This window comes from Belnapia sp. AC561, assembly GCF_979252845.1.
Genome location: NZ_CEEDBP010000041.1, coordinates 1 through 55,831, shown reverse-complemented (window position 1 = coordinate 55,831; position 55,831 = coordinate 1). Strand labels below are relative to the sequence as shown.

General features: G+C 67.0%; 53 protein-coding genes and 3 pseudogenes (1 of these 56 cut by a window edge). 25 read left to right on the top strand and 31 right to left on the bottom strand.

What is annotated here, in order from left to right:
- On the top strand, positions 1-909 hold the 3' portion of the coding sequence (locus tag AC0IW9_RS25350) for a Bug family tripartite tricarboxylate transporter substrate binding protein (RefSeq protein ID WP_471651073.1). The gene continues 84 nt to the left of window position 1, outside the view; 909 of the gene's 993 nt are visible here — the last part of the coding sequence; its start codon lies beyond the left edge, outside the window; the stop codon is at positions 907-909.
- Between the two features lie 261 nt (positions 910-1,170).
- Here AC0IW9_RS25350 and AC0IW9_RS25345 read toward each other — a convergent pair whose 3' ends face one another.
- Positions 1,171-2,028: a KilA-N domain-containing protein gene (locus AC0IW9_RS25345; protein WP_471651072.1), complete on the bottom strand. Its 858-nt coding sequence runs from the start codon at positions 2,026-2,028 to the stop codon at positions 1,171-1,173.
- Between the two features lie 1,117 nt (positions 2,029-3,145).
- Here AC0IW9_RS25345 and AC0IW9_RS25340 point away from each other — a divergent pair.
- From AC0IW9_RS25340 to AC0IW9_RS25330, 3 genes are all read left to right on the top strand, one after another.
- The gene (locus AC0IW9_RS25340; protein WP_471651071.1) at positions 3,146-3,379 is read left to right on the top strand and encodes a helix-turn-helix domain-containing protein; all 234 of its coding nucleotides are present in this window, start codon (positions 3,146-3,148) and stop codon (positions 3,377-3,379) included.
- A gap of 78 nt (positions 3,380-3,457) precedes the next feature.
- Entirely contained in the window at positions 3,458-5,278 is a 1,821-nt protein-coding gene (locus AC0IW9_RS25335; protein ID WP_471651070.1) for a site-specific integrase, read from the top strand.
- 14 nt (positions 5,279-5,292) lie between these two features.
- On the top strand, positions 5,293-6,447 hold the full coding sequence (locus AC0IW9_RS25330; RefSeq protein ID WP_471651069.1) for a tyrosine-type recombinase/integrase: 1,155 nt from the start codon (positions 5,293-5,295) through the stop codon (positions 6,445-6,447).
- 133 nt (positions 6,448-6,580) lie between these two features.
- Here AC0IW9_RS25330 and AC0IW9_RS25325 read toward each other — a convergent pair whose 3' ends face one another.
- Together AC0IW9_RS25325 and AC0IW9_RS25320 are read right to left on the bottom strand one after the other, a co-directional pair.
- On the bottom strand, positions 6,581-6,970 hold the full coding sequence (locus tag AC0IW9_RS25325; protein WP_471651068.1) for a type II toxin-antitoxin system VapC family toxin: 390 nt from the start codon (positions 6,968-6,970) through the stop codon (positions 6,581-6,583).
- Entirely contained in the window at positions 6,970-7,215 is a 246-nt protein-coding gene (locus AC0IW9_RS25320) for a type II toxin-antitoxin system Phd/YefM family antitoxin (protein ID WP_471651067.1), read from the bottom strand. Before AC0IW9_RS25320 ends, AC0IW9_RS25325 begins: the two co-directional genes overlap by 1 nt.
- Positions 7,216-7,452: 237 nt before the next feature.
- On the opposite strand from AC0IW9_RS25320, the gene AC0IW9_RS25315 reads away from it, so the two are divergent.
- Positions 7,453-9,744: a glycosyltransferase family 4 protein gene (locus AC0IW9_RS25315; RefSeq protein WP_471651066.1), complete on the top strand. Its 2,292-nt coding sequence runs from the start codon at positions 7,453-7,455 to the stop codon at positions 9,742-9,744.
- A gap of 14 nt (positions 9,745-9,758) precedes the next feature.
- On the top strand, positions 9,759-10,826 hold the full coding sequence (locus AC0IW9_RS25310; protein ID WP_471651065.1) for a hypothetical protein: 1,068 nt from the start codon (positions 9,759-9,761) through the stop codon (positions 10,824-10,826).
- A 194-nt stretch (positions 10,827-11,020) separates the two neighbouring features.
- Here the strand turns inward: AC0IW9_RS25310 and AC0IW9_RS25305 are convergent, their stop codons facing one another.
- From AC0IW9_RS25305 to AC0IW9_RS25280, 6 genes are all read right to left on the bottom strand, one after another.
- Positions 11,021-11,386 carry a hypothetical protein gene (locus tag AC0IW9_RS25305; RefSeq protein WP_471651064.1) on the bottom strand — a complete coding sequence of 122 codons (366 nt, stop codon included), beginning with the start codon at positions 11,384-11,386 and terminating at the stop codon, positions 11,021-11,023.
- A 50-nt stretch (positions 11,387-11,436) separates the two neighbouring features.
- Positions 11,437-12,111: a hypothetical protein gene (locus tag AC0IW9_RS25300; RefSeq protein WP_471651063.1), complete on the bottom strand. Its 675-nt coding sequence runs from the start codon at positions 12,109-12,111 to the stop codon at positions 11,437-11,439.
- A gap of 1 nt (position 12,112) precedes the next feature.
- A complete protein-coding gene (locus AC0IW9_RS25295) occupies positions 12,113-12,883 on the bottom strand; it encodes a hypothetical protein (protein WP_471651062.1) in 771 nt (256 codons plus the stop codon).
- A 452-nt stretch (positions 12,884-13,335) separates the two neighbouring features.
- Complete coding sequence (locus AC0IW9_RS25290) at positions 13,336-13,713, bottom strand: hypothetical protein (RefSeq protein WP_471651061.1); 378 nt, start codon at positions 13,711-13,713, stop codon at positions 13,336-13,338.
- A gap of 25 nt (positions 13,714-13,738) precedes the next feature.
- The gene (locus tag AC0IW9_RS25285) at positions 13,739-13,927 is read right to left on the bottom strand and encodes a hypothetical protein (protein WP_471651060.1); all 189 of its coding nucleotides are present in this window, start codon (positions 13,925-13,927) and stop codon (positions 13,739-13,741) included.
- A gap of 86 nt (positions 13,928-14,013) precedes the next feature.
- Complete coding sequence (locus AC0IW9_RS25280) at positions 14,014-14,796, bottom strand: recombinase family protein (RefSeq protein WP_471651059.1); 783 nt, start codon at positions 14,794-14,796, stop codon at positions 14,014-14,016.
- 163 nt (positions 14,797-14,959) lie between these two features.
- Here AC0IW9_RS25280 and AC0IW9_RS25275 point away from each other — a divergent pair, with 163 nt between their 5' ends.
- The 3 genes from AC0IW9_RS25275 to AC0IW9_RS25265 are packed head-to-tail and all read left to right on the top strand — an operon-like array spanning position 14,960 to position 18,088.
- Entirely contained in the window at positions 14,960-16,528 is a 1,569-nt protein-coding gene (locus AC0IW9_RS25275; RefSeq protein ID WP_471651058.1) for an N-6 DNA methylase, read from the top strand.
- Positions 16,518-17,444: a hypothetical protein gene (locus AC0IW9_RS25270; RefSeq protein ID WP_471651057.1), complete on the top strand. Its 927-nt coding sequence runs from the start codon at positions 16,518-16,520 to the stop codon at positions 17,442-17,444. The genes AC0IW9_RS25275 and AC0IW9_RS25270 overlap by 11 nt, the downstream gene beginning before the upstream one ends.
- A gap of 17 nt (positions 17,445-17,461) precedes the next feature.
- On the top strand, positions 17,462-18,088 hold the full coding sequence (locus AC0IW9_RS25265) for a hypothetical protein (protein WP_471651056.1): 627 nt from the start codon (positions 17,462-17,464) through the stop codon (positions 18,086-18,088).
- Positions 18,089-18,380: 292 nt separating this feature from the next.
- On the opposite strand, the pseudogene tnpC reads toward AC0IW9_RS25265, so the two are convergent.
- The 7 genes and pseudogenes from tnpC to AC0IW9_RS25230 form a co-directional block, all read right to left on the bottom strand.
- Positions 18,381-19,970 (bottom strand): annotated as a pseudogene (tnpC, locus tag AC0IW9_RS25260) (IS66 family transposase).
- Positions 19,971-20,008: 38 nt separating this feature from the next.
- Positions 20,009-20,356: an IS66 family insertion sequence element accessory protein TnpB gene (tnpB, locus tag AC0IW9_RS25255; protein WP_296312646.1), complete on the bottom strand. Its 348-nt coding sequence runs from the start codon at positions 20,354-20,356 to the stop codon at positions 20,009-20,011.
- Positions 20,353-20,742: a transposase gene (locus tag AC0IW9_RS25250; protein WP_471651055.1), complete on the bottom strand. Its 390-nt coding sequence runs from the start codon at positions 20,740-20,742 to the stop codon at positions 20,353-20,355. Before AC0IW9_RS25250 ends, tnpB begins: the two co-directional genes overlap by 4 nt.
- A gap of 323 nt (positions 20,743-21,065) precedes the next feature.
- The gene (locus AC0IW9_RS25245; RefSeq protein ID WP_471651054.1) at positions 21,066-22,370 is read right to left on the bottom strand and encodes a DEAD/DEAH box helicase family protein; all 1,305 of its coding nucleotides are present in this window, start codon (positions 22,368-22,370) and stop codon (positions 21,066-21,068) included.
- Complete coding sequence (locus tag AC0IW9_RS25240; protein WP_471651053.1) at positions 22,367-23,791, bottom strand: hypothetical protein; 1,425 nt, start codon at positions 23,789-23,791, stop codon at positions 22,367-22,369. The genes AC0IW9_RS25245 and AC0IW9_RS25240 overlap by 4 nt, the downstream gene beginning before the upstream one ends.
- Positions 23,788-24,741, bottom strand: coding sequence for a hypothetical protein (locus tag AC0IW9_RS25235; protein ID WP_471651052.1), 954 nt, complete (start codon positions 24,739-24,741; stop codon positions 23,788-23,790). The genes AC0IW9_RS25240 and AC0IW9_RS25235 overlap by 4 nt, the downstream gene beginning before the upstream one ends.
- Positions 24,742-24,890: 149 nt before the next feature.
- Positions 24,891-25,679, bottom strand: a complete 789-nt coding sequence (locus tag AC0IW9_RS25230; protein ID WP_471651051.1) for a hypothetical protein — start codon at positions 25,677-25,679, stop codon at positions 24,891-24,893.
- Between the two features lie 270 nt (positions 25,680-25,949).
- Between AC0IW9_RS25230 and AC0IW9_RS25225 the strand changes: the two are divergent.
- Positions 25,950-26,180 (top strand): annotated as a pseudogene (locus AC0IW9_RS25225) (transposase); the annotation flags it as partial.
- On the opposite strand, the gene AC0IW9_RS25220 reads toward AC0IW9_RS25225, so the two are convergent.
- The gene (locus tag AC0IW9_RS25220) at positions 26,180-26,305 is read right to left on the bottom strand and encodes a DUF2933 domain-containing protein (RefSeq protein WP_471651077.1); all 126 of its coding nucleotides are present in this window, start codon (positions 26,303-26,305) and stop codon (positions 26,180-26,182) included. The pseudogene AC0IW9_RS25225 and the gene AC0IW9_RS25220 overlap by 1 nt on opposite strands.
- Between AC0IW9_RS25220 and AC0IW9_RS25215 the strand changes: the two genes are divergently transcribed.
- Together AC0IW9_RS25215 and AC0IW9_RS25210 are read left to right on the top strand one after the other, a co-directional pair.
- Positions 26,246-26,662: a hypothetical protein gene (locus tag AC0IW9_RS25215; RefSeq protein WP_471651078.1), complete on the top strand. Its 417-nt coding sequence runs from the start codon at positions 26,246-26,248 to the stop codon at positions 26,660-26,662. The genes AC0IW9_RS25220 and AC0IW9_RS25215 overlap by 60 nt on opposite strands.
- A 289-nt stretch (positions 26,663-26,951) precedes the next feature.
- Positions 26,952-27,905, top strand: coding sequence for a replication protein RepA (locus AC0IW9_RS25210; RefSeq protein ID WP_471651050.1), 954 nt, complete (start codon positions 26,952-26,954; stop codon positions 27,903-27,905).
- Between the two features lie 10 nt (positions 27,906-27,915).
- Here the strand turns inward: AC0IW9_RS25210 and AC0IW9_RS25205 are convergent, their stop codons facing one another.
- From AC0IW9_RS25205 to AC0IW9_RS25175, 7 genes are all read right to left on the bottom strand, one after another.
- A complete protein-coding gene (locus AC0IW9_RS25205) occupies positions 27,916-28,527 on the bottom strand; it encodes a hypothetical protein (protein WP_471651049.1) in 612 nt (203 codons plus the stop codon).
- Positions 28,514-29,188 (bottom strand): ParA family protein, encoded by a 675-nt coding sequence (locus AC0IW9_RS25200; RefSeq protein WP_471651048.1) that lies wholly within the window; start codon positions 29,186-29,188, stop codon positions 28,514-28,516. The genes AC0IW9_RS25205 and AC0IW9_RS25200 overlap by 14 nt, the downstream gene beginning before the upstream one ends.
- Before the next feature lie 1,624 nt (positions 29,189-30,812).
- Positions 30,813-31,049, bottom strand: a complete 237-nt coding sequence (locus tag AC0IW9_RS25195) for a tyrosine-type recombinase/integrase (RefSeq protein ID WP_471651047.1) — start codon at positions 31,047-31,049, stop codon at positions 30,813-30,815.
- 189 nt (positions 31,050-31,238) lie between these two features.
- A complete protein-coding gene (locus tag AC0IW9_RS25190; protein ID WP_471651046.1) occupies positions 31,239-31,409 on the bottom strand; it encodes a hypothetical protein in 171 nt (56 codons plus the stop codon).
- Positions 31,410-31,872: 463 nt separating this feature from the next.
- The gene (locus AC0IW9_RS25185; protein ID WP_471651045.1) at positions 31,873-32,121 is read right to left on the bottom strand and encodes a hypothetical protein; all 249 of its coding nucleotides are present in this window, start codon (positions 32,119-32,121) and stop codon (positions 31,873-31,875) included.
- A gap of 364 nt (positions 32,122-32,485) precedes the next feature.
- Positions 32,486-32,839, bottom strand: coding sequence for an HNH endonuclease (locus tag AC0IW9_RS25180; RefSeq protein ID WP_471651044.1), 354 nt, complete (start codon positions 32,837-32,839; stop codon positions 32,486-32,488).
- 32 nt (positions 32,840-32,871) lie between these two features.
- Positions 32,872-33,156 (bottom strand): hypothetical protein, encoded by a 285-nt coding sequence (locus tag AC0IW9_RS25175; protein WP_471651043.1) that lies wholly within the window; start codon positions 33,154-33,156, stop codon positions 32,872-32,874.
- 454 nt (positions 33,157-33,610) lie between these two features.
- Between AC0IW9_RS25175 and AC0IW9_RS25170 the strand changes: the two genes are divergently transcribed.
- Positions 33,611-34,237, top strand: coding sequence for a hypothetical protein (locus AC0IW9_RS25170; RefSeq protein ID WP_471651042.1), 627 nt, complete (start codon positions 33,611-33,613; stop codon positions 34,235-34,237).
- 103 nt (positions 34,238-34,340) lie between these two features.
- Positions 34,341-35,482 (top strand): IS3 family transposase gene (locus AC0IW9_RS25165; protein WP_471651041.1). Its coding sequence is split into 2 segments (ribosomal slippage): positions 34,341-34,617 and positions 34,617-35,482, totalling 1,143 coding nucleotides; the frame shifts between segments, so codons are not numbered across the junction.
- Positions 35,483-35,668: 186 nt separating this feature from the next.
- Here AC0IW9_RS25165 and AC0IW9_RS25160 read toward each other — a convergent pair.
- Positions 35,669-36,529 carry a prepilin peptidase gene (locus AC0IW9_RS25160; protein ID WP_471651040.1) on the bottom strand — a complete coding sequence of 287 codons (861 nt, stop codon included), beginning with the start codon at positions 36,527-36,529 and terminating at the stop codon, positions 35,669-35,671.
- On the opposite strand from AC0IW9_RS25160, the gene AC0IW9_RS25155 reads away from it, so the two are divergent.
- The 10 genes from AC0IW9_RS25155 to AC0IW9_RS25110 all read left to right on the top strand — a co-directional run bounded on the left by AC0IW9_RS25155 (position 36,509) and on the right by AC0IW9_RS25110 (position 46,538).
- Positions 36,509-38,242 (top strand): GspE/PulE family protein, encoded by a 1,734-nt coding sequence (locus AC0IW9_RS25155; RefSeq protein ID WP_471651039.1) that lies wholly within the window; start codon positions 36,509-36,511, stop codon positions 38,240-38,242. The two genes, AC0IW9_RS25160 and AC0IW9_RS25155, sit on opposite strands and share 21 nt — an antisense overlap.
- A gap of 3 nt (positions 38,243-38,245) precedes the next feature.
- Positions 38,246-39,463 (top strand): type II secretion system F family protein, encoded by a 1,218-nt coding sequence (locus AC0IW9_RS25150; RefSeq protein ID WP_471651038.1) that lies wholly within the window; start codon positions 38,246-38,248, stop codon positions 39,461-39,463.
- On the top strand, positions 39,453-39,920 hold the full coding sequence (locus tag AC0IW9_RS25145) for a GspH/FimT family protein (RefSeq protein ID WP_471651037.1): 468 nt from the start codon (positions 39,453-39,455) through the stop codon (positions 39,918-39,920). Before AC0IW9_RS25150 ends, AC0IW9_RS25145 begins: the two co-directional genes overlap by 11 nt.
- Positions 39,910-40,326 (top strand): type IV pilus modification PilV family protein, encoded by a 417-nt coding sequence (locus tag AC0IW9_RS25140; RefSeq protein WP_471651036.1) that lies wholly within the window; start codon positions 39,910-39,912, stop codon positions 40,324-40,326. The genes AC0IW9_RS25145 and AC0IW9_RS25140 overlap by 11 nt, the downstream gene beginning before the upstream one ends.
- Positions 40,323-40,940, top strand: a complete 618-nt coding sequence (locus AC0IW9_RS25135) for a type II secretion system protein GspJ (protein WP_471651035.1) — start codon at positions 40,323-40,325, stop codon at positions 40,938-40,940. The genes AC0IW9_RS25140 and AC0IW9_RS25135 overlap by 4 nt, the downstream gene beginning before the upstream one ends.
- 95 nt (positions 40,941-41,035) lie before the next feature.
- The gene (locus AC0IW9_RS25130) at positions 41,036-42,085 is read left to right on the top strand and encodes a PilN domain-containing protein (RefSeq protein WP_471651034.1); all 1,050 of its coding nucleotides are present in this window, start codon (positions 41,036-41,038) and stop codon (positions 42,083-42,085) included.
- A gap of 1 nt (position 42,086) precedes the next feature.
- A complete protein-coding gene (gspM, locus tag AC0IW9_RS25125) occupies positions 42,087-42,662 on the top strand; it encodes a type II secretion system protein GspM (protein ID WP_471651033.1) in 576 nt (191 codons plus the stop codon).
- Entirely contained in the window at positions 42,659-43,357 is a 699-nt protein-coding gene (locus AC0IW9_RS25120; protein WP_471651032.1) for a hypothetical protein, read from the top strand. The genes gspM and AC0IW9_RS25120 overlap by 4 nt, the downstream gene beginning before the upstream one ends.
- Positions 43,358-43,428: 71 nt before the next feature.
- Positions 43,429-45,684, top strand: a complete 2,256-nt coding sequence (gspD, locus tag AC0IW9_RS25115; RefSeq protein ID WP_471651031.1) for a type II secretion system secretin GspD — start codon at positions 43,429-43,431, stop codon at positions 45,682-45,684.
- Positions 45,681-46,538, top strand: a complete 858-nt coding sequence (locus AC0IW9_RS25110) for a type II secretion system minor pseudopilin (protein ID WP_471651030.1) — start codon at positions 45,681-45,683, stop codon at positions 46,536-46,538. The genes gspD and AC0IW9_RS25110 overlap by 4 nt, the downstream gene beginning before the upstream one ends.
- A gap of 16 nt (positions 46,539-46,554) precedes the next feature.
- On the opposite strand, the gene gspG is transcribed toward AC0IW9_RS25110, so the two are convergent.
- A complete protein-coding gene (gene gspG, locus AC0IW9_RS25105; protein ID WP_471651029.1) occupies positions 46,555-46,995 on the bottom strand; it encodes a type II secretion system major pseudopilin GspG in 441 nt (146 codons plus the stop codon).
- Positions 46,996-47,092: 97 nt separating this feature from the next.
- On the opposite strand from gspG, the gene AC0IW9_RS25100 reads away from it, so the two are divergent.
- Complete coding sequence (locus AC0IW9_RS25100; protein WP_471651028.1) at positions 47,093-47,512, top strand: lytic transglycosylase domain-containing protein; 420 nt, start codon at positions 47,093-47,095, stop codon at positions 47,510-47,512.
- Positions 47,513-47,575: 63 nt separating this feature from the next.
- Here the strand turns inward: AC0IW9_RS25100 and AC0IW9_RS25095 are convergent, their stop codons facing one another.
- The 5 genes and pseudogenes from AC0IW9_RS25095 to AC0IW9_RS25075 form a co-directional block, all read right to left on the bottom strand.
- Entirely contained in the window at positions 47,576-48,505 is a 930-nt protein-coding gene (locus AC0IW9_RS25095; RefSeq protein WP_471651027.1) for a ferritin-like domain-containing protein, read from the bottom strand.
- Positions 48,506-48,646: 141 nt separating this feature from the next.
- Entirely contained in the window at positions 48,647-53,209 is a 4,563-nt protein-coding gene (locus AC0IW9_RS25090; RefSeq protein ID WP_471651026.1) for an FkbM family methyltransferase, read from the bottom strand.
- A 56-nt stretch (positions 53,210-53,265) separates the two neighbouring features.
- Positions 53,266-54,024, bottom strand: coding sequence for an FkbM family methyltransferase (locus tag AC0IW9_RS25085; RefSeq protein ID WP_471651076.1), 759 nt, complete (start codon positions 54,022-54,024; stop codon positions 53,266-53,268).
- A gap of 345 nt (positions 54,025-54,369) precedes the next feature.
- A pseudogene (locus AC0IW9_RS25080) lies at positions 54,370-54,552 on the bottom strand (IS481 family transposase); the annotation flags it as partial.
- Positions 54,553-54,739: 187 nt separating this feature from the next.
- Positions 54,740-55,480 carry a glycosyltransferase family 2 protein gene (locus AC0IW9_RS25075; protein WP_471651025.1) on the bottom strand — a complete coding sequence of 247 codons (741 nt, stop codon included), beginning with the start codon at positions 55,478-55,480 and terminating at the stop codon, positions 54,740-54,742.
- Between the last annotated feature and the right edge of the window lie 351 nt (positions 55,481-55,831).

The window sequence follows — 55,831 nt, the reverse complement described above, 5'->3', positions numbered from 1 at the left end:
GCTGCGTGGCCGAACCGCCCGGTGCGGCTGATCGTCGGCTACCCCGCCGGCGGGTCCACCGACATCTGCGCCCGCATCCTGGCCGAGGACTTCCGCACCCGCCTGCCCCAACCCATGGTGGTCGAGAACCGCACCGGCGCCAACGGCTCCCTCGGCGCCGCACACGTGGCCGCAGCGACGGACGGGCACACCCTGCTGATCAGCAACACCAGCACCATGACCGTCAACCATCTGCTCTACCGCGATACGCGCTACCATCCGCTGCGCGACCTGCTGCCCATCGCCACGATCACCATCAGCCCCTTCATCCTGGTGATCAATCCGCGCAACCCGCGCACCCAAGGCGTACGTACGCTCGAGGATCTGATCGCACTGGCGCGGCGTCAGCCAGGACAGGTCACCTACGCCTCGGCCGGCGTCGGGAACCTGCAACACCTGCATATGGAGCAACTGCTGACCGTGGCCGGTATCCGAATGCTGCACGTGCCCTACCGCGGTTCGTCGGTTGCCACCAACGCCATGGTAGCCGGTGAGGTGGACGTGCTGTTGGACACCCCCACCACGGGCGGGCCACTGATCCAGGCAGGGACCTTTGCGGCATTGGCCACCACTGGCGAAGCTCGATGGCGTGAATTACCGGAGGTGCCGACCGTCAAGGAGGCCGGCTACGCCGACTTCAGCGCCGTCTTCTGGAACGGGTTGGTCGCGCCCGCCAACACGCCACCCGAACTGGTGCAGAAGCTATATGCCATGATGCAGGTGGCTGCGACATCGCCCTCGGCGCGCGCTCCCCTGTTGGCCCAAGGCGATATTTTCGTGCTGGATCCCGGGCGCTTCCGCGAACGCATCTCCGCCGACATCGAGCGGAACGCCGCGGCCATCAAGGCCGCCGGTATCGAGATGCAGTAAGCTGCCGCTGACGGAATGGCCGCGGGTTCAAGTGCGACAGATCAAGCGCGGTGCTTTTCGCTCTGCCATGAAATTCGAAGCAGCGACCGCTGCCAGCATCGACGGCCGCAATGCCGATGCCAAGCTCTTCAATCGGACCTGAAGCGCGATTGCTTTCGGGAAAGGCGCATGCAAGTCCAGAACACAAAAAGCCCCATGACCTCGGTTTGAGGGCATGGGGCTTTGTGGGTCCTCCCCTGAGGGAGGACCTTTGAGTGACGGCTACGGCACCAGCGACGCGCGCTGGAGACGGCTACGTCGGCGGTATTCGAGGACCTTGGCCTGGAAGGCCCGGAACTTGGGGATCCGCTCAAAGCGCACGAGGTAGCCGCCGTAGGTCAGCTCACGGTGGCACGCCGCGCAGACCAGCCAGCCATGCTCCGGCCGGTTCAGGCCGCGATGGAAGACATGGTCGAACTCGGCGCCGGGGACCGGCTGGCGCTCGAGGGTGAGGACCGGTGTAATGCCGCAGCAGGGACACCGGCCGAGGAAGGGCGCGGCCGCGGTGACCTTGACGATGATGGCCTTGGTCTCGCCCGAGAACTTGTTCCTCTGGCCCAGCAGCAGGTCCTGCGCCGAAAGCTGCAGGAGCATCAGGTCGGCGGCATGCCGGTCGAGGACATCGAGCCGGTCGTGCAGCTGCCGAATCTGCTGGGCGATCTGGTGGGCCAGCCGCTCGAGGCTGCTGGCCGAAGGTTCGTCCGGTCGCTCCATGGCGGCGCGGACGACGGTGTTGCACCAGAGGTGGAAGGCGGGGGCGAGATAGCGGGCATAGGCCAGCGCGAGCTGCCAGTGCCCCCAGGTCCCGCCCTGGTGGCCGCGGACGGTGGCGATGAAGCCATCGGTGTCGAGGTGCCAAATGCCGGTGTGGCCGGCATTTGCGGCGACCGGCTCGTCGAGCTCGGTCCAGTGGGTGCCTGCATGGGCACGGAAGCGCCGGGTCTCCTCCAGGAGCAGCCAGTCGGAAGGGCGCCGGTTCGCCGGGCGGTCGGCTGCCTGCCACATGTCGGTCAGGTTGAGCATGGTGCCGCGGCGGCGAATGGGCGTGCCCTGGTAGTTGAGGCTGTCGATGGGGGTCATTGGGATCTCCAACATCGGGTTTCGGCCCATGCTCAATCGGGCCGCAACGGTCGGCTCGGAGCTGCCGAGACCACGGGAGACGGGTTGGAGATCCAAAGGGGCGGCAGGTGGGTCCGGCCGCGCGATGGCGACCGGGCCCGGCACGGCAGCCGGCCATGGCCGGACACCGCACTGCCTAGCGCGGGACTGGCCCGCGCCGCTGCCGCACGTATGCGGCAGGCCGGCGCAGCATCCCGGAGGGGTCCGGGGCGGCGCCGGGTGAGCCTCATCCATGCCGCCGTCCTGCCACCGCTGGCAGGGCAAGGGTTCGCAGGTGCGGCCGGCTCAGTGCCGGATGCGCGGTGCCGGGCGCGGGCGGCGTCCAGGAGGGCGCCACGCGGGCTCCGCCGCGGCGGGGGACGAGGAGAGACGAGAGGCCCACGACCCGGCCCTGGGCCCGGTCAGGGGCGGCGCGGGAGGGCTGCCGGGACGTGCAGGCAATGGCAGCGCGATCCTGCGCCGGCCGGCTTGGTGCTCGACCCTTCCGGGAAAGACCCGGACTGCGTTGCTGTCAGGGGAGCGAGGGTGCCGGCGAGGTCGTGCCTCTCGTGCAGTACAGATGGGTACGCCACCCCATCATTTCAATACTATTTCGTACTGTATTGGCGTCCGCAGTCATTCGCAAACAAATCCGATTGCCAGGCACATCAACCAGGGATAGGATTTTCTTGCCCCGATAGAGCGTGATCAAGATCACGCCTTTATCCTGGTGCCGGCAGCTATTGGCACCCTTGCTCGTCAGCGGCGCTCCGGCGCCGCACGCTGGGAGAGCACCCAGCCTCCCGGACCTCGAAAGCCGGGCTGCCCCGTTTGTCGCCGCTGGGGCGCGGCGAGGTCCGATTGCATCGGGCCAGACTGAGGCACGTCTCCATGTTTCCCTCCCCATCACCGCAGCCATTGGCTGCGCGTCTCCCCTCGCCTGCCTGCCCTGTCGGTCACTGCCCACCAATCCTCCATGGTCCTGGTCGGGTTACGCGGCAATCCACCACGACCACCACGCCGGCCAGCCATGCCGCGTGGATCGGTCGTCGCCGCACGCGTCTGAATGCCGCGCCGACGACTGCGAAGGAGCCGCATCATGCGCATGGATGATGACCGGCTGCTCACCGTCGCCGAGGCCTGCACCTGGCTCAACATCAGCGATCGCACCCTCCGGCGATGGCGTCAGCAACGCGTGCTGCGCGCCGTGACGGTCGGTGGCGCGGTGCGGATCCGCGAGTCCGATCTGCTGCGGCTTGTCTCGGTGGAGGATGACGAAAACGTAGATGGGCCAACGGATTTAGCGGTCCGCATGAAAGCGCCGCACCGCTAATTGCCGTGGTGAATGGTGCTACGTCCCCATGATGGCCGCTCCTGTCCGCGCCTGTCCGCTCCGCTCTCGAGGTCCCCAATGAACGCCATTTCACAGACGATCACCGCCCAACGCCAGCCCCGGATCATCACCCGGCTCGACCTTAATTTCGAGGACCTGATCACCACAATCGAGACCTCTGACACGTTGACCAGAGATCAAAAACGCATCTGGTCATCGGATCTCCGGACGACCGCGGCGATGTTGGGATTGTCGCCTACAGCCGTGCCCTGCGACGTCATCTGGCTGAACCACAACCTGTTCCGTAAGGACTGCACCGACTTCGGCAAAAGCTACGAACGATTCCGCAACATCAAGCTGTCGGACCGCAAAGCTCTAGAGTTTATCGGGCTACGGCAGCCGCGGATCTGCGGCGAGGCGGGCCTCTCCCCGGCCTGGATCGCGGTGCTCGATGCCGCCCTCGTCGTACCGCAGCGGGCCGGCCTGCGGCGGATGGCCCGGTTCTGCGCTATCCGGTTCATCGAGCCCGACCAACTCACCGACCCGGTCTTCGCGGACTTCCTGGCGGAGGAGGTGATCACCCGGCTGGATGGCAAGGCCTCGAAGCGGGGCCCGACCATCGTCCGCGCCTGGAACCGGATCATTGCCAGCAGCCCTGCTTTGCAGCGGTGCCAGCCTCTGCAGGCGCCACGGCAGCGCGAGCCCTATACCTTTCCCATCACGTACTTTCCGGAGAGTCTGCAAGCGGAGTACGCCGAGCACCGAGAGTGGATGAGCCCCAGCCAGGGCAGGAGCCATTTCAAAGGACGCCGCGGCAGGCGCCGGGGCAGGCCTGCCACCCTCAAGACACGCAGCTTTTCCGTCCTGCAGATGCTGGGTGCCCTTGTGCAGATGGGGCACGATCCGGCCGCCATCACCGGCTTTGACTATATAATTCGCTATGCCAGCGACATCCTCGACTTCTTCGAGGCACGCGCCATCGCCCGGCTGCCCCCGAAGCAGCGGGATGATGATGAGGAGGAGCCGGAGATCGTCGGTGGCCAGCTCGCGGTGATCGCCGACACGCTGTTCATCATCGGGGTGCATTTCCTCGGATTGACCGGCGAGGTGGCGGACGAGCTCCGCGAGATGCGCAAGCTGACGCAGCCCCGCCGCAAGGTCGGCCTGACCGGCAAGGTGCGCGAGCGCCTGATGCAGCTGATCCAGCCCTACAACCGCAGCCGCCTGCTGTTGCTGCCGGAGGGGATCGAGCAGGAAGCGCGCGCCGTCGATCCGACAGATGCGAAGATGGCGCAGCGGTTCATGATCGCGGTTGCCATCGAGGTACTGCTGGCTTGCCCGCTGCGGATGAAGAACCTGACCGGGCTGCGGCTGGACCGTCACCTGAAGCGGCTTGGCCCGGGCGGCCGCTCGGTCACCCACATCGTCATCGAGGGCACCGAGACCAAGAACCATGATGTGGTGGAATGGCCGGTGCCGCCGGCGACGGCGAAGCTGCTGGAGGTCTGGTGCCGGGTCTGGCGTCCGGTGATGGCCGGCCACGGCATGGCCAACGCCCACCTCTTTCCGGCGCTCGACGCGGCGAATTCCAAGAGCCAGGCCGCCCTCGCCGAGGGCATCAAGGGTCTCATCCGGCGTGAGCTGGACCTCGCGGTGCATCCGCATCTGCTGCGGCACTTCGCGGCGTGGCGGCACCTGAACCGCTACCCCGGGCAGTACGAGATCGTCCGGCGCGCTCTGGGCCACAGTTCGATCGAGACCACCATCGGGACCTACTGCGGCCTGGAAGGCGAGGCGGCCGCGCGGCTGTTCCACGGTGGCCTGGAGCAGGACAAGACCGAGGCGCGGCGGCTGGTCCGCGCCAGGGCAGTCAGCAAGACGCCCAAGGGCCGGCGCTGAGGGAGGACGGCATCATGGCACGCATCATCGACCCACGCCGCCGCTGCTTCGTCCCGCCAGACTGGCCCAAAACCGACCACCGCCTCTGGGAGGCGGCGATCGCCGCCCGCCGGGGTCGGTTCTCGAAGCGCGGCCTGGCCGCGCGGCTGGCCCCCGCCAGCCTCGAGAAGACGATGGAAGGCTATGGTCGCTGGCTTGGGTTTCTGCAGTATTACGGCTGGCTTGACCCCGAGGTCGGGCCGCTGGCGCGCCTGGATGAGGACCGGGCAGCGGCCTACCTCGACGAGCTGGTCGCCCTCGGCAACCGCGACTACACCATCGTCGGCCGCTTCCAGGAACTGCAGACGGCAATCCGTATCATGGAGCCGCGCGCCCAGGTCGCCTGGCTGAGCCGGCCGGGCGGGGTGCCCCTGCGGCAGCAGCTGGCGATGGAGAAGCGCAGCTTCGAGGTACATCACAGCGCCACCCTCTACGCCTGGGGCTTCGAGTTGATGGAGGAGGCCCTGACTCTGTCAGCGCCCTGCAGACGGCGGGTCATGCTGCGGGACGGGCTGTTGATCGCCTTGCTGGCCGCGGCCGGACCACGCCTGGGCTCGGTGCAGGTCATGCGGCTCGGCCAGCAGATCCGGTTCGACGGCGTGGAGTGGTGGATGACGCTCGACGTCCCCGACATCAAGACCGACAAGCCCCATCGCGTCCCCCTGCCCGCCAGCCTGACGCCATGGTTCGAGCGCTACGTCGCGGTCGAACGGCGCGAATTGCTGGACGGCGAGGTCAGCGACGCGATGTGGATCAACTGGGGTGGCAAGATTCTGGAGGAGGCCGGGATCGAAAAGCGCATCCGCTGGTGTTCGGCCAAGCGCTTTGGGCCGGAGAATGCCTTCGGGGTGCATCGCTTCCGGCACAGCATCGGCACCACAGCACCCCTCATGGCGCCGGATACGCCCGGCATTGGCGCTGTATTGCTCGGCATCGGTGGTCGGGTCCACGAGCAGCACTACGACCGCGGGCTGCGGGCCGCGGCTGGCGCTGCCTACCTCACCGGGCTGGACGAGGACCGCGAGGAAGCCCGGGCCTATCTGCGGCGCCTGGCAGAGGAGGGTCCTGCACCGGATGATGCCCCCAAGGATGGTCGCGGCATAAACCGGAAGCCTCCATCAAAACCTTAAGGCGTCGGAAGCCGCACAACCTCATATCGGGATTGTGCGGCTTTCATGTCGCGCGGTGGCATCACTACATCGGCGCAGCGAAGCGGAGGTAGCGCGCCCTACCAGCAGGCCCGAGGCGTGGGGCGGTCCGCTCTCAGCCGACCAGCGACACCAGTTCAGAATAAGGCGGCAGCAGCGGATCGGCCGTGTAAAGCCGCATCGGCTCGACCATCGCCTGTGCCACCAGCAGGCGGTCGAAGGGATCACGGTGATGCAGCGGCAGGTCGGCGACCCGCGCCGCGGCATCGGCCCGGACAGGCAGCTCGGTGAAGCCGGTGTCACGGGCTGCCTGGGCGATCTGCTCCGGGCGCATGGGAAAGTCGGCGCGGCCGAGCCTGGCCTTGATGGCGATCTCCCAGATGCTGGCGGCGCTGAACAGCACCTCATTCGCCGGATCCTCGAGCAGGGCCCGGGTTCTGTCATCCAGCCGGGCTGGCGTGTCGAGCGCCCAGAGCAGGATGTGGGTGTCGAGCAGCAGGCGCATCAGCGCCCCTCGAAGCCGGCGAGGTCGTCGTCGGACAAGGGCGCGTCGAAATCAGCGGGCACCTGGAGTTGGCCTGCCAGGATGCCGAGGACGCGTCGTGGCACGGGCGGCGACGGCGACGCCAAGGGCATCAGCCGGGCCACCGGCTTGCCGGCACGGGCGATGACGATCTCCTGCCCTGCCGCGGCTTCGTCGACCAGGCGGGAGAGCTGGGTCTTTGCGGCGTGAATGTTGACCGTTTGCATGCTGCCTCCGGACTGGACTAAGTCGGGTCCATATAGGCAATGGGCGTGTAACCTGAAAGCAGGTTGTCTTGGTGGTGCTAGACCGGTCCGTTTTGTGAACGGTTCGATAGCAAAGCCATGCGCCGCATCCTGCCGCCGTATGGGCATGTCGATTGCCAGTCGAAGATCTGCTCGGCATCCTACCAAAAGACGCAGGTGACAAGGGCAGCAATGGACAGCAGCGCGGGCAGTCTCCTGGTGTCCGCGCCTGCATGGAAACCAGTCACGGACGCGGGGCTGTCCCGCCATACCGCCTCCCGCCCGCCCCTCCACGTCCATGTCGTTTCGTCGCTGAGCCTGGGCGGGGCCGAGCGCATGGTCGCCGATCTCGCTCGGGCCTTCGCGGAATGCGGCACCGAAGCAGTCATCGTGGCCCTGCATGATGCGCCCCAGGAGCATCCGCTTGCTGAACAGCCGGGCATCACCCTGCACCGCCTCGGCAGCCTGCCACACCCGGCGCGCATGGAAATGGCCGCGGATCTTGCCCAGGCATCGGGCCTGGCCGCCTATTGTCACGTGCTCTCCGCCGCGGATCTCCGCACGCTCTGGGCCTTGGGGTGTCCGACCGTCCCGGTAGCGCACAACGCGGCCCTGGGATGGACGGATGACCCAATGGCCTGGGATGCCTCCCCCCTCGTTCCCTTCGTCGTCGCCTGTGGCGAGGCGGTCGCCCGCGACCTTGCGGTACGCGGCCTGCGCAAGCCCATCCGGGTCTTCCGCCATGCCGTGCCGGCGCCGCCACCGCTGGAGGCTGGTCAGCGCATGGTGATTCGTCTGGCCCTCGGCTGCCAGCCGGAGACACTGCTGATCGGCATGGTCGGACGGATCGTGCCGCAGAAGCGGCATGACCGTGCCGTCCGCATTCTTGCCGCGCTGCGTACGCGCGGCGTTCCCGCCCGCCTCGCCATCCTCGGGGCCACTCGTGGCAGTCAGGGGCAGGCGGCGCGGGCGGCGCTGGAGGCCGAGGCGGCGCGGCTCGACGTCCGTGCCGCCATCGCTATCCCCGGTCCCGTGGCGAATGCGGCAGCCCTGCTGCAGGCCTTCGACGTCGTCCTGACCACCAGCGACTACGAAGGCGTATCCATCGCCAGCCTCGAAGCCGTGGCGGCCGGCGTGCCGGTGGTGACCGCGGACGTCGGCGGGCAGGCCGAGGCGATCGGTCTCGGCGACGAACTGCTGCCGCCCGGCACGCCGGCCGGGGGTTGGGCCGATGCCATCCTGCGCGCCGTCGTGCGTCCTCCTGGTCCCGGCATGTCCCGACCCGACTGGCTGCGGCAGGCGGTAGCGCATGCCTGGCCCTGGACACTTGCCCTTGGCCCGGGCGCCCCCCTCCGGCCGGTGTCCGGCCGCCTTCTCTTCGTCACGTCGAATCTCGATGTGGGCGGCGCCCAGCGCAGCCTGTGCAACCTCGTCGCAGAACTGCCGGCGTGGGGGATCAGGCCGACCGTCGCGGTTTGTGGTCCGGTCGGCGTGCCCGGCTTCATGGAGCGGGCGCAGGCGATGGGGGTGGCGTTCCTCGATCTCGCCGGCGATGGCGGCCTGGACAGGCGGGCGGGGCGGATCATGGCGCTGGCCCGTACCCTGGCGCCCGAGGCGCTGGTCTTCTGGAACCTCGATCCGGAAACCAGGACTGCCGTAGCCAAGGCCATGGCGGGTGGCCCGATCCGCTTGGCCGACGTGAGTCCGGGCCCGATGTCCCACGCCAGCCTCGAGCGGGTCAGGCTGCTGTCGGGCCAGGCCCTGGCGCTGGAGCCGGACCAATATCTCGCCGCCCTAGACCTGCTGGTCGCCAAATACCAGGGCGGTGGTCCACTACCGGGTTGCGGCCGGCCCCGGAGCCTGGCGATCATCCCGAACGGCGTCCCCGACCCTGGCCCTCCCCTGCTACCAGGCGAGGGCCCCGGTCCGCCCGATGGTGCCGATCCGGCACGCGCCGTGGTGACCCTGAGCCGGCTGGTGCCGGAGAAGCGACCTGACTTGCTGCCCCTTGTCGCCCGGGCACTTGGCCGCCTACTGCCGGGCGCGACCCTGACTGTGGTCGGCGGCATGCACGACGAAGGCGGCGACGCCGGCTGGCGGATGCTGCTCGATGCCTGCGGCCCCGAGGGCCTGCCGCCAAACCTCCATCTTGCCGGCCCGGACCACCGGGCGACGGGGTTTCTGCCCCGGTTCGCCTGCCTGCTCATGGTCTCCTCCGAGCAGGGTTGCCCGAATACCTCGCTCGAAGCGATGGCTTGCAGCCTCCCGGTGGTGGCCAACCCGGATGGCGGCACGGCGGAACAGGTCATCAATGGCGAGACGGGCCGGCTTGTGCCCGACGCTGCCGATCCGGACACTTATGCCTGGGCGCTGGCAACCGCCATCGCCGGCATCCTGCGCGATCCGGCACTGGCCCGTGTCATGGGCGAGGCGGGCCGCAGGCGGGCACGGGAGCGGTTTTCCATGGCAGGCATGGCCGAGGCCTACAAGTACGCCCTGACGGGACGCTGAGGGGGACAGGAAGCATGTTCGGATGGCTAGGCCGTCTCCTGGGCGGCACGCTGCGGCCGAAGCGTGGCGCGGGTCCCGCCAGCCGACCGCCGGAGGCCCGGCCCGCGGCGATCCCTGATCAGCCTGCACCGGAGCGGCCCACCTTCGGTGGCGTGGTCCGCATCGAGGTCCTGCTGCCTGCCGGGCGGGATATGGCGGGCGTGCTCACCGCCCTGGATGCCCGTGGCGCCATCCTAAGCGGTCCCTGGCCCGCCCTGGGACGCGCGGATGCGGGCTTGGCAGCGGCAAACGGTAATGCCGGGCGAGATCCACTGTGGCACTATGGCGATACCCCGACAGGCGAATACGAGATCATCCGCCTAGTGCCCGGGCATGACCGGCTGGAACGCCAGCGGGTGTTCGGCATGCTGGGTGCCCTCGTCTTGCGTCCGATGTCCGGGCAGGCGCTGGAGGCGCAGGCCAACGGGCGGTCGGAGATCCTGCTCCATGGTGGCCCGCTGACCGATGCCGCAACCGATGGCTCCCTCCGCATCCCGGAGGAGGCCATGGCGGAACTGCTCTCCCTGCTGCCGGAGGATGTGGCAAGCCGCGTCCCCCGTATCCGGGTCGTGGTCATGCAGACCGGCGACAGCTTAGCAGTTTGGACACCAGGCAGACCCGAGTTCCAGACCAGACAGGCCTCACCCGCTGCCGCCAAGCATGCCGCCTCGAGCACCGGGTCGCATCGTGTTTGCAGCAGGACCGAGGACCAGTTTCCCGGCTACGACCTCTGGCCCGGCTATCGGTGGTGGTATCTCTATGGCCAGGGCCTTGACGATGGAATGGCGGAGCCGCGCGGGCAGGGCCGGGAGCATCGCAGGCACGAGGACCAGGACGGTGGCCTGAAACCAGCCGACTGGCAGACCAAGGATGACCGCGCCGCAGCCGAAGGGCTGGCTGCGATGGGCTACGCCGTCCTGCCGGATGGCGAGGCTGCGCCGAAGCCGGAGCCGGCACGCCGTCCGGATCTCACGCCGGGGGCACCGAAGCAGCAGCCCGGCGTGGCGGATTGGGCGCCGGCTGGAAATGCCTATGACCGGTGATAGGGCCTGCCCGCAGCCGCTCGCCCCGGGGTGCCCGGCCGTGAGTGCGTGCCATGTTGGTCGAAGCCCAGGTTTCATCGATGAATACCAGGCGGTCTGGATCGAAGTCGGGCTGAGCCTCGAACCAAGTCCAACGCCGCCTCAGGATGTCCGGCCGGTCCTGCTCCTCGGCATGAGCAGACTTTTTTTCCATGTCATTCGGTGCCGGTCGAAGAAGCGCCACAGCGTGCCGATGCCAGCGGACACACCAGCCTTCGCCAGCTCGGCCCGGATCTCTTCAGCGTCATGTCGGACTTCTGGTCGATAGGGCGCAGGATCAGCGCCGCATGTGCCTCAGTCTGCGCCGAGCGCCGGTACCTACCGAGCGGCCCTGGCGCGACCGAACCCACCTTTCGTGTCAGCGCCGCCCATCGGACCGCACTAGCCGCGCTCAACCCAAAACGGACCACCGCAGCCCGGCACGACGATCCCGTCACAACCGCCACCACGCGTTCTCGCAAATCGACCGACAGCGCCTTCGACATACCCACCACCCCTTTGCCGAGGAGCAACTGAATCATCTCCACATCGCTTTGTGGATCACAAGCGATTCAGTCAGGCAGGAACCGCTCTAACCGGCAGGTTTGGCATACTCGCACGCATCGGCGATTGCCTGTGTCAGTGTATCCGTGTTCTCCGTCCAAATCTTCGCACGTGCCGCGAAATGCGGCAGCAAGAGCACACCGCAAGAGTAGTCAATGCCAGCGCCTTTGAAGGATATGTCGGCGTTGAACCGCCAATGGCTTGGCGCATCGCGGCCAACCATAAATTTCCAGGTTCGATTTCCAAAGCAGACCACAACACGCGGCTTCACGATGCCAAGTAGGAGTTCGTGGACCGAAGCGCAGTGTGAAGCGAAGACTGCATCTGCGTCCGCAGGAAAGAAGCCCTCACCCAGACTGCGCAGGAATAGGGCGTTGCTAACAGGCGGCGCGGAGAGGGGATCGCTCTCCAAGCCATCCATCACCCTTTTGAAGTAGGCCCTGTCATTGGACTGGGCTTCATCCAACCAGTAACTCCACTTGGTGTCCCTTTTTTCGCACAGCGAGTCGCCGATGCGTCGACCCACTGGTGCAGGATTAGCTTCGGCACCACCGGGATTGATCGCTAGGACATAGTAGGGCGACTTCTTTACCGTGCCCCAGTCGCTCATCATCACGCGGCCATCGCGTTGCAGGATCCCTGGCTTACCTCCTCGCGGGCCAAGCAGATGTTCAATTCGCTGGATCAACTGCGTTTCTTCCATCTTACTGCCTCGCTGGCTGGACTGACACTTCGGCTAGGCTTACGATGTTAGGTTGCGGTGGTCCTGCTTCTGCCCCATGGCGGCCCTCCCACCGCAGCGGCGCGAGGCGAAGATGGCGCCATTCCGAATTGTCGAGCGGCTCGCCAGCGCGGACCAGCCGAGCAGCGGGAATCCAAAATTCGACGATCTCAATTGTGCCCCTGACTTCGGGGAAGGTCTCGCCGACCTCGCTTTTGTCGTCGACGACCTTCTCCACGCTGTCGACAGCAAATTCATCGCAGTTCACATCCTCGCGGATACGGGTGAAGTAAGAATCCAACATCAGGCCCGCGCCCACCGAAACCGCGTCTGCTTGCGCCAATTCTTTGTTGATCCAGAGTAGCAGCGGCTCGAACAGGCCGTCACGCCACAGGACTTCCCGGCTGGCGTAGATCTTATCGGCGTCTGGCCATGGTGTTTGCGCATAGCCGCCCGTGACCGGGTAGACCCCGACGTCGCCTTTATACAGGCGGTAGCCACGTAGCATGAGGCCACCGTCTAAGGACCACCTCTGACCGCCCATCGAGTCATGGAGATGGACGGTGGCGTGAAAAGACGTTGAGTCGTCCCGCCAGCGGTAAAGCCAGCATTCGATTGCGGGACCAACGCCTTCGAAAGCCAGACGAAGTGAGGTATCAGTCCGCTGCCGTACAACAGGCTGCAGCGCGAAGCGCAGTCGCGCCTCCTCCAACCAGGTGAGGAAGGCACGCTGAAATCGAGGTCGGACGGTCACGGTAAGCGCAGCATTCTTGTACTCACGTAATGTGCATCGCTCCGCACGGCGTGGCCCTCCGGGAGGCCGAACCGACTGGCGATCAGGCCAAGCGTTTTCGGATGCTGAAGCTGGCGGTCGGCGTAGAGAATGAAGCGTCCGGTCGGAATGTGATGAACGACACGGCCACGCGGCCATTCCTCATATTCGGACCAAGCAGGTACCACCGGTAAGTGGCGTCGGCGAAGCTCGCCGGCCCCGAGTGCGGCGAGAACGCTCCAGTATTCGTAGTGGCCCCCGTACGTATGAAAGTCCCCATAAATCTCGCTCGCGTTCAGCGTGCACAGATCGGCAAGGAGAAAGGGAGATTGAGCATGGTCTACGAACCAAAAAATTCCTACAGCTGGCTCAGATGTTGCAAAAACATCTTGCGGGCAGCTAATCATACAGACCCCCGAGCCGAGGATGCCGACCTAAGATCCTGCCTTTTTGTGCCGGCAGCAATAACGTCGTTGTCGGTAGCGGAAGGGTAGCAGCGCTTTGACGAACTCAAGGCTATCAAGGTTGCCTTGCCAATGAGCTAACAACGCCGGCCGATTGCGCCGCACGAAGCGGGCGACGTAAGCAAACTCGAAGGCGGTCAGATTGCCCCGTACGATGCCTGCGTGCCCATGCACTTTGACTAGCGCATAATCAGCCTTGAGATATTTTCCTCGCTTCCGATGCATGGCCAAAGTCGCTTTGCGTAGCGTCGCAAAACCACCACCGTACGCCTGAGCTGAAAGCAGCAGATGACCGATTAGCCCATACTGCCGCATCGAGGTCAGCAAATATCCGTCGAGTGGATGCAAGGTTATGCGACCAGTCTGCGCGGTTTCACTGCGTCCGCATCAGGGTAGCGGTGATCTTTCCGATGTTGCTGGCTCGCCTTGTGCGGTCGCCGTGCCAGATTTGATTCGTGCTATGCAGCGATGTCCCACATTGGGTAGCGATCGCGGCGAGGGTCTTGCCGTGGACGTAGGCGTGTTGGACGAAGGTGGTTAGCCAAGGGGCCGGGAGGATCATGCGATGTCTCCTTCGAGGGCAGATATGATCGGCTTTGCTTACGCGGAGCGTCTACCAAGCGCTGGGCGCTGGGCGCCGCCTTGGCCCTACGGCCACGGGTCGGAACTTTGGCTGCTCAGTATTAGCTCCCGTTTGGCATCGACGACGCGCTTTACCTGCATCGGGTGCCAGACACGCCCACCAGTCGGTGCCGGTACGCCGCGCGCGGTGAGCGCCGCGGCGAGCTCGCGCAATGTCGTCGCGCCGGCACGACGCGCCGCCTCGACGTAGGGCAGCACATCGGCGGCGCGGGCGCGCGACATCTGCTGCTTCACCGCCGCCGCCGCGCGCGCCTGGTCGGGCGTGCCGGCGCGCAGGCGCGGGTTGCCGAGCGCCACGCCCCGCGCCTTGGCCATGGCCAGCGCCGCACGGGTGCGTTGGCTGATCAGCCCGGCCTCGAGCTCGGCGACGGCGGCCATCTGCGTCACCAGGAACTTGCCGACCGGGCCGGGTGGGACGGTGGGCAGGTCGCAGAACACCACACCCCCCTCCCCGCTGCCCTCGACGACGCCGAGCAGGAAGCGCGCATTCCGGGTCAGCCGGTCGAGCTTGGCGATCAGCAGCGTGGCGCGCTGCGCCCGGCAGGCGGCGAGTGCCGCGGCGAGCTGCGGCCGGTCGGCCCGCTTGCCGCTCTCGATCTCCTGGAACTCGGCGGCGACCTCCCCGCCGGTGGCGGCGACGTGGCGGGCCACCGCCTCGCGCTGGGCGTCGAGCCCGAGGCCGGAGCGCCCCTGGCGTTCGGTGCTGACCCGGAAGTAGGCGACGTAGCGCACCGGCCCGATCGGGCTGGCGGCGAGCGCCTGGACAGGATTCCTAGGGTCGGCTGGCATGTGGGGTGGGTTCTACCCCTGCCCTGTGGGTTTGTCACGGATCCAAAGGACCAATTGACGGTTCGTGACAACTGATGGCGCGACATGATGCCCCTGCTGCTAAGAGGTCCTCCAGCTGGCTACTACGTTTGATTAGAAAGCCCGCAGCCGAGCAAGGACTATTTTGGTTGATCGCGGCACGCTGGCCTGCGTGTTAACTTGCCTGCGAATCGGCACCTCACAGGATCTGACACTCGCCGTGGATTCTATTGCCAATATAGAGGCAGAACACTTCGTTCCGGATGCTCCCAAAGAGAGCGGGGCCTACTTCACCCCTGATCCGGTCGTGCGCTCGTTGGTCAGTTGGGCCGTCCACCACGAGGCCGACATGCTGCTCGATCCAGCTTGCGGCAGCGGCCATTTTCTTGCCGTCCACTGCAAGAGCTTTGGCGTTGAGCAGAACGAACGGTCGGCCGCAGAGTCGAAACGACGGGCGCCTACTGCCGACGTTCGTATTGGGGACTTTTTCACCTGGGCGGTTGAAACCGCCCTTCGCTTCGAATGCGCGGCAGGAAATCCGCCGTTTATTCGGTATCAGACCTTTAAGGGTGAGGTCCGCCAGCAGGCGCAGGCACTGTGCGCGGCGCTCGGCGCAGATTTCAGCGGCCTAAGCTCGTCATGGGCACCGTTCCTGGTCGTCACCGCCAGCCTTCTCAAGGAAGGTGGCCGCATGGCGTTTGTCGTGCCGGCTGAAATTGGCCACGCTCCTTACAGCGCGCCGCTGCTGGAGTATCTTGTCGGCCATTTCTCCACTGTCCACATCATTGCGGTAAAGGAGAAGCTTTTTCCCGATCTCTCTGAGGACTGCTGGCTGCTCTACGCTGAAGGCTATGGTGGAACGACGGCGAAGATCGGCTTCACCGCGCTCCAGCAGTTCACCTACCTCGGCGCGCCACCTTTGCCGGCCATGCAGATCCCGGTGGCGGAGTGGAGGAATATCTGGAATCGGCGGCTTCGCCCGTTTCTCATGCCTGCAGCAGTGCGTGAGCTCTACCGTAATCTGGCAGCACGGCCGGATAGCCGCCGTCTCGCCAACATTGCGACAATCGGAATCGGTTACGTAACTGGCGATAATGATTTCTTTCATTTAAGGCCGTCGGAGGCTGCACAATTGCGCCTTCCGAAGGCGCTCCTCCATATCACGGTTCGCAATGGCCGCGCCTTGCCGGAGGGACAGCTGACTGCTGCGCACATTGAAAAATGGCAGCGGCAAGACGAGCCAATCCTACTATTGCGCTTACCGAAAGATGTAAAACTGACGGCTAGCTTGAAGCGTTATCTAGATACGGAGCAGGGCAGGAAGGCAAGAAAGGCGTTTAAATGCCGTACGCGCGACCCTTGGTACTCGGTCCCAGACGTGCGCATTCCGGATTTCTTCCTGACCTACATGTCCGGGCGGCGGGTAGGACTAGTTAGGAACGAAGCCGGTGCCAGCTGCACGAACTCGGTGCATGCCGTAAAACTTAAGGATCCCGCGCTCCTCTGTGATCTATTAAAAATGCGGGACTCGCCTATCTTCCAGCTCAGCTGCGAGCTGGAGGGCCACCCCCTTGGTGGGGGAATGCTGAAGCTCGAACCGCGTGAAGCAGGCCGAATTATGCTTCCCGACGCGAGCGCATTGGACGACATTGAACTGCATTTGGTCGAGGCCGGGATCGCTGCGATGCAGGCTTGGAGACACTATGCCGATTGAGATCGGAGAGGGCGCCCGCGTTTGTCAATGGATTGGCGCCCACGATGCACTTGAGCACTTTGCGTCTTACACCGGTCCGACCCAGAGCCAGCAGCACATCAAGCCCCTGCACTGGTACGTGGCGTGCCGCCTCGTCGTGGAAGGTGGGTTCCACCCCGATGAGATCAATCCGCATCCGCCGTTCCGGGTGCAAGAGCGTGGCACTGAGAGACTATTGATATTTGATCCGTCGCGAGCTACCGGCTCGGAGAGCACTATTCTCGGCGGCTTGAAGACGAAGAACGTTGATGTCGTGGTTACGAAGCGAGCCTTAGGCCCGGTCATGGCTGTGTCATGCAAAGGTACGATTGGCGCATTCCGCAACCTGACCAATCGCATGGAAGAAGCGGTTGGAGACTGCACAAATCTTCACATCACCTACCCAGCCATGGTGAGCGGCTTTATGTCGGTGATCCGCGCCAATCGCTCGGAGGAGCAAGCAATTGCTGCCGTTGCGGGACAGAGCGCTTCACCCGCCCGGCAGCTACAGGCCAATGACATTGCTCTCTCCCGGGGCGGCGATGTCGTGGAATCAGTGATCCGCTATCACAATGCACTGCGCGAGCTGACCGGGCGGCGTGGCATTCGCGACGACGTCAGCCGTTATGAGGCGGTCTGTCTGGCACTGGTCGAGTCCAACAGTTCGACACCGGGCGTAATTCTCCCTGACTTTCCGAAAGAGGATAGCCCGTTACGAATCGAGCAATTCTTTCAAGCGCTCTACCTCCGGTACGATGAACGCTATGTCTATGCCGCGCCGGATCTAAAGCGCATCACACAGCGGATCGAGTGGTCGGAGGCTTCGCCAGCACTTGTCAGCGACTTAGCCACTGCAACGCGTCCGACATTCGACTTCGTCCCGCGTCTGCGGTCGTAGACGCTCAAGCTACACCGATGGCAGTCAACTTTACCAAGGTTCCGCTGCGGGAGAGCACGTATGCCGTGGCGAAAGATTACGGGCAACTTGTCCATCAACATTCACAGCGCCCCGGCGCGCACTGTACGCCAGCCGCTGAGCGTAAGAACGACGAACTCTCCCACATTAAGGGGAAGTACGGTGAGCTATGCTTTCTGCGTTGGCTAATGATGAAAGGTTTTTACCCGTCGCACACGCCGTTCAGGAATGATTACACAAAGAAGGTTAAGAACGACGACTTCGTCGTCAACGGCGTACGGATCGAGGTGAAGGCCAAGCGCCGAGGCGCGGACAGTCCGTACCCTCCGCTTCAGCATTACAATGTTAATCTCGGCTTAGGGGGGCTGGAGGATTGCCTATATGCGTTTGTAGAAATTTCAGGGCAAGAGCCATTCGAGACAGCACCCCCTGCGCTCATGCTGGGCTGGGCCGATCAGAAGCGGATTAAGGAGGTTGGTGAGAAAGGCTGGCCGGGAAAGCGAAGTGACAGGGGCAACTTCGTCTTCCGCCGTCACGACTGGGACATTCCCATTGAGGGGCTGTACGAACCTGTCGGCCTTGCCGCTCTGCTCAAGGAAAGGCGCGACGCCTTCGCAGTTCTATAGAGATTCGCGCAATTAGTCCCGCTTGGGCAGGAGGTAGGTGAGGCGCTCGCCCAGCTTGTTCTGCAGCTCATCGGCTTTTCACTGCGCTGCTTCACCTTGCTGTCTCGCTTTTGGCCTGTTCTTTGTTCTTCCCCAAGCAGGTTCCAACGGTGCGCCTCACAGATGCTTCTGGATTGGCCCAATAGCCCTAGGGTCTGTGAACGGACTGTCTGGCTAACCGGCCTGGTTCCGATCCGGTCTCTGGCCGCAGCACCTTGGTACGCATCCGGCCAAGGCCGCGGTTGGTAGCTGATCAGGCGGCAGCGGCCTGCTGGGCCTGTGCGGTTTTCCAGTGCCAAGGCAGCAACTCGTGCAGCCGGGATGCGGGATGGCCGGCGATCCGGGCCAGCACATCGGCCAGCCAGGCGCGGGGATCGGCATCGTTCAGTTTGGCGGTGACGATGAGCGAGTACATTGCCGCAGCCCGCTCGCCGCCACGGTCTGATCCCGCGAACAACCAAGACTTTCGCCCGAGGGCAATGCCGCGCAGCGCGCGTTCCGCTGCGTTATTGGTCAGGCAGATCCGGCCATCCTTGAGAAACGCGGTGAATGCGGCCCAGCGCGTCAGCATGTAGTTCATCGCCTTGGCCAGGTCGTTGTGCCGGGACAGCCGGGCGTGCTGCTCGCGCATCCAGCATTCCAGCTCGACAACCAGCGGCGCGATATCCTGTTGCCGCACCGCCAGGCGCCGCTCGGCCGACAGGCCGTTGATGGCCCGCTCGGCATCAAAGATCAGGTCGATCCGGCGCACCGCCTCGGCCGCCAACGGCGCCCGCGCCACCTCCGCCAGCTTGAACAGCTTGCGCCGGCCATGCGCCCAACATGCAGCCTCGGTGATCGGCTCTGGCTTGCGTCCCGGCATGTACAGCTCGTTGAACCCGGCATAAGCATCGGCCTGCAGGATCCCGGCTTAACCGGCCAGATGCCGCTGCGGATGCTCCCCGGTGCGGTCGCGTGAATAGCGGAACATCGCCGCTGGCGGCGCCGGGCCGGCAAATGGCCGGGCGTCGCGCACATAGGTCCAGACCCGCGCCGTGACGGTCTGGCCCTTGGCCAGCAACGGCACCGTGGTGTCGTCGCCATGCAACCGCCCGGCTGCCATGGCATGCGCGTCGATCAGCGTCACCAGGGGTGCCAGCATGGCGGTGCAGGTGCCGACCCAGTCGGCGATGGTCGAGACGCTGAGCTCGATGCCCTCGCGGGCATAGCTGTCGCTCTGGCGGTTCAGCGGCAGATGCTGGCCGAACTTGGCCTCCAGGATCATCGCCAGCAGGTTCGGCCCGGCGCGGCCGCGGAGGATCGGGTGGAACGGGGCCGGTGGCTGAGTGACGACCTCGCAGCTGCGGCAGCTGAACCGCTCGCGCACGGTCTGCACCACCTTCCATTGCCGCGGGATGACCTCCAAGGTCTCCGTGATGTCCTCGCCCAGCTTGGACAGCTTGCCCCCGCAGCAGGAGCAGGCCGCCGGCGCCGGCACCACCACCCGCTCGCGCGGTAGGTACGCCGGCAGCGGTGCCCGCTCCGGCTTACGCGCCGGCGGCGCGGGGTGATCGCCTGTGGGATCCTTGGGTACCGGGTTCTCCGCCCCGGTCGCCGCCTCGCTGGCTGCGGTGACCAGCTCGTCGAGCTGCAGCTCCAACTGGTCGATCAGCTTGCGGCCACGCTCGGAGGAGGCGCCGAACTTGTCGTGCTTGAGCTTGGCGATCAGCAGCTTGAGCTGCAGGACCAGCGCCTCAGCGCCGGAGGCGCGGGCCTCGGCCTCACGCCGCGCCACCTGTTCGGCCGCCAGCGCGGCGCGTAGCGCGTCGATATCGTCGGGCGTGTCATCCGGCGCTGCCATCACGCCGGAATTGAATCACGCGCCGCGCTGTTTCGCCAGCCCTATCCGGCGATCTCCGGCCGCCAGGTGCGCTGCGGATTGCGCCAGTCGATGCCGTCCAGCATATAGGCCAGCTGCGACGCCGAGATGGCCACCGAACCGTCCGCCGGCGAAGGCCAGATGAACCGCCCGCGTTCCAGCCGCTTGGCGTAGAGCGACATGCCCAGGCCGTCATGCCAGACGATTTTCACCAGGTCGCCGCGGCGGCCACGAAAAACGTAGAGATCGCCAGCATGGGGATCCCGACCCAGCGCCTGCTGCACCTGCAAGGCAAGGCCATTCATGCCGCGCCGCATATCCGTGTGGCCCACCGCCAGCCAGACCCGGACACCGGAGGGGACCGGGATCATCCGCGCAGCACCGTCACGACACGCCGCAACGCCGCGGCGCCGATCGCCTCATCGACACGGATCACCGTGCCGTCCGGCAAGGCTATCTCGATCCGGCCAATGCTGGCCGAACCGGAAGTTGGCGGAACGGCCGATGCAGCGTCATCTCGAGCGATCGGCGCCGGTAGATCCGTTGCCACCTGCAGCGGCAGGAACATCGCGGCAGGCTTGGCCACCAGCACACCCTGCCGCGCCTGCTTGCGCCAAGCCCACAGCACGCTCCGGCTCACTTCGTGCCGCGGGGCGACCTCGACGGAGCATGCGCCGGGACGCTCGTGCAGGGCAGTGCCCTGCACCCGCCACGATCCGCAGCTTGTCCACAACCCGCCATTGCCGCCGGCGCTCAACGCCGCTGATGATCTCCATGCCCCAAACCGCCCCCCCATCCTTAGCAACGCTCCTACGAGCGTCGATAAGATCAGAAGACAGGTTCAACCCATCGCCGGAAGGCGGCCGTCACCGTAGGCGTACGCACCTTGGAAGGTTTCGAGGCTTTCAAGGAAACGCGGCCACGACCAAGACAAGCCTGGACGATGCCCAACGGTGTCGTTGCATTCTGGTGGGGTGCGGGCGATGGCCGCGCGCTAGGCGCCAATGCCGAGGCTGAAGCGGCCCTGCTTATCGATCGAGACGTGGTAGTAAGCGACGAAGCACCTGCTGACGGAAGCGATCATGCAGCTGACAACAAACGCCCTTCAACTTGCAAGCGGCGCCACAAAGCCTCATGGGCTCGCCAGCCGATGAAGGACGGATCATCCGGCTGGCCTAGAAAGCGTTCCTCATCCGGCATATGACCGGCCAAGGTTTCCCGCAACCCGGCTCGAGTCAACAGGATGCACAAGACGCTATGCCGGCTCATCGAGACGCACATGCGGCCGGGATTAAACTCGAACTCGCCTGGTCTCAGGTGGCCGCTCAACGGATGCATGGTTAACACAACCTTGCGCTCCAGTCCTTGAAACTTGTTAGCTGTTTCAACCAGGATCTGATGCGACAAGGGACCTAAAGCCTGAGCAACGGCGGTGACTTGTTCACGTCGGGACACAACCACTCCAATGTCCACCGGTTGCAGAGCAGTAGCGGTCCCATCGTCAATAACCACCGGACTACGAGCAAGAATCCGATGGATTAGGTTGACCAGTAAAGCCACCAGCTCCGGGTCGACGGGCGGCGTAATCTGTTGCGGCAATGTCAAAGCTGCAAAAGACCCACAGGCAATGGCTTCATTTAGCAAGCCGTCGACACGAGTCATTCCAGTCGAGTGCAGCTGAAGGCGCCGGTTTTCCGGCGAGGCCAGTCCGGTGAAGCTCATGCCGGGATAAAAAGCCGTGCGGACGATCTCGGCGCTGTCGGTTGGAAGGCGGCGTGACACCGGCAACTGGAAGCGCCGCGCCTCGGCACGTGCCAGAACGACGCGTGGTGCTGGCAGGTGCGGCCCGTCAGGCGACGCAGCCCAATGCCGCACCGAGATCGGCACGATAGGATCGATCTGCCCAGGATCACCAATGTGCAAAGCGCGAGGAGCAAGACCGCGGATCAGCATGAAATCGCTGTACTTAAGCTGGAAGGCCTCGTCCATCATCAGGACATCAGCTCGGGGCGGACCTGGACTCTCGATCAGCTTGGCTACCGTTGTCACAATGACCCGAAAGCCCAGCTGCATCGTGCTGTACTGACCGACGTTCGGCAGTACTGACAAGCTAGGAATGCCGTCCGCGCCAGATGCGGTGAGACGCAGAATCCTCATGCCAAAAAAACGAATGGCGATTCGTCGGGTCACGTCGTTCGCTTGCTCGTTGGTGTTGCAGGCGATAAGCGTTATCCTACCGAAATGCAGAGAATTCAGCGCAGCGCAGCTCTCCAAAAGATAGGTCTTTCCAGAACCTGGCGGTGCCTCGACAACAATGTCTTCAACATCATGGGCTAGGGAATTGAGGACGTTGTTGCTGATGACGCCGGCAAGCGCAATGGTCATGATCGGCTCTCCAGCTGCGCAATTATGGTGAGATAGTCGGCTCCGCGTGTGCCAGGACCGGAGACCTGTGGGTGTACACCAGCATTACGCAACCGGTCGCGGGCATGCTGGCCACGGCGGGCGAAGCGCTGGGGCGGACCAAACTCCACCTCGTTGCCGAACGCCGGCTGGCCGCCCTTGGTCATGCCAGCGATCATGCGCAAGGTCACCACGAAGCCAGCCGCCCGTTGCTCCGCTTCTTCCACTCGAAAAAGAAAGCCGGCGGGATTGTCCAACAGGGCGAGCTTGACGCCGGGGCGAAGGCGGGTCCGCTCCTGACCCGTCAGTATCTCATAGACGATGATCCTGGCCCTGCCGTTGCGGCCCTCCTGGCGGTCGATAACCTGCCCGTGTAGCACCTCGCCGCTAAGACGAGCTTCCGCTCTTTGCCGACCGCCCGAGCTGACTGTCTCGCTGAGGTGATCCTGGTGAGCGAGATCACGAAAGACGTACTCGACTATGCCTGCGTCCCCGGTAAACCCACGCGGCAGCCGTGGGTCCACCGCCACGAACGCAACGTGATCGTCAAATGCTCGCCTATCGGCATGCTGGATGGATCGGGCCCGCTCCGCTGGTGGGATGCGGGTTACCGCCACGAGAGCATCCAGGACGAGTATGTATCGGCGTTCGATTTCCGGTGCCAGAAGGTCATAAATCTGCTGCCGTGCATTGTCGGCGGTAGCTCGGTCTCCGTTGCGCTCGGCTTGGTAGAAGGCTGAGACCAGCGGATCAAGGTGGAGATTGTCGAGCACGGGATCGGTCGAGATTGAGGCTGGCGTCGCCTCGGCTTCACGCACGCGTGCAAGCACGTTGCCATCGGCTGGTTTCAGCCATTCGGCCAAGGCGCCCAAGTGGGTATCGGCGTGGGGATCCTGCCCGGTAGCATATAGCTCATTGACGGCACGAGTGGCGGCAATCACAGCAGCGCTGTCGGAACGCTCGAAGCGCTTGTCGAAGAAGACTAGTGGACGGCCGACAGCCGCGATGATTGTGGACGGCGCGGCGCCCGCGTCGACATAGGCCATACGGTCGAACACGGCGAGCATGAGCGTCACCGCTGCGTCGCTCTGGCAAATCAGCTGCGGCATCAGCGTCGGATCTGACTGCCAAGCGTCGAGCGTAGTCTGGATGTCAGTCGCGGCGTCTGCCAGGAGCGCATACTGGTGGTCGCGGTTGGTCGGGTTCGGGCAAGAATAAATCCGCAGGTTGCCCGCGAGGTCGCCGACCCCGAGCGCAAACAGAGCCGGGGCCTCTCCAGCCATTTGGATAGGAATCAGCACCAACGGCAGGTCTGAAATTGGGAAATTACGGATGCGGCTTAGGCGGGCCGCCTCGCCAGTGAGGAGCGCCTGCAGCCGCCCGTATGCAGAGTACATGCTCATGATGCAGCCCTCCATTCGGTATCAAGCAGTTGCAATTTTCGCTGCAGATCTGCCTCCTCGGGTGTAGCCGGTGGGTTGCCCAAAAGGAGCTCGACGGTACGAGAGAGATTGCAACCCGCAGCAGCAAGCATGGCTTCGGCTTCGTCACCCAGAATGGCTGGGTTGCCGTTTGCTGTTGCCTCGCCGCGGCAGATGTCGTGGAGCGCGCAAAAAGCCCGGCACTTGCCGCTATAGCATGGGCTAAGCCGCAGGATGACCTCGGGCTGGTCCAGCGCGTTTCCGTGGCCGATGGCAGCGGCTACCTCCGCCAGCGTGCGCGGGCGGACGTCAATGATGCGGCGTGCCGTTGATATGTCGCGCTCAATATTTTGCAGGTGCGCGACCGACTGCAAGCCGCCGGGGCGCACCAGGACAAGCACTCCAGTGGTGGGTATGGGCCTTGAAAGGCGTAGGTGTTCGAGGCGGCGCTCGAGCGCCATACCGTACACCCCCATCTGCGACGCAGCTTGTCCGACGTCCTGGCTGTCGGTCAGGTGATGCAAATAGGCGTAACTCTTCAGCTCACCGGACCCGTACATCGGCTGATCCGGGCGTGCCACCAGCATGTCAGGGCGTACGCAGGCAACCTCGCCATAGCCGAGCGGCACGCCAAGGGCTGCCTGGTAGACCAAGGCCGGAGCCGTTGGATCGCCGACCGCCTTAAGGCGCAGGATCTCATCGGTCAGCGCCATAGCCCGCTGCTTCCTGGCGACGAGGTTGCGGATATGGGCGGTCTCGATCTCAATGTTGCGGAAGGACACGTCCCGCTGTCCGAGGATTCCGGCCTCCTGCAGGCTGGCGATCAGGCGGGCACCGCCGTGCTCAACTTGAATGCTCTCGAAGCGTGTGCCCTTGGCAATGGCGAATTTTGACTGTTCCTCTTTGAAGCTAGACACGAACAGATGCTTCATAGCCTCGCCCGGTGAGGAGCCGGCCAGGGTAAGAGCGGCCAAGCGTTGGCACTGAGGATTTTTGGCTAGCCGCCCGATGGCCCGGGCATCGAGCGAGGCGCTAGGCAGTGAGCCGCGGAGAGTGGCTGCGGCAGTGCGACGGGGAGCGCTCATACCACCTCTCCCGCATTCGCAATGCTGGCTAGTGCCCCGAAAAGGCGGCGGTTCTCTGGGAGCCTCGCGGCCCGTGCCAGTGCCTGTTGACGCTCTGCCAGGTCCTTCGCTTCGATGACGGCAAGTTCTTGGTAGACGACGTCACGGATAAGGCCAGTGTCCTTCGGTGCCACTGCCTGGATGCGGAAGCTCTGCGCCAGAGGACGCAGAATCGAGAACCAATTCCGGTGAGGCTGCTCCTCATGCAGATTGAGAAGGCGTAGCATTACGTGGAGGGCGTCGACCCGCTCGCTGAACTGACCGATGATGCGGTGCTCTAATGGCCAGTCAGACAGGGTGATGGTGCCAGCGCGCGCCGTTAGATCGTTGGCGGACAGCGCCGGGACCAGGATGATCCGGAGACGCCGGCCGCGGAAGTAGGTACGTTCATCACCCTTGCGGATGGACGCGAATTGCGATGGCGCGATCTCGGCGTCGTAGAGCAGCGCTGCGGTGCGAGAAACCGTAGTCGGCGCCGCCGCCCGACCTAACAGCGCCAGGGTTTCGATCAGCATCTCGCGTTTCTGGACACCGGCAACATTAGGCTTCTCGCTGGGAACTGGCGTAGGATGATGAGTCCGTAGCTCGGTCCGTCGCCGCTCTAGCTTTTCGATGGTTTCCCGAGCTTCTCGGAGTAGCTGGTCAAGGTATATTGGCAGTTCAGAGGCGTGCTCGGTTGCCTCGGCCAGGTCACGCCGCAGCGTATGGACGGTTTCTACCAGCTTGAGGGCGAGATCCTTGGGCATGTTTGTTAGGACCGGAAGAGGCGTTACAGCGATAACGCATTACAGCTGTAATGCTTTTTGGCGTCAAGAGGAATCGACACTCGCGGCTCGCGATCGTGCCCCAAGGCGTGGTGTAGCAGCTGTGGGTAAGTGGCCTGCCGCAGTGTGCCCCGTGAGCGGAGCGTAGGCAGGCTACTTACCCACAGCATGGCCGCCCGAGTGGGGGTGGCCATCGTCGATCCCCGGCTAAGGTTCGAGTTGCAAACGAGAACCCCGAGCCAGGAGATGACGATGACCGAGGACAGAATGGCGCTGCTGGAGCTGATCGAGAAGCGTGCCGATGCCGACCTGGTGCGCAGGATGCTGGGCTTCGCCGCCGAACGGCTGATGAAGGCCGAAGTCCATGCCCGCACCGGCGCAGCGCACGGGGAGCGCGACCCCGCCCGGCTGGTGCAGCGGAACGGCTACCGCGGGCGGGGCTGGGATACCCGGGTCGGTCGGATGAGGGTACCGAACTGGCGTCACGACGCATCTCCCGGCGGTGGATTCAGGGCGGCATCTCGGTGTCGCCGTGCGTGGTACCCGCCATGGCCGTGATGCATGAAAAGGTGCATCAGCAGGCAAGCCAGCAGCAGCAGATAGGACAGCGCCCCCAGGGTGTGTGCGGCGTGCTCCCGCAGCAGATAGGAGGCCGCGATCAACCCGAAGTTGATCGCGGCGATGCCGCCCCGGGTTCGCCAGAAAGGAATACGGGCCGGGTCACCCATCGCAACATGTCCTTGTCAGGGTTCGGCCCTTGGCGGCGCATGGCGCCGAAGCGCCATGCGGGCCGTGTGATCGGCGGGAGCATGTTCCACCCGCAGCCTCAGTGCCGTGTCCACTCATACGGGGGGAAGGTCACGCAACAGCTCATCAGCATCGTAAAGAAGCTGGTTCGCAACGGCATCGGCTTCAGTTGCCTGACCCAGGAATCGACACCACGAGCGCGAGCGACCACCGGTTAACCTCGGCGGCTGCAACAGCTGGCTTATGCACCTGCCGGTGCCCATCCGAGTCGTCAAAGGTGGGGGGTTAACGGGCGGCCTGTCATCCACAGCCCCGACCGGTTATCCCAGGGGGTTAACGGGCAGAATTCGGGGGGATAACGGGCAAAACCTGGCTTATCCACGGGGGGATAACGGGCCGATTCTACTAGCTAAAATTCAACTACCTTTCTACTAGCCCCGCCCGTTAACCCCCCATTGACGCGGAGGACAACACACCCCGATGGTCACCAAAGATTGGGGGTTGGCGATGAGCGAAGTCGACGGCGGCGCACGGCGCTTGGTGTTAGCGCACGGCCGCGACGCCGCCCGCAAGATGGTCGAGCCCGAGCAGCGCCCGCTCATCGACATCGCAGCCCAGGTCATGGGCGATGATGCCCAGCTCATCGGCATCACCTACACAGGCTTCTGCCTGACCGCCCTGCCCCATAAACGCCTGGCCGACGATCAGGTTTGGGAAAAGCGCGGCCACAAAGTCGTCCTCATGGTCGAGCCGGGCCGCATGCGCCATGGGCCCGGCCCGGCCAAGCTGCACGGCGTCCCCTACGGTGCCCGGGCGCGCATGATCCTGCTCTACCTACAGACTCAGGCGATCCGCACTAAATGCCGTGAGGTCGAACTCGGCAGATCGCTGCGCGAGTGGATGGGCCGTATGGGACTGTCCTGGGGCGGCGAGACCGGCCGGGCGCTGCGCGAACAGGCCGCCCGCATCGCCGCGTGCTCACTCAAGTTCTTCTGGGAAGGCGAGGACGCCGACGGCTGGGCCGCGGGCCGCTTCGTCCGCTCCGGCCTGCGCTTCCACGCTAGCGGCGACGAGGATGCCCGCCAGTCAGGGCTTTGGGAGGATCGCGTCGTCCTCGACGAGGTGTTCTACGAGGCCCTCCGACAGCACCCGGTCCCACTGCGGGAGGCGGCGCTGCGGGAACTGGCCGCCCGCTCGGCCTCGCTCGACCTGTACATCTGGCTGGCATACCGGCTGCACACCCTGACCAAGCCGACGCCCGTCCGCTGGGCGGCGCTGCAGGAGCAGTTCGGCGCACACCGCAGCCGCGCCACCCACTTCCGCCGCGACTTTAAGGTAGCGTTGGCGCCGGCGGCCTCGGCCTACCCGGAAGCCCGCCTCGAGTTTGATGAGGAACGCGGGCTGATCCTCCACCCCTCCCGCCCGCCGGTCGCCCCCAGATTGATCGCGGTGGGGGGTTAACGGGCGCCACCTATCCCCCCTCCCCTTCCAGCCGGACAATCTCGGCCTCGACCTCGGCCTCCTGGCGTTGCAGGTTGGCCAGCCGGCGGCGCAGATCGGTCAGCCGCCGCGCTCTGAGCGCCACCGGATCTGCCTCCCCCTCGATCGTCACCAGCCGCTTCTTGAACTCCAGTACTTCAATCCGTCGCAAGTCCGGCCGCAGCAGCCCGGCCTTGCGCGCCTTCGCCAGATCCTCGTCCGGCAAGGTGCTCAGGGTGTAGATCGTCGTGTAGTTCGGCGGCATCTGCTCCCGTGGTAAGCGCCCGCTGTTCACCGCCTCGGCCGCCGCCCGGATGTGGAACGCGGTCGTCGGCCCGAACGGCAGGTCGCGGCTGATCATCGCGTTGAACTCGCCATGCGCCAGCCGTTCCTTGGCGAGGTTGAGGTAGGCGCCGATGGTCAGGAAGGTGTTCTGCGCCCGGCTCCACAGCGCGCCGATCTCGCGGACATAGTCCTCGCGCCGCTCGTAGGGCACCACCGCCCCCTCCAGCGCGGCGATCCGGCTGTCCCCCTCAACCATCACCTCGACCGGCACCGCCCGGTCGCCTAGCAGCTTGCGCGAGACGGTCTTAGACGGCGGCATGGCGCGGCCTCCGTACCCGGGCGGGCTTCGCCGGCGCCAGCCGCAGCCGCTGCTTGACGTAGGCCCACATCGCCCGCACTTCGTCGCCGCCAACATGCCCCGCCACGTCGGCCAGCCCAAGCCCCCTGGCCCCGGCCCGAGCGTAGTCGGCCCGCTCGCCCAACTCCATCGGGCATAACTCGGCCGCTTCGATCAGCATGCCCCGCTCGATCGCCACGTTCAGCCGTGGCCGTGAACGGTTGACCACCACCACCGGAGCCGCACCGCCGCGGCGCAGCGCTCGCAGGTAGGGCACCGCGCTCTCAACGTCGTCGAACGACGCTTGGCAAGGCACCAGCAGCAGGTCGGCCGCGGCGATCAGCCGCTTCATGCCGCCCGGGTGCGCCTCAATCGACGGCGGCGTGTCAACGAAGAGCAGGTCGGCCGGCTCGATCCCGCCCGCCGTGACAAGCGCCTCGACGCTGCCCCACTCCACTTCGTAGTTCGTGATGCCAGGCACGCTGTCCGGCCGGCGCCGCGCCCAACGCGTCAAGGTCCGCTGCTCGTCAAGATCGGCGGTGGCGACGATGTAACCATCATGTGCCGCTGCGGCGGCGAGATTGCGTGTTGTATTCGTTTTTCCACAACCGCCTTTTGGACTACTGATTACTATCCGATGCATGCCGTGCCCCCGCAACGTCGCCCAAGAGACACCCTCCTGGCTTCGCTTCGACGGTAGCACGTGACGTCCGCTTTCAGCCGCCTCGTAATGACCCGCAAACATTCAGCCGGCTGAATGTTTGCGGGCGTGTGTAGCATGGCAACATCCCCATTTCCGCGTGTTATGCGGAGCTTGCCGCAGTTGTGCAGCTGAGCAATATTTCCGTTCGCGGAGCAGGACTGACGAACGCCCCCTTGCGGATGTTATGGAGAGATTAGCCCAGGGCTTGCGAAGAAGAGGTGGTGGGCACCCTTTGAGTGATCCTCGGCCTTGGCTGCCCTTTAGCAGCCAAGTAGAAGCCGTGAGGACCAAGCTTCGCCTCCTGCGCCCTTCCGCAAGCAAATTCGTGCGACGCCGGTATCCTCCGCTGATGCTTGTGCTGGTACTACAACGCCGGCGCTGACGGCCAGAGTTGTGAGAAAGTGGATATCCATGATGAGGGTTCGGCTTGCCGTCCTCAGCCTGCTTGCCGGTTGCCCCGGCACCAGCCCGTCGGAATTCGACCGGCGCATGAGGACCTATGTCGGTCCGCCCGGAAGCCGATCTCATCGCGGGCCCCGGCGTTCCCCAGCGCAGCTATGACGGCGCCTGCTCCACTGTAATCTGAGCCACCCAGGCAGCACGCCGTCGATTTGGCCGAGCATCGGCTCCGGGTTTGGCAGGGTGGGTTCGGCCGTGGCGTCAGGGTCGGGCTTGGTGGATACGGCAGCAGTATTGAGCCCTGCGTCATCGTGTTCGAGAGTCGCAATGGCCAAGTCCACGCTTTAGCCGAAACAGTCCTGGATGTTCGTTGCCGGCCGCCTGAGGCGCTGGTCCCGCGAGGAGGCCTGCAAATTGCCCGCGACGCCGAGCTGCCCCCCGGTCTTGGCAACGCCAACGGGATCCCGAGTGGCCGCCCGTCCTGAAAAGCTGCGGCCCTCGACCCTCAGCGGCATCGGGTGCAGGTCGTGAGGCCACGCCTTTCCCGCGCCGGCGAAACCAGATAGCCGCAGCGGAGGCAATTGGCGCCGGCATTCTCGGCTGCGAAGGGATTGGCAAAACTCCACCTGTTTGCCCGCTGCAGCACCGGGCGCGGAACTTTCGGCGGCGCCCGGCACAGGGGAGAGGGCTGCAGGACGGCGGTCGCCGCAATCGGTGCCAGCAAGGGCTCTCAGCCGGGCCTCACATGGCCGACCGGCAGAGCCGGCGTTTCGGCCGCGGGAGGGCTGTCAGCCGGCGGCACGGTCAGGGTCGGACAGGCCGGAAAAGCATCACGCCAGGTCGCAGCATGGGCCGACGATGCCGGTGGGCTCGCCGGCGCGTAGTGATGTGGAGAATCTGCGTGTCCTCGGGCTTGGGATGGGGGCCTGGCGTGGTTATGCGGGAAAAGACGTGATCGGCTCCGGACAAAGCGGTGAGGATCAAGGGACGGCTGGGCCTGACCAAGCATCCCACGCTAGGACCGGACCAGACGACCGCCAGAGGTTTTTAGCACAAACCCTGAAATCCGCTGGCGTTCCGCACGGTGCGGGTAATGTCTCCAGAATTGGTTGTTTTGCTGGTCTTACGGCGCGTCGTCTGTCTTCTACTAAGCGTTGTCCCAAACCTACTGCGAAGCATTGTTGCGCCAAAGCTTGGCCGGGCGGAGGTAGCCCGGCGCCACCTCGGCGGAGCGGTGGCGGGTCTGGCGCATGACGGCGGCGAGATCGGCGCCGGCCTCACCGGCGGCGGTGGCGAGACCAGCGCGAAGCGAGTGGCCGGAGTAGCCCTCCCGATTTGCCAAGCCGGCGTCTCGGGCGGCCTGCTTGACCAGGCGCCAGACCGCCTTGTCCAAAAGGGCCAAGCCAGAGAGCCTGCCGGCCCTGCTCAGCCCGACGAATAGCGGCAGCGCCGAATCCGAGGCGCCCCCGGTGTGGTCGCCGCCGCCCTGGCGAAAGCCGAGCCAAGCGTCGAGCGCCCGGGCCGAGCATAGGCCGGGCTCCTTGGGGTTGGCCCAGAGGGCGATAGCGTGGCCGGCGCCGCGCTGATCAGTCTAAGAGCAGCGGATCAGCAGGCAGAAGCCGCGCTGCGGCACCACCTCGACGTCGCTGAGCGTCAGGCCGACCAGCTCCGAGCGGCGCAGCGCCCCGGCAAAGCCCAGTAGCAGGAGCGCCCGGTCGCGGGCGCGGAGCGGCATCTCCGGCCCGGGCCGGGTCGTCAGCATCCGCCGCAGCGCCTCGGGTTCGGCGGCGTTCGCCTGCTTGGCCGGGCGGGAGCTCTTGGTGCGGGCGATCCCCTCGAGCAGTATGACCAGGCGGGGGTGGCGGAGGTCGAAGGCGATGCGCGGCCTGGATGGCGGCCAGCGTCACCCGGAGGCTGGAGAGGCTGAGGCTGAGGCCGCGGTCGGCGGTGTGGACCGCGTACATTGTCACCGTCTCCGGGTCGCCGGCGAGCGGCGACCGACCGAGGCCGCTGCACCAAGCCTCATAGACCCGCCAGGCGGAACAGTAGGTGCGGCGGGTGCCAGCGCCGCAGGCGCGGGCGGCGAGGGCCTGCATTCCTGCATTGTGACGGTCTGCTCCGGGTGCCCAGCACCTGGGGTCGACAGGGTAACGCTGCAGCAAGTCCCGGGGCCGAGGCGGGGCCATTACCCGAGGCTAGCGCGGGCCAGTGCGGCCGCGAAGGGATCAGCCGATCTTGGGCGTTCCTACCCGGTCCAGCGACCAGGATTGCAAGTGATCGCCGGGGCAAAGGTGGGTGAGCAATGCGGTCTCGATCGCCGCTTCCTGGGCATCAACCCAGCGCGCCTGCCAGGGATCAAAGGTCCAAAGCGGCTCAAACCAAGCGTCTTCATCATGATAGCCAAGGAAGTAGCGCAACGGCACTGGCTGGGGCTGCGGTGACAGGGCGCTGGCGATGATGACGTGTTTCGACATGGCGCCTCCCGCATGGCGCCCGGCTGGCGCTGGGGCGGGAGCATGTCCGCGGTCTGACAACCGGGAATAGGCGACACCCGCGTGAGCGGAATCACGCTTGGCGGCGCCGGCCAGGACATTCTCGTGATGTCCGCAAATGCGGTTTGGCAGCCGCCCCCTAACACGCATTCTTGGCGCGTTCCGCGTGTTGGAAGTGACATGCCACAATCAAAGGGCGTCGACGGTGCAGATTTCAGATTTTGCTTTTTTTTCGTGGAGGACGGTCCTGAGCGAGCGGTTGCGTCCGAATGGAAAGGCGCGAGTGGTGGAATTGCTGGTCCAATGTGTCGTGCGCGATGGGCCCACTACCCGGCCTGCCGGGGCCTCAGAAGCCCAGTTCCTCCGCCTTCCGCTCCAGGTAAGGAACAAGATCCTCCAGCATCACGTCGTCGCCTTTGGACATGTTACAGGACGGATGCGTGACCTGGAGGTTGTCACGCTCATAGCCGCCACCCCGGGTGAAGGGGATGACATGGTCGACGTGGTAGGTGCCCAAGGTTGATCGCTCAATGGCGTTCTCGCAGAGTGGACAAATGCCGCCCTGAGCTTCCAGCATCTCCGCGATTAGGGCGGAGGCCACCCGCTTGCGGCGGTGGTGTGGCATACTGCGGATGATTTCCGAGCAATCCTCGGCCACCATCCAGACCTCCTCCCAGGCCAGCCGTTCGATGTCGCCCATCTGCTCGGCGAGGCGAGCGAACCGCCCCACCGTCAGGCCGCCCGCTCAGCTCGGGTGCGGATGGTCCGGAGACGAGTCCGGGTCCGCTTCGCGCGGTCGGCGAGCTCTGTGGCCTCAAGCGCGCCGATGGCGGCCTCTACGATGTCGAGCGCCTCCGTGACGTCCTCAATGAGGATCTGGCGTTCCTCCTGGGAGCGGCCGCTTAGCCCCTGGGAGTTCCGAACGATCCGCTCCAGGCGCTGCTCGAAACTTGGCGCTGTTTGCTCCACCTCGCGAACTTGCTCCAGCGCGGTTTCCGACCACAACCAATTTAACAAGCCCATAGATTAGCCCCTCGATGACCGGCGTTTGCGGACGCAGAACGATAACAGATGTTGCCGTCCTCGCCCTAGCCTGCCTGCTAAAATTTCCGAGGCCCCGGGCCGGTCGGGATGGCGGCCGGACCACGGGGTCCGCATCATCTGCTGGCGATCACATCCAGGGGTCGATCGACTTCTCGTAGGTCCTCGACCTGCGCCGGCGCCCCCCACTCAGCGAACGGATAATATCGGTTCTCGACTATCTGGAAACTTGGTTGGGTCGAACTCAATTTGAGAGATCTTCACGTCCGCAAAGCAGGATTAGCGGACGGAATGGGGCTGGGAAGCAGCATCACCAGCGTTTCTGAAGAATAACGCCTGATATCAGCGACTTGGCATGATTCTAGTGATGCTTGGTATGTTATCGTGCCTTCATGCTGACATCAGCCGGATTGCCCCGATTGATCCCGGCATGGCAGGTTCTGGACTGCCGCCAGCCGGGCCGAACCGGGGCAGGGGACCCAGCGCCATCACCACCCACCACGCCACCTCCGGGCCGCCACAGTCGGCGCATACCCGCCGCGTCTATGCCGCCGACTGGCAGGCTTTTGCCGGGTGGTGCGCCGCCGCCGGACAGCCGGCGCTGCCGGCCACCCCGGAGGCCGTCGCCGGGCATCTGGCCAGCCTGGCCGGCCGGCTCGGCCCGAGCGGCCTGCGCCGCCGGCTGGCGGTGATCGCCGACCGGCACCGCCGCGGCGGCCACCCGTGGGATCCGGCCCAGCCGGCGATCCGCGCCACCCTCCACCGGCTCGTCGCCGGCCCGGTCGCCCCAGCGCGGCCCGCCGCGGTGCTGGACGAGGCCGCGCTCCGCGCCCTGGAGGCCTGGTTGCGGCAGGCGCGGATCGACTACGGCGCGGTCTTCCGCCGGGTGACCGCGGCGGGGACGCTGGAGGACCGGCTCAGCCCACAGGGGGTCTGGCGCATCCTCCGCCGCCGTGCCGCTCTGGCCAAAGTCCGTATCCCCGCCGGCACCCGCCTCTCACCGGATGGGCTGCGGGCCAGCTCTCGCCCCCAGCCGCATCGCCTGCCATCCCACTGAGCCAGCGGTGACGACCATGCCGCCCGAGTCGGACGCTGTGAGGTGGTCCCCGGATCTTGGACAGATGGTTAAGTTCGGTTCGCTATGAGAAGAATATCCCCTGATGGCGGGCAAGCGGACGCGGTATTCGGCAGACTTCAAAGCGAAGGTAGCGCTTGAAGTGCTCCGGGGTGAGCTTACGACGGCCCAGCTGGCGACCAAGCATGGCATTCACCAGACGATGGTCGGCGAGTGGAAGCGGCAGGCCATGGAAGGGCTGACGGCGGTGTTCTCTGGCAAGACGGCAGCGCAGGAGAGCGCGCAGGCGGCCGAGGCTGACGTCGAGAAGCTGCACGCCAAGATCGGGCAGCAAGTGGTGGAGCGGGATTTTTTGGCGAAAGCCTCCGGTCGATGAGCCTGGAGCGGAGGCGGCAGATGATCGAGCCGGAGCACCCGCAGTTGTCGGTGGTGCGGCAGTGCCAACTGGTCTCGATCAGCCGATCGGGGTTCTATCACGCGCCTGCGGGCGAGACGGCACTGAACCTGGAGCTGATGCAGCTGATCGACGCGCAGTTCCTGGAGACGCCCTGGTACGGGTCTCGGCAGATGGCGCGGCATCTTCGGCGTGAAGGCTACACAGTCGGCCGCAAGCGGATCCGGCGGCTGATGACCAAGATGAGCCTGGCACCGATCTACCAACGGCCGCGGACGACGGTGCCGAACCCTGAGCACCGGATCTTTCCCTACCTGCTGCGCGATCTTACAATTGATCGCTCTAACCAGGTCTGGTGCACCGACATCACCTACCTACCCATGCGCCGTGGCTTCCTCTACCTCATCGCCATCATGGATTGGGCGACGCGCAAGGTGCTGGCCTGGCGGGTGTCCAACTCCATGAATGTGGAATTCTGCATTGAGGCTTTGGAAGAAGCCCTAGCGCAGTTCGGGCGGCCAGAGATCTTCAACAGCGATCAGGGGGGCCAACTCACCTCGCCACGCTTCACCGGGGTGCTGCAGCAGGCCGGGGTGCGCATCTCGATGGACGGCCGCGGCCGGTGGATGGATAACGTCTTCATCGAGCGGCTGTGGCGCAGCCTGAAGTACGAGTGCGTCTACCTGCATGCCTTCGAGACCGGAACCGAGCTGCGGGCTGGCCTGTCGAAGTGGATCAACTACTACAACACGGCACGCCCTCACAGCACTCTGGCGGGGCAGACCCCCGACGAGGCATATGGGGCAGGCGTGGTGGAGAGATTGGCGGCCTGACGGAAACCAGAACCGAGTTTAGTCAGGCCGTCAAACTGTCCGACGGAGGGGGCCACCTCATCCTGCTGATCCGTGCAACTCGGCAGGTTGAGCCGTAAATACCGTTGCGATAGTGGTGTCGTGACGTTTCCCTGTACTGCACAAACCCACTTTCGCACCGTACATCCAGAAGAAATGACGCTGATGTCATGGTAGCATCAGGTCGCCGTGTAATCGCATCAACCAGATGCCCAAGGCAAGAAAGGGCCCGAAGGGAATGGCGCGATGGCGATCGCCGTGCCGCAGTGTTATCCAACCTATACCCGCCAGGGCGGCGATGGAGATCACCATGGGCAGTGCTCCCAAGCCAACCCAAGCGCCGCCGGCTGCCAGCAGCTTCGCGTCGCCGATGCCCAGTCCGTCATAGCCCCGCCAACGGCGAAACGCCGCGGCCAGCAGCCGGAACAGCAGGTAGCCAGCGATTGCCCCGACGGCATGCTCGGCCAGCACCCAAGGCTCCAACAGCCAGGTAGCGACCAATCCCGCGACAATGAGCGGCAGCGTGAGCACGTCCGGCAGGCGGAAATGGTCGGCGTCTATCCCGGCCAGCGCCAAGAGGACCCAGCCCAGCAGGGCATTCGCCAGGGCATGCTGCGGCTCCGCCGCGGCGAGCACGGCCCAAGCCGCGACGGCGACGGCGGCGATCTCCACCGCGAGATGGAAGCGGCCGATCGGCGCTCCGCACCGGCCGCAGCGGCCACGCAGCCAGAGGTAGCTCGCCAGGGGAACTAGGTCGTGCCAGCGCAACGGCCGGTGGCAGGTCTCGCAGCAGGATCGCGCGTTGGCGACCGGCCGCCCCTCCGGCAGGCGGCGGATCAACACGCCGAGCAGGCTGCCGGCGATCGGCGCAAGCAGGATCGGCAGGAACGTTTCGATGCGCCGCGATCCTTGGCATCGGCTTGCCTGAACGACGGCATTGCCGCAGATTGAAGCCCATGCCCGGCACCCGGACACGAGGCCATTAGCAGCCATGTCGGCCATGCGGCAATGACGCGCATCGATGGACACCAGGCCGTCCAGGACCAGGCCGAGGACAGCGAGGACCGGCTGGCGGCAACGCTGGTCGCGCAAGGCCACTGCGAGCCGCGCGCGTTGGAGCGTGCCCGCCAAGTTTCCCGCGAAAGCGGCCAGCGGCTGGATGCGGTGCTACTCCAGCTCGGCCTGCTGACCGAACGGGTGCTGGCGTCCGCCTATGCGCAGCTGCTCGGCGCCCGGATCGCCACGCCGGATCGCTATCCCGCGGACCAGCCCATCGATGCGGGGCAATTGTCGCTGCGCTTCCTGCGGCATGCCCGCGCCCTGCCGGTCGCCATCGAGGATGGCTGCATGGTCGTTGCCGCGGCCGATCCGCTCGACGCGTTCCTGCCGGCGGCCATCGCCGCCGCGACCGGGAAGCGCGTCGTGCTGGAGGTCGCCGTGCCGATCGAATTGGAGGCCGCCTTCGCCCGGCTTTATCCCGAGGACGGCACGGCCGGGGAGCCGGCCGAGGAGAGCCGCGGCGCGGCGCTGGAAGACGACGCCGAGCGGCTGAAGGACCTGGCCAGCGAAGCGCCGGTGATCCGCCTGGTCAACCAGATCATCGCCCGCGCCGTCGAGACCCGGGCCTCCGATATCCATGTGGAACCCTTCGAGGACCGGCTGCGGGTCCGCTACCGCTACGACGGCGTCCTGCAGGAGGCGGAAGCGCCGCCGGCTAGGCTGGCGCCGGCCATCACCTCCCGCATCAAGATCATGGCGCGACTCGACATCGCCGAGCGGCGGCTGCCGCAGGATGGTCGCATCAAGCTGGCGGTCCGTGGCCAGGACATCGACTTCCGGGTCTCGACGATTCCCTCCCTGCATGGCGAGACCGTTGTGCTGCGGGTGCTCGACCGCAGCGCGGTGGACCTCGACTATGCCAAGCTGGGCCTGGCGCCGGCGGTCATCGCGCGGCTGGGCGAGACCATGGCGCTGCCGAACGGCATCCTGCTGGTCACCGGGCCGACCGGCAGCGGCAAGACCACCACGCTCTATACCGGGTTGCTGGCCCTGAACTCCACCGAGCGCAAGGTCGTCACCGTCGAGGACCCGATCGAATACCAGCTTCCTGGCATTAACCAGATCCAGGTGAAGCCGCAGATCGGCCTCGACTTCGCCGCCTTGCTGCGGTCGATCCTGCGGCAGGATCCGGATGTCATCATGGTCGGCGAGATCCGCGATCTGGAAACCGCGCAGATCGCGGTGCAGGCGGCGCTGACCGGGCATCTGGTGCTGTCGACGCTGCATACCAACTCGGCCGCCGCCAGCATCTCCCGCCTCCGCAACATGGGGCTCGAGGACTACCTGCTGACCGCGGTGCTGCGGGGCATCCTGGCGCAACGCCTAGTGCGGCGGCTTTGCGCGGCGTGCAAGCGGCCGGAGGCCGCACCGCCGGAGGTGGTGCGGCGCTTCGGCCTCGACCAGCGCTTTGCCGGCGACGCCGGCCCGATCACACTGTGGCATCCGGTCGGCTGCCCGCAATGCCGCGGCACCGGATTCCGCGGCCGCCAGGCGATTGCCGAATTCCTTGCCCCCGACGCGGCGGTGGAGCGGTTGATCTTCGCCCATGCCGAGCACACCGAGATCGAGCGCGCCGCGGTGCAGGCCGGCATGGTGACCATGTTCGATGCCGGGGTGGCGGCGGCGCTGGCCGGCACGACAACCATTGAGGAAGTGGTTCGCAGCATCCGCGCCGAGGCCTGAGGCATGCCGGCGTTCCGCTACACCGCGATCGCCCGGGGCGGAGAAACGATACGCGGCACACTGGAGGCGGCGGACGAGGCGGCGGTGATCGTGCGGCTGCAGCGCGACGGCAGCATCCCGCTGCATGCCGAACCCGATACCGGCAGCTTCTGGTACGGCCTGCTCCATCTAGAATTGGGCCGGGGCAAGGCGCTCTCGCCGCAGGATGTGGCGGAGGTCACCCGCGAGTTGTCGCTGATGCTGGCAGCCGGCCAGGACCTCGACCGCGCGCTGCGCTTCCTGCTGGAGACGACGACCCGGCCACGGGTCCGCGCGGTGCTGGCCGACATCCGCGAGGCGGTGCGCGACGGCGCGTCGCTGGCGACCGCGCTCGGCCGGCAGCCGCGCAGCTTCCCGCCGCTCTATGTCGGGCTGGTGCGGGCCGGGGAGGCGGGCGGCACGCTGGCGGCCACCCTCGACCAGATGGCCGAGCTGCTGGAGCGGGAGCGCACGCTGGCGGCGAACGTGACCTCGGCGCTGATCTATCCCGCGCTGCTGCTGGTGGTGGCCATCGGCTCGATCGCCCTGCTGCTGACCCGGGTCCTGCCGCAGTTCGTGCCGCTGTTCGAGCAGAACGGCGCGGCGCTGCCGGGCCCGACCCAGCTGCTCATCACCGCCGGCGACCTGGTCTCGGGCTACGGGGCCTATGCCGTGCTGGCCGCGGCGGGGGCCTTCCTGGTGCTGCGGCAGGCGCTGCGGCGGCCCGGCCCAAGGATCGTCGCCGACCGGCTGGTGCTCAGCCTGCCGATCCTCGGCGGCCTAGCGCGGGAGGTCCTGGCCGCGCGCTTCACCCGGACCCTCGGCACGCTGCTGAACAACGGCGTCCCGCTGGTGAGCGCCATGGCCATCCTGCGGGATACCGTCGGCAACCTCGCCGCCGTGGCCGCGGTGGACCAGGCGACGCTCGCGGTGAAGGGCGGCGCCGGGCTGGCCCGCTCCCTCGCGGCGGCCGGGATCTTCCCGGTCCGCACTATCCACCTGCTGCAACTGGGCGAGGAAGCCGAACTGGGGCCGATGGCCCTGCGCGCCGCCGTCATCCACGAGGAGAAATCGCGGACCGGGTTGCAGCGGCTGGTGTCGCTGCTGGTGCCGGTCATCACCATCGTGATGGGCGCCGCGGTGGCCGGCATCGTCTCGGCGCTGCTGCTCGCCATGCTGAGCCTCAACGACCTTGCGACCTAGGGGCTGGCCGGCGGCAGGCGGCGACGGGGGCTTCACCCTGATCGAGGTGCTGGTGGTGCTGGCGGTGCTGGGCTTGTCGCTCGGCCTGCTGCTGGAGCGCGGGCCGTGGCGCAGCCCGACGCTCGATGCCCGCGCCGCCGCCGGGCAGGTGGCGCAGGGCCTGCGGCTGGCGCGGGCCGAGGCGATCGCGCGCGGCCGGCGGGTGGTCTTCACGCTGGATGTCGCGGCTGGCAGCTACCGCGTGGGGGAGGGGCCGGTGCAGCCGTTGCCGCGCGGCCTGAGCCTCAGCCTGACGGCGGTGGCCGAGCAGACCGCCGGCAACCGCCTTGGCGGCATCGGCTTCCTGCCGGACGGCAGCTCCACGGGCGGCCGGATCGAGCTCGCCGCGGGCCAGCGCCGGCTGCGGGTCGGCGTCGACTGGCTGACCGGCCGGGTCAGCGTGACCGATGCGCCCTGACCGAGCCGCCGCCGGGGAGCGGGGCTTCACCCTGCTCGAGGTCCTGGTCGCCCTGCTGATCGCGGCGATCGGGCTGGGTGCGCTGTTCCAGGGCTCGCTCGGCGGCCTGCGCGCCGCCGATCTCGCCGGCCGCACGGAGGAGGCGGTGTCGCGCGCGCGGTCGCGCCTAGCCGTGCTCGGCCAGGGGGCGCCGCTGGCGGCGGAGGACCGGGGCGGCGACGACGGCAGTGGCTACCGTTGGCGGGTCCGTATCGCGCCGCTGGCAACCCGCCCGGGGGGGGCGGGCGAGCTGTCGCAGGTGCTGTACGACGTCGCGGTGACCATCGCCTGGGGCAGCGGCGGCACGGCGCGGGAGGTCACGCTGCAGACCCGGCGGCTCGGCGTGGCGCCGCCGCCGCCGCCATGAGGGACAAGCCGGGGCACGGTGGCGAGGCTGGGCGCGGCGGCGAGGCCGGCTTCACCTTGCTCGAGACGCTGGTGGCGCTGACCGTGCTCGGCTTCCTGATGGTTGGGCTGGTCCAGGGCTTCCGCTTCGGCCTGCTGGCCTGGGACCGCCAGGCGCAGGTGGTGGCGCGGCGGAGCGAGCTGGATGCGGTGGACCGGCTGCTGCGCCGGCTGGTGCAGCAGCTCGACCCTGGCACCCGGCGCGAGCCGTCCCGGCTGCTCGGCACCGCGCGCGGCTTCGCGGCGACGACCGATCTCGGCCCGGCCGCCGGCGCCCTCGGCACGCGGGATGCGGATATCCGTCTGTCGGTGGAAGCCGGCCGGCTGCTACTCCGCTGGCGGCCGCATCTGCATGCCACCCGCTTCGCCGCGCCGCCGCCGCCGGCCGAGGCCGAGTTGCTGCGGGGCGTCGAAGCCCTGGAGATCGCCTATTGGGGCCGGAATGCCTGGCAGCCGGACTGGCGCGAGGAGGCGCTGCCCTCGCTGGTACGGCTCCGGCTGCGGTTCCGGGCCGGCGACCCGCGGCGCTGGCCCGATATCGTCGCGGCACCCCTGCGCGAGGCGCCGCTGCGGTAAGCGCCTTTGAGGCGGACCCGACGCGAGGTATACGAAAGCCTCGATAAGACAAGCGGCTTGCCACGGGGACGAATCGTGCGGGAATTGGCCAGTCCGTGAGTCTTTTCGCCGATGCCATGCACTGGTGGGCCGGGCAGATGGCCGGGCTCATCCCCTCCCGCTTCCATCCCACGGACCGGGACGGCGGGGATGCGTTGCTGATCGAGCCGTACGGGGAGGGGGCCGAGGCGAGGCTCGGCATCGCCCTGCGCCGCCGCGGCCGGGAGGTCTCGCTGGGCCACCTGCCGCTCGACGCTGCGGCGGCGCCCGGGCTCCGCGGCCTGCTGCACGGCCAGCGCCCCGCGGCGACCCTGCTGCGCCTGCCGGCCGACCGGCTGCTGGAGCGCACCGTCACCCTGCCCCTGGTCGCCGAACGCGACCTCGGCCGCGTGCTCGGCTACGAATTCGACCGTTTCACGCCGTTCGCCGCAGCCGATGTCTACTGGTCCTGGACGGTGCTGCAGCAGGACCGGGCGCGGCGGGACATGCGGGTGCGGCTGTCCCTGGTGCCCAAGGCCCTGCTGGCGCCGGTCGTCGACACGCTGCGGGCGGCCGGGCAGACGCCGACCGGGTTGCGGGTCATGGCCCGGGACGGCGAGCCGCGCCACATCGGGCTGGCGGCGGAGGATCCGCGCGCCGGGCGCGGCCGGCGCCGGGTGCTGCTGGCGGCCGGCGGGCTCTGTGCCGTGCTCGCCCTGGTCGCGGTCGGCCTGCCGATCCTGCTGCCCTACCGCGCCCTGGCGCGGATCGAGGCGGATATCGAGCGGCTGCGACCGCAGCTCGACGAGGTGACGGCGCTGCGGCGGCGGATCTCCGAGCGCACCAGCGCCGACGACGCGCTCGGCGCGGAGGAGGCACGGCTGGGCAAGGCGCTCGAGGCGATCGCCCTGCTGACCGAGGTCTTGCCGGACGACACCTACCTCACCGCCTTCACGCTCCGGCAGCGGCAGGTGACGCTGACCGGGCAGTCGGCGGATGCGGCCCGGCTGATCCCCCGCTTGTCGGCCGACCCGATGCTGCGCGACGTCGCCTTCCTGTCGCCGGTCACCCGGGCCGAGCCGAGCCGGGCCGAGCTCTTCTCGCTGCGGCTGGAGCTGGGGCGCTAGGATGATCGCCAACCTGCCGACCGGAGTGCGCGGCCGCCTGCTGGCGCTGGGCCTGACCGTCCTGGCGCTCGCCCTGGTCTGGGCCGTGGTGGTGGACCCGCTGCTGGGCTGGAAGACGGCGCTGACGGACGCGGTGGACAACCGCGGCGCCGTCGCCCGGCGCATGGCGCTGGCGGCCGAGACCTTGCCGGCGCTGCGCCAGCAGGCCCGGGGCGAAGGCCAGGACCGCGCCCCCGCCGCCGCGCTGCTGGAGGGCACGACGGATGCGCTGGCCGGGGCGGCCCTGCAGGTGCGGGTGCGCGAACTGGCCAACCAGGCCGGCGTCAGTCTCGCCAGCGCGGAAGCCCTGCCGGCCGAGGCCATCGGCGTGTTTCGCCGGATTGGCATGCGGGTCACCGCGGCGGGCGCCTGGCCGGTGCTGGTCCGGCTGCTACAGGCGCTCGAGCAGGCGAGCCCGCGCATGCTGGTCGACGACATGCAGCTGCAGGCGGCGCTGTCGCTCGGCACCGAGACCACCCGTCCGGTCAACGCGACCTTCACCGTCTTCGCCTTCCGCGCCGCCGTGGCCGCGCCATGACGCGGCTGCTGCTGCTGCTGGGCCTGCTCGCCGCCGGCCTTGCCGCGGCGATCGTGCTGGAGCTGGAGGATTTCACGACGCCCGAGGTCCCGGTCCTCGCCTCGCCACGGCGTCCGGCGCCCGCATCGCCGGCCGCCGCGGCGGAGCGCCGCCAGGACGACTGGATCGCCCAGAGCCTGGCCCGGCCGCTGTTCAGCTCGGACCGCCGGCCGGCCCCGGCCGGCGCGGCGGGGGCTGCCGGCGACCGCGCCGAGGAGCCGCCGCGCCTCACCGGCATCCTCATCACCTCGGCCGGTCGCCAGGCGATCTTCGCCGTGGGCGAGCGCAGCCTGGCGGTGCGGGAGGGTGGCGGCATCGGCGGCTTCGTGGTGCGGGAGATCTCGGGCGGCCAGGTGAGCCTGACCGGTCCTGCCGGCCCGCGGCTGGTGCGGCCGAGCTTCAGCCCGGCGGGGGAGGACAAGGACCGGGCCGCCGCCGGCCGGCCCGCGGCTGGCACGGCGGCGGCCTTCGCGGCGAACCCCGCGCCATCCGGCCTCGACATCCTGCGCAACGCGGCACGGCAAGCCGCCGATGCCGCCCCCCCGGCGTCGCCGGACACCCCCGAAGCCGGCGTCGATGCGACCGTCCGCGGCTTCGCCCCACCAGCCTTTCGCCCCGCCCTGCCCGGCCGCGCTGGAGCATTTCCCACCCGATGATACGCCGCCTGTCGCTTCCGCTGTTTCTCCTGCCGTTGCTGGCGGCCAGTTGCGAGAGGGTCCGCGAGCCCTTGCTGCGGCCCCTCCCGCAGCCGCCCTTCGGCACCACTGAGCAGGTCGCGGCGCCACGCCTCAGCGGCCCGCTGGGCTCGCCCGATGCCCTGGGGGGGGCGCAGAGCAGCTACGGCACCGCCCCGTTCATCAGCCCGCCCGGCCAGCCCGGGATGGCCGGTGGCGGCGACATCTCGCTGAATTTCGCGGAAACCGACATCCGGGAGGTGGTCTCGCAGGTGCTCGGGGGCATCCTCGGCGCGAGCTACACCATCGACCCCGGCGTGGGCGGTACCGCCACCCTGCGGACCGCGCAGCCGGTCTCCCGCGCGCAGCTGCTGCCGATCCTGCAGACCCTGCTGGCGCAGAACGGCGCAACCCTGGTGCAGTCGGGCGGCATCTACCGCGTGCTGCCGAGCAGCGGCGCGGCACCCGCCGCCGCCCCGCCCGGCGCGCCGGCGGGCGGCGCGGCCGGCGGCGGGCGGGCCGATGCCGGCGGCACCGTGGTGCCGCTGCGCTTCGCCGCGGCCGAGGAGCTGGCGCGGGTGCTGCAGCCCTTCGTCGGCGCGGGTGGCCGCATCACCGCCGACCCCGGGCGCAACCTGCTGCTCATCAGCGGGGACCCGCTGACGCGGGACGTGCTGCTCGGCCTGGTGCGGGCCTTCGACGTGGACCAGCTGGCCGGCCAGTCCTACGCGCTGCTGCCGGTCACCTCGGGCGATGCGCGCGATTTTGCCGCGGCCATGCAGGATGCGCTGCGCGGCCAGGGCGGCGGAGGTGGCGGCCCGGGCGGCGGCAGCCTGGCCGGGGTGGTGCGGGTGGTGCCGATGCAGCGGATCAACGCCGTGCTGGTGGTCTCGGCCCAGCGCAGCGCGATCGACCAGGCCCGGCGGGTCTATGCCCTGGTCGAGCGGGTGCGGCGCCAGACCCTGCGCGGCTGGAACGTCTACTACTTGCAGAACAGCCGCAGCAACGACATCGCCTATGTCTTGCAGCAGGCCTTCACCCCGCGCAACGTCACGGCGCAGCCGACCCCGGTGGGCAGCACGGCGCCGGGCCGCGGGACGCGGCAGCTGAACGGCGGCACCGGCGGCGGCGGCGGCATGCCGGGCGGCGGGACGGTAAGCGGCATCGGCGGCGGCGGCGGCGGCGGGCTGGCCCAGGGGGGCGGGCAGCCCTCCGGCCTCGGCGGCGATCAATCGGGCAGCGGCCAGTCGGGCGCCCAGGGGATTGCCGGCGGCGGCGGGCAGCAGCCCGGCTCTGGCAACCCGCTGCTCGGCGGGCTCGAGCCGGGCGGCGGCGGGGAAGCCGCGCCGGAGGCCATGCGGATCGTCCCCAATCCGCAGAACAACGCGCTGCTGATCTATGCGACCCCTCAAGAACGCGACACCATCGAGACGACGCTGCGCCGGCTCGACATCCTGCCGCTGCAGGTGCGCATCGACGCGGTGATCGCCGAGGTCACGCTGAACGACGCGCTGCAGTACGGCACGCAGTTCTTCTTCCGCACCGGCGAGTTCAACAACGTGCTGACCACCGCCGCGACCGCGACGCTGGCCAGCGGCTTTCCCGGCTTCGTCTTCGCCGGCCGCGCCGCGACCGGCGCGCCGCTGGCGATCTCGGCGCTGCAGTCCGTCACCGACGTGCGGGTGCTGTCGTCGCCGCAGCTGATGGTGCTGGACAACGAGCCGGCCCGGCTGCAGGTCGGCTCGCTGGTGCCCTACCTCACGCAGAGCGCGCAGAGCACGCTGACCGCGGGTGCGCCGATCGTGAGTTCGGTGTCCTATCGGGAGACCGGCGTCATCATGGAGGTCACGCCGCGGGTGAACAGCGGCGGGCTGGTGACGCTCGACATCGCTCAGGAGGTCAGCGACGTCGATCCGAACACCACGACCACGGGGATCAACTCGCCCACCTTCCTGCAGCGCACCGTCCGCTCCCGCGTCGCGGTGCAGGATGGCCAGACCATCGGCCTCGCCGGGCTCATCCGCGACAACGTCACGCGCGGCAACAGCGGCCTGCCCTGGCTGCGCAGCATCCCGCTGCTCGGCTCGCTGTTCAGCCAGCAGGACAACCGGCGGCAGCGGACCGAGCTGCTGGTGCTCATCACGCCGCGGGTCATTCACGACCAGCGCGATGCGAGGGCCTTGACCGAGGACCTGCGCGAGCAGGTGCTGAACGCCGCCGCGGTGCAGGATCAGCTGAACACGCTGCCACGCTCGGGCCTGCCCGACCCGCAGGCGCGGGTCCGCCGGCGGCTCGGCCTGGAGCGGTGAAACCGGCGACCCGGCCCGGTCGGCAGGACCAGCGCGGCTTCGCGCTGCTGATCGTGCTGTGGGCCATGGTGATGCTGTCCTTCGTGGCGACCCGGGTCACCGCCTCGGGCCATGGCGCGGTGCTGGTCGCGGCCAACCTGCGCAACGCGGCGGTACTCGAGGCGGCGGCCGACGGCGCGGTGCAGGAAGCGATCTTCCGCATGCTGGATACCTCGCCGGCGCGCTGGCGCCCCGATGGCCGGACCCGGACGCTGCCGATGCCGCGCGGCGAGATCCTCCTCCGGCTCGATGACCAGGCGGGCAAGGTCAATCCGAACCTCGCCTCGGTCGAGTTGCTGACGGCGCTGCTGCGCCAGCTCGGCGTGGACAGCCAGGGCGCCACCCGTCTTGCCGCCGCCATCGCCGACTGGCGCGCACCGACCGCCGAAGCCCGCCCCTTCGGCGCCAAGGCGCGGGAATACCGCAATGCCGGGCTCGGCTACGGCCCGCCGGATGCACCCTTCCAAAGCATCGGCGAGCTCGGCGCGGTGCTCGGCATGACGCCGCCCCTGCTGGCGCGGCTGGCGCCGCATCTCAGCCTGTTCAACGACGGCGACCCGGAGCCGGGCCTGGCCGATCCGCTGGTGCTGCGCGCCCTGCGCGGGTCGCTCGGGGCGCAAGAATTCGCGGCATCGCCGCAGACCGGCCGCCGCGTGGTGGCCATCGCCGCGACTGCCATCCAGCGCGGCCGCGGCGGTGGCGGCACGCCTGCCGCGGACGTTGCCCGCTTCGCCCGCCGCGCCGTCGTGCGCGTCGGCGAAGGCAGCAACGGGGCGCCCTTCCAGATCCTGGCCTGGGGCATCGAGGAGGACTAGCGCGTGATCATCCGCGTCAGCGGTTGCAGATGAGCTGGTCCTGCGCGCCGGTCCCGTCCGCGCCGTTCGAGCAGAGGTCGTAGCTCCGGCCGCTGCGGCTGGAGGGATTGCGGTAGACCCAGGGACGGTTCCAGGGGTCCATGGGCACGCCCTCGGCCCGCAGGTACGGGCCGTTCCAGCCGCCCAGGCCGGGCGGGCGGGTATTCAGCGCTGCGAGCCCCTGGTCGGTGCTCGGGTAGCCGCCGGTGTCGAGCTGATAGATGTCGAGGACGGAGGCCAGCCGTTCGATCGACTGCCGCGCCACGGATACCCGCGCCCCGCCCAGCTGCCGGAGTGCCGCCGGTGCCACCAGGCCAATCAGCAGACCGAGGATGGCGATGACCACGAGGACCTCGAGCAGGGTGAAGCCCGCGTCGCGTCCGGAGTGGCGGGACAGGGCGGCAGCACGGCGAGGCATCGGCAAAATTCCTTTCGGCGCAGGGGCGGACGTGGCATGGCTAGGGGCGGGTGCTGCAACCGCCGCCGCATCCAGCAGCAGCACGGGCACGACGTCCATGGGTCTTCCCTATCTCGCCTGCATGGCCCTCGTCGCCTCGATCTACCAGCTGCCGCCGCGCGTGCTGCCGTCCATCCAGGCGATCGAGGGCGGCCGCCCGGGGTCCGTCGCCAGGAACACCAACGGCAGCGAGGATCTCGGCGTCATGCAGGTCAACACGCTCTGGCTGCCGGCACTGGCGCGCTACACCGGCCTGCCGGAAGCCGAGGTGCGGGACCGGCTGATCCATCGGGCCTGCTTCAACATCGCGGCGGCGGGCGCCATCCTGCGGGGCTATTTGGATGCTGCCGATGGCGACCTGATGCAGGCGGTCGGCAATTACCATTCGCGGACACCCGGGCTGCATGCGGCCTATCGCGGCCGCGTGGTCAATGCCGCCCGGCGGTTGTTCGAGGCGCCGGCGGCCATGCGTCGGTGACAGGGGATGGCATGGGGCGGCGGTGACGCCGTCCCATGCCGGTCCTGGGCTCGAGCCGCTGGCTTAGGCCCGGATGGTGCCGTTCATGGCGCTCGGGAAGAACAGGCCGGAGGTGGCGTTGACGCCGCCATAGACGATGTTCAGGACCTGGCGCGGGCTGCGGCGGAAGGTCTGGCCCTGCTGGTCGGTCGGCGCGATGAAGTAGTTGTTCCCCTGGAAGGAGATGCCGCGCTCGTCATCAGCACCGGACAGCACCGAACGGAGTGCGGTGATGCGGCCGACCGTCGCTTGGCCGCCGAGATTCGCCAGCAGGGCGCGAATGGCACCACCGTGATAGGCCTCGACCGCCAGCACCGAGGCTGCATAGGAGAGCAGGTCGCGGTTGCTGATGAGCGATGCCGCGCCGCCATAGGCGGTGACGCCGACGTCCTCGAACACGAAGGCGCCGAGGAGGAAGCTGATCTCATCGGCGAAGGGGTTGAAGGTCTGGCCCGGAACGATCAGGCCGGCCGCCAGGGCGAGGGTGGTGAAGCTCTGCTGCAGGTCGATCGCCGGGCGGGCCACCGCGCTGCTGCCGAGCACGGCGCGGATGAACTTCACATGCACCTGCTCGTCGATCGCGATCTTCTCGGCATACTGCCGCACGTAAGTGCTCTGGAAAGGCACCCGGCTGCCGCCGGTCACCGCGCCGAGCGCGCCGGTCCCGGTGGTGTCGCTGGCGGCAAGGCCCTGGCCGGTCGCGGCGCGCAGGTAGAATTCGGCTTCCAGGTATTCGAGATTCAGGGCGAAGTTGAAAATATCGACGTCGGTAATGCCTTGGGCCTGCACCGGAGCTGAGGGAAGGACCACGCCCGCCGACGCCATGGCACCGAGCGCAACGGCGCCCAAACCGGCCCGCGCGAAAATGCCGCGGCGATTCACGTTGACATTTTCTTCTTCATTCGCATCGTTCTGAGACATGGAAGTTTCCTTCTCACCTGCCGGATGGAGCATCAGCCGGTGTCACCCGGCTCTAAGGCTCTATCCACGCCACGGCCGTGTGACCGCTTTCAGCAATACGTTGCCCAAGGCACAATGGATGCAGGCCAAACGCAGTTTATTTTACAATCCCGGGTTTAAATTTTCATCAAAACATTAACGTCTTGGCCACCGATACAGGTGCCCGGCCGCGTGCAGCCCGGCCAGCATTCGTTGCGTCCTGGGTCCGATGACATCCCAACTGCGGTTCGTCATCCAGCGACCGGCGGCGGACTGGCACTGCCGGCGGGCGGCGAGGTCGCCGAGCAGGGCGTCCAGCCCCTGGGCCAGGGCCTCGGGCCCGGTGCCAGCGAACCGCGCCACCGCCTCTCCGGCTTCAGCGTAGAAGGCCAGTGGGGTGACGATGACCGGCACGCCGGCCGCCAGGACGCTGCGCAGCGAAGCGCTCGAACCTTCCTTCGAGGCCTGGGTCGGCAGCGCCACCACGTCGCATTCGGCCAGCCGGGCCATTGAATCCGCATCGGGCAGGAAATCCGTCTGCCATTCGATGGCATCGGCCAGCCCGGCCGCCGCGGCGAGGGCCCGGCATGCGGAGATTTCGGCGGCGGAATCCGGGGCATCGTATTCGGCATTGACCAGGCGCAGCCGCAGGCCGGGCCAGCGCCGGCGCAGCAGGCCCGCCGCCTCGATCAGCTGCGGGATGCCCTTGCCCGGCAGGAAGAAGCCGTAGCAGCCGATCCGTGGCGCGTCCTCCTGCCCCAGCGGCCGCAGGGCCTGGGCGGCCCCGGCGGGCGGGGTCCCCTGCGGGATCAGCACCGCATTCGCCACCAGGCCGAGCAGCCGCAGCCTTTCGAGGTCGGCCAGGGTATGCACGATGATGCGGCTGGCGGTGGCCAGGGCGACGACCGTCCGGTCGCGGACCGAACCGGCCTCGTCCACCAGTTGCTCCACCGTGTGCAGGGTGACGCTGACCACCCGCCCGGCCAGCGCCGGCGACCCCAGCAGGCGCGCCAGGGCGTCGAAGCCGAACAGGCCGGGCTGGTGCTGGATCACCAGGATTTCGGGGTCTTCCGCCGCGATGGCCTGGGTGAGCTGGTCCATGCTGGCCGCATCGCCCATGCGCCAGGCCACCCGGACCCGTGGCATCCCGGCATCGGGCCGGTCCACCGGTGCGGTCCGCGCATCCGCCAGCACGGTCACCCCGGCCATGGTCTCCGGGACGCTCTCCAGCAGATGGCGAGAATATTCGGCGACGCCGCAGCGCACCGCCCAGCTGGTAACCCAGGCCTGGCGCAGGGGCCGCGGCGGCGGCGCCAGCAGCAGCGCGGTGGCGATGTCGGCGAGGCGGGCCGCCAGCGCGGGCCCGTCGGTCGCGGCGGCGATCGCGGCCTGGGCGCGGCGGCTCCGGGCCGCCAGGGCCAGCCCGGCCTGGCCGGGATCCCGGCAGGCGGCCACCGTCTCCCGCAGCGCCAGCACGAGGTCGGCCTCGTCCGGCTCGAACCAGAGCGAATGCGCCATGGTCAGATGGGTGCGGGACGGGGCATGGCGCCAGTCGATCAGGCGCGCCGTCTCCGGGCCGCAAAAATCACGGTGTCCGCCGGCGCCGGTGACGATCAACGGCAGGCCGGCTGCCATGGCTTCGGCGGCGGCCATGTTGAAGCCCTCGCCGCGGGTGGGCAGGACCATGACATCGGCCTCGGCATAAAGCGCGAGCATGGCGGCCGCATCGATGTCGCGGTCGATGAGATGGATGTCCGGCAAGCCGGGGTCGCGCGCCCGCAGGGCGGCGATCTGTTCGGCCACGTCGTTGTGCGGGTTGGGAAAGCCCTTGATGACCAGCCGCACCGGATCCCCGGCGCGGAAGGCGCGCGCATAGGCCGCCAGCAGGACGTCGACGCCCTTGCGGGGGAAGCAGGAGGAGACATGCAGCAGGGTGACCGGCGTGCCGGGCGGCCGCACGCCGCGGGCCCGCGCCAGGGCCTCGAAGGGGGCGAGGTCGAGCGCCTGGCCCAGCAGCCTGACCGGGATGGTGAGCCCGGAGTCGACCAGGGCCTTGGCCACGGAGGCGGTCGCCACCACCACGCCCTGGAACCCGGCTTCGAGCACCGCGATGGTCGCGGCCGGGATCAGCGATTCCTCCCAGTAGAACAGCGCCAGCGACAGGTCGCTGGGCTCGGCCGGGACATGCACCGGATAGTGGTTGCTGACGATGACATGCGGCCCGGTGTCGAAGGCATCGCGGGCGGCCAGGGCGGTGACGGCGGCGGCGGTCCCGGCTGGGAGCTGGGTCAGCGGCGCCGACGCATGGCCCTCGATGGGCGCCAGCCTGGCCCGGCCGGGGCGGGCGGCGTCCAGTACCAGCGCCAGGGTCCGATTGACCGAGGCCAGGCTGTAGCTGCCGCTGGCATGGCCGGTGACGGTGAAACGTAGGTTGGCGTCGAGCGCGGCCCTGGTGGTGCCATCGCATGGCGGCGCGGCGCCGGCCAGGGCCAGGGCCTCGACCAGGGCCGGCACCTGCCGGTCCAGGCTGAAGCGCCCGGCGGACCGGCGCTGGGCCTGGCCCAGGGCCGCCAGTGCGGTCGGATCGCTCGCCAGCGCCTGCAGCCGTGCCGCCACCGCGGCGGCGCCACGGTCCGCCAGCAGGCCGGGCACCCCGCCCGCATCCAGGTTGCCCAGCGTATAGGGCACCGCGCCGCTGGGCCAGGCCAGCACCGGGACACCGCGTGCCATCGCCTCGACTAGCGGCACGCCGAAGCCTTCGTGCAGGCTGAGCGAGACGTACAGATCGGCCGCCGCATACCAGCCGTGTAGCTCCGCATCAGAGACTAGGCCGGTGACCAGGACGTGCGCCTCGAGCCCCGCCTCGGTAACGCACGACCGCAGTTCTTCGATGTAGCCGCTGCCGTCGTCGGGCCGGCCGACGAGCACCAGGCGCGAAGCCTGGCGGTAGCCGGCCAGGAAGCGAGCAAAGGCCTTGACCAGTTCGAGCTGGCCCTTCGAGGCGGTGATCCGGCCGACGAAGAGGATGGTGAAGACCGGGTGCGGCGGTGCCGGCCGGCGCAGCGCATGGGCTCGCAGCGCGTCGATGTCGAACAGCAGGGTGCAGGCGCGGACCGGATCGAAGCCGAGGCCCCGCAGCTCGATGGCGTTGTACTCGCTCATTGCCAGGGCGGCGACGACGTGCGGGCGCAGTAGCGCGAGCTGCTGGCGCCCCAGCCGTGCATAGGCCTGCGACACCGTGCTGCCGGCCAGGAATTCGGGCGGCGTGATGTTGTGGTAGCTCAGCACCTTGGTCGCCGGCAGCGCCACCACGCGGGCGAAGGCGTCGTAGCCCATGGAATGGTGGAGGATCAGCACGTAGTCGGCATGCTGCGGCATCTCGTCCAGCAGCCGCAATTCATGCTCCAGCAGCGGATCGCGGTGCTCGACGAAGATCTCGCTGGCATAGCCGAGCCGGCGCAGCAGGGCGCGGGTCAGCAGCATACCGTTGGTGACCGCATCGCCGACCGCTGATCCGGAATGGAACTGATGCACGGTGCGGATCGGCCGGCGCGGCATGACCGGCGGCGCGGGCAGCACGGGGGGTGGCAGGTGCAGCGCCTGCGGCTGGACGGCCGGCTCGGGCAGGGACGGCGGCGCGGCCGGGATCGGTGCCGCCGCTGGCGGCTGCGCCCGGCCGGGCCTCAGCAGCCGCACTGCGCGGCGCAACGGCCCGGTGATGCGCCACGAGGTGCTGGCGCGCATAAGGGCCAGCCAAGCTTCCGCCTGCTCGGCCCGGGCCTGCTGCTGGCCGGCCTGCGTGCGCAGCTGGCCGGCCAGTGCGCGCTGCTGGCCGAGGCTGGCCTGCAGCGCCGTCACCTCATGCCCCAGTGTCCTGGCCCGCGAAGCCTCCGCGATGGTGCCGAGCACCTGGCGCGATGCTGTATCGGCGCGGTCCTCCGCGAGCCGCGTCCAGGCTTCCGCTACCTGCGTCCGGTCCCGCAACGCATCGGCGGCCGCTTCCGCCGCGTTGATGCGCCGCGCCCATTCGGTATCGGCGACGCGCAGGAAGTCGTCGAAGACGTTCGGCGGCGTCCGGAAATGCGGTGCCAGGGCGGCGTGGTGCTCCGCGGCGACGTAGAAGCGGTTGAGCCCGTCGAACCAGGCGAAGCAGTAGTCGGCCGCTAGCAGCAGCGGTTCCCAGGTCGCATGGGTCTCCTCGGACGACATCGGCTTGGTCGCTTCGACCAGGATGATCCAGGGGCGGAATGCGTCGAAGTCGGCGCCGGCGAGGACGGCGCGCTCGGCACCCTCCACATCCACCTTGAGGAAATGGATCCGGGCCGGGGCATGCCGACGGCAGATCGCCGCCAGGGTCTCGATCGCCACCGTGCCTTCCTCGACGGTGAAGCCCTGCGTGCGGTAGTCCTGCGCCACGCTGCTTTCCAGGGTGGAGAGGCCGGTTCCAGGCACGGTGAAGAACGGCGCTTGGCCCGGGCTTTCCCCCAAGGCGAGGCGCAGGGTCGTGTCCTGTGGCCGTGCCGCTTCCAGGCGCTGGGCATAGCCTCCCACCGGCTCGACGTTGATGCCGGTCCAGCCGCGATCGTAGAAGGCGCGGGTGACGGAATCGACGTCCGGATGGGCTGCGCCGACGTCGATGTAGAAGCCGCGGCCGACATGGCGCAGCGCACGCCACAGCAGGATATCTTCAAAATTCTGCGCATAGGAGACGAAGGTCATGCGGCTATCCTGGCATTGGCATTGGCTCAAGGGTGACGGGCGCGTGCCGCGTGCGGTCAGCCGGGCGTTGCGACGATGTCGATGTGGTCGCGCTGACGCGCGGCGTATTCTGCCATGATCGGCTCGGGCTCGTTGCCCGGCGTGGAGACCGAACCGTCCGGCTGGATGCAGCCGATCCGATAGCCTCGAGACAGCAGCCAGCGGAGGTAATCGGGGCCCGATACCCCGGAAATGCCGGGCATCTGATCCGGGCTGAACTCGCTAATGATGGTAGGACGGTCCCGAGTGATGATCCCTTCGCATCCGAGGATCGCGTTGTACTCGGCGCCTTCCACATCGAGCTTAATTAGCCCGACGGAGCGGTCGGCGCCGGCGATGTCGTCGATCCTGAGGCTGGCGACGGTTTGCGCGCCGAGCAGCGTGTCCAGATCGTCGGAGGGTGTGGAGGTGGTCCCGTTCGATTGCCCGACGTGCAGCGCCAGCAGGCCGGTCGTGCGGCCGGCGGCGACCTGCGCGATGGCCACATGGGCATAGTCGTTCAGTCGGCGGCTGGCCTCGAGCATCCTGGCGTTGCGCGGGTTGGGCTCGACCGCCAGGACATGGCCTTGGGGGCCGACCAGCCTTGCGGACAGCATGCTGAAGTAGCCGATGTTGGCGCCGATATCGATGACCCCCATGCCCGGCCGCAGTACCCGGCCGAAGACGGCGGTCACGTCCGGCTCGTAGTTATCCGTAGCGACATGGGAGCCGACGTCCGTATCGCTGCGCGAAACATAAATTTGAAAGCCTTGTGCAGAAACGATACTCAACTCCATGGAACTTTTGTGCGAGAGCAGGCCTCGCCGTTCAAACTCGAGACTGCTTAGATAAGTAGCGACAACTGTTTCAAGTCGTTCCCCAGCGCGGGCAGCATGCCCAGCCCATTCTTCACGGTGCGGATTGCGACCGAGCAACAGACGAAAACATTGCAATATATCCATTTCGGATGCGGAGCTAGAATAGCTTTGATTCCAAGGTTCCTGAAAAATTTCGAAATTCACTGAGTAGCTATTGGCTTGCCTAGTTTTGTTAAGCCATGATTTTATTTTATTTCGCATTGCGTGGTCCCGGGATGAGGTGGTGCGGGTTGATCTTGAAGCCTGACGGATCCTTGGTCCAGGCGTCGCAGATGGCCTGGAAGGGTGTTTGCCATCGCAGCGCCTTGAGGTGGCACGCCACTTGGCCACGGTTTTGGAGTTTAGGCCGTACTGGGCGGCAAGGGCGCGGGTCGACGCTTGCGCCGCTTGGAGTTCGGCTCGAACTCGTGGCGTCGTTCGGGCTGAGCCGTGAAGACCTGCTGCCATAGGGCGTCCTCCTGGTCACGAGAGAACGCACCACACTCCGGGACTGCACACCTAGCCCTCGTTTACGCCTTCGCCAAGCCGCAAGGCGTTGCAATGGCGAATTTCCTTTAAGGCCATTTGCGCTGCTTGGACTAAGTATCCGACAAACTTTAAATCATTCCGCAACATCTCATCCCAAGACCGCATCTTACAACTCCAAAGATATATTAGACTTCCATTTTTTATAGAAAATTTTAAGATTGTCAGCTGCCTGCGTGCCGAGTTGCGAATTTGCCAACATCAAAGGGCGTGTGGTCCTGCTTTCCTCATGCTGCAAAGAGACAGGAACTTGAAAAACTTGGAAACCGCGCATTCGCGCCTCAAAACAATAATCAACATCACGCACATAAGCCCAACTATACCGTCTATCAAAGTTGCCGCACGCATCGATAACTGACCTTCGTATGAAAACTCCGCCAAACGTTGCCCAAGGCACTTTCCGAATTTGATTTAGTGTGGATGCTGCAATCCCCTCAGATCCAAGCTTATGACTAACTGGTCCATGTAAATGTCCGATACGGCCTTCCAAGAACGTCCCTCCAGCACATTGAACGATAATCGGTTCCAATTGGGATGTTCTGGGGTAAAATAAATTACACCCAATGATGCCTGCATAAGGAAGCATTTCGCGGAAGTGCAAAAGCTGATCAAACCATGAGTTGTTTGAATATTCGTCCAATGGAGCCATGTCCGAATGAATTATTATTATATCGCGATCAGGAAATTGGCTCCAACAAAACTCAAATGCCAACTCTGGGCCTATCATTTTTTTGTCTTGCCAAAAGAAGAATTTGAGATGTTTCCCGTTTATGTTGTTTAAAAAGAATTTTTGCTCGATTTCCAGTTTTTCATGGTCATAAAGGTACGGACATATAATTATGGGATCCATAATAGCTCTTTCAAATTGATTTAAATTACCGCGACTAAATTTACACCTTGCTTTAGCTGTGTTTCACAAAGAGCTGACGGTCAGGGTTCTCCTTTCCCCGGACAGCTTTATCTTATGGCTTCAGTGACGGGTATTCCAAGTGAAGTGAAGCCGTTCAGGACGGCCACACGAGGCGTTGTTGCACGGACCCGGCCATTGGCGCTCCAGGCCGGACTGCCGTAGAAGGATCGCTGCCCCCCGATCCCTGGATGCCCATCTTTCCGTTCAAGCTGAACTAGTGTCCTGATTCCGTAGTTCCTCCGATCTGTTGGGAACGGAGGCAGAAGCGCTGGATGGCGGCGAGGATGTCGT

Bases quoted from the DNA above. Each gene is read 5' to 3' on its own strand.
- AC0IW9_RS25200 (WP_471651048.1), bottom strand. From the start codon at position 29,188: ATGCATCGGATAGTAATCAGTAGTCCAAAAGGCGGTTGTGGAAAAACG.
- gspG (WP_471651029.1), bottom strand. From the start codon at position 46,995: ATGCCTCGCCGTGCTGCCGCCCTGTCCCGCCACTCCGGACGCGACGCG.
- AC0IW9_RS25190 (WP_471651046.1), bottom strand. From the start codon at position 31,409: ATGCTGACGACCCGGCCCGGGCCGGAGATGCCGCTCCGCGCCCGCGAC.
- AC0IW9_RS25205 (WP_471651049.1), bottom strand. From the start codon at position 28,527: ATGCCGCCGTCTAAGACCGTCTCGCGCAAGCTGCTAGGCGACCGGGCG.
- AC0IW9_RS25215 (WP_471651078.1), top strand. From the start codon at position 26,246: ATGGCCGTGATGCATGAAAAGGTGCATCAGCAGGCAAGCCAGCAGCAG.
- AC0IW9_RS25235 (WP_471651052.1), bottom strand. From the start codon at position 24,741: ATGAAGCATCTGTTCGTGTCTAGCTTCAAAGAGGAACAGTCAAAATTC.
- AC0IW9_RS25230 (WP_471651051.1), bottom strand. From the start codon at position 25,679: ATGCCCAAGGATCTCGCCCTCAAGCTGGTAGAAACCGTCCATACGCTG.
- AC0IW9_RS25095 (WP_471651027.1), bottom strand. From the start codon at position 48,505: ATGCTCCATCCGGCAGGTGAGAAGGAAACTTCCATGTCTCAGAACGAT.
- AC0IW9_RS25180 (WP_471651044.1), bottom strand. From the start codon at position 32,839: ATGGGCGACATCGAACGGCTGGCCTGGGAGGAGGTCTGGATGGTGGCC.
- AC0IW9_RS25185 (WP_471651045.1), bottom strand. From the start codon at position 32,121: ATGTCGAAACACGTCATCATCGCCAGCGCCCTGTCACCGCAGCCCCAG.
- AC0IW9_RS25320 (WP_471651067.1), bottom strand. From the start codon at position 7,215: ATGCAAACGGTCAACATTCACGCCGCAAAGACCCAGCTCTCCCGCCTG.
- AC0IW9_RS25345 (WP_471651072.1), bottom strand. From the start codon at position 2,028: ATGACCCCCATCGACAGCCTCAACTACCAGGGCACGCCCATTCGCCGC.
- AC0IW9_RS25245 (WP_471651054.1), bottom strand. From the start codon at position 22,370: ATGACCATTGCGCTTGCCGGCGTCATCAGCAACAACGTCCTCAATTCC.
- AC0IW9_RS25075 (WP_471651025.1), bottom strand. From the start codon at position 55,480: ATGGATCCCATAATTATATGTCCGTACCTTTATGACCATGAAAAACTG.
- AC0IW9_RS25240 (WP_471651053.1), bottom strand. From the start codon at position 23,791: ATGAGCATGTACTCTGCATACGGGCGGCTGCAGGCGCTCCTCACTGGC.
- AC0IW9_RS25335 (WP_471651070.1), top strand. From the start codon at position 3,458: ATGAACGCCATTTCACAGACGATCACCGCCCAACGCCAGCCCCGGATC.
- AC0IW9_RS25090 (WP_471651026.1), bottom strand. From the start codon at position 53,209: ATGACCTTCGTCTCCTATGCGCAGAATTTTGAAGATATCCTGCTGTGG.
- AC0IW9_RS25285 (WP_471651060.1), bottom strand. From the start codon at position 13,927: ATGATCCTCCCGGCCCCTTGGCTAACCACCTTCGTCCAACACGCCTAC.
- AC0IW9_RS25325 (WP_471651068.1), bottom strand. From the start codon at position 6,970: ATGCGCCTGCTGCTCGACACCCACATCCTGCTCTGGGCGCTCGACACG.
- AC0IW9_RS25150 (WP_471651038.1), top strand. From the start codon at position 38,246: ATGCCGGCGTTCCGCTACACCGCGATCGCCCGGGGCGGAGAAACGATA.
- AC0IW9_RS25265 (WP_471651056.1), top strand. From the start codon at position 17,462: ATGGCAGTCAACTTTACCAAGGTTCCGCTGCGGGAGAGCACGTATGCC.
- AC0IW9_RS25270 (WP_471651057.1), top strand. From the start codon at position 16,518: ATGCCGATTGAGATCGGAGAGGGCGCCCGCGTTTGTCAATGGATTGGC.
- AC0IW9_RS25310 (WP_471651065.1), top strand. From the start codon at position 9,759: ATGTTCGGATGGCTAGGCCGTCTCCTGGGCGGCACGCTGCGGCCGAAG.
- AC0IW9_RS25210 (WP_471651050.1), top strand. From the start codon at position 26,952: ATGAGCGAAGTCGACGGCGGCGCACGGCGCTTGGTGTTAGCGCACGGC.
- AC0IW9_RS25135 (WP_471651035.1), top strand. From the start codon at position 40,323: ATGAGGGACAAGCCGGGGCACGGTGGCGAGGCTGGGCGCGGCGGCGAG.
- AC0IW9_RS25305 (WP_471651064.1), bottom strand. From the start codon at position 11,386: ATGATTCAGTTGCTCCTCGGCAAAGGGGTGGTGGGTATGTCGAAGGCG.
- AC0IW9_RS25140 (WP_471651036.1), top strand. From the start codon at position 39,910: ATGCGCCCTGACCGAGCCGCCGCCGGGGAGCGGGGCTTCACCCTGCTC.
- gspM (WP_471651033.1), top strand. From the start codon at position 42,087: ATGATCGCCAACCTGCCGACCGGAGTGCGCGGCCGCCTGCTGGCGCTG.
- AC0IW9_RS25100 (WP_471651028.1), top strand. From the start codon at position 47,093: ATGGGTCTTCCCTATCTCGCCTGCATGGCCCTCGTCGCCTCGATCTAC.
- AC0IW9_RS25280 (WP_471651059.1), bottom strand. From the start codon at position 14,796: ATGCCAGCCGACCCTAGGAATCCTGTCCAGGCGCTCGCCGCCAGCCCG.
- tnpB (WP_296312646.1), bottom strand. From the start codon at position 20,356: ATGATCCCGGTCCCCTCCGGTGTCCGGGTCTGGCTGGCGGTGGGCCAC.
- AC0IW9_RS25170 (WP_471651042.1), top strand. From the start codon at position 33,611: ATGGCAGGTTCTGGACTGCCGCCAGCCGGGCCGAACCGGGGCAGGGGA.
- AC0IW9_RS25120 (WP_471651032.1), top strand. From the start codon at position 42,659: ATGACGCGGCTGCTGCTGCTGCTGGGCCTGCTCGCCGCCGGCCTTGCC.
- AC0IW9_RS25340 (WP_471651071.1), top strand. From the start codon at position 3,146: ATGCGCATGGATGATGACCGGCTGCTCACCGTCGCCGAGGCCTGCACC.
- AC0IW9_RS25085 (WP_471651076.1), bottom strand. From the start codon at position 54,024: ATGGAGTTGAGTATCGTTTCTGCACAAGGCTTTCAAATTTATGTTTCG.
- AC0IW9_RS25300 (WP_471651063.1), bottom strand. From the start codon at position 12,111: ATGGAAGAAACGCAGTTGATCCAGCGAATTGAACATCTGCTTGGCCCG.
- AC0IW9_RS25330 (WP_471651069.1), top strand. From the start codon at position 5,293: ATGGCACGCATCATCGACCCACGCCGCCGCTGCTTCGTCCCGCCAGAC.
- AC0IW9_RS25155 (WP_471651039.1), top strand. From the start codon at position 36,509: ATGACGCGCATCGATGGACACCAGGCCGTCCAGGACCAGGCCGAGGAC.